At 46.7% G+C, this 57,671-nt stretch carries 45 protein-coding genes and 3 tRNA genes (1 of these 48 running past the window's edge); 24 read left to right on the top strand and 24 right to left on the bottom strand.

The window, feature by feature from the left end; all coding sequences use genetic code 11:
* Positions 1–124: the final stretch of a response regulator gene (locus JGK16_RS08040; RefSeq protein WP_293180752.1), read on the top strand. The gene continues 1,091 nt to the left of window position 1, outside the view; only the last 124 of its 1,215 coding nucleotides appear in the window; the start codon falls outside the window, past its left edge; its stop codon occupies positions 122–124.
* Between the two features lie 204 nt (positions 125–328).
* On the top strand, positions 329–1,327 hold the full coding sequence (locus JGK16_RS08035) for a glycosyltransferase (RefSeq protein ID WP_293180806.1): 999 nt from the start codon (positions 329–331) through the stop codon (positions 1,325–1,327).
* A 144-nt stretch (positions 1,328–1,471) separates the two neighbouring features.
* On the opposite strand, the gene JGK16_RS08030 is transcribed toward JGK16_RS08035, so the two are convergent.
* The 4 genes from JGK16_RS08030 to JGK16_RS08015 all read right to left on the bottom strand — a co-directional run bounded on the left by JGK16_RS08030 (position 1,472) and on the right by JGK16_RS08015 (position 3,845).
* On the bottom strand, positions 1,472–2,317 hold the full coding sequence (locus JGK16_RS08030; RefSeq protein WP_293190158.1) for a class I SAM-dependent methyltransferase: 846 nt from the start codon (positions 2,315–2,317) through the stop codon (positions 1,472–1,474).
* A gap of 207 nt (positions 2,318–2,524) precedes the next feature.
* Entirely contained in the window at positions 2,525–2,854 is a 330-nt protein-coding gene (locus tag JGK16_RS08025; protein WP_293180746.1) for an iron-sulfur cluster assembly accessory protein, read from the bottom strand.
* 115 nt (positions 2,855–2,969) lie between these two features.
* Positions 2,970–3,392, bottom strand: coding sequence for a phosphomannose isomerase type II C-terminal cupin domain (locus JGK16_RS08020; RefSeq protein ID WP_293180743.1), 423 nt, complete (start codon positions 3,390–3,392; stop codon positions 2,970–2,972).
* A 303-nt stretch (positions 3,393–3,695) separates the two neighbouring features.
* Positions 3,696–3,845, bottom strand: a complete 150-nt coding sequence (locus JGK16_RS08015) for a hypothetical protein (protein WP_293180740.1) — start codon at positions 3,843–3,845, stop codon at positions 3,696–3,698.
* A gap of 930 nt (positions 3,846–4,775) precedes the next feature.
* Between JGK16_RS08015 and murJ the strand changes: the two genes are divergently transcribed.
* Positions 4,776–6,389: a murein biosynthesis integral membrane protein MurJ gene (gene murJ / locus JGK16_RS08010; protein ID WP_293180737.1), complete on the top strand. Its 1,614-nt coding sequence runs from the start codon at positions 4,776–4,778 to the stop codon at positions 6,387–6,389.
* Positions 6,390–6,502: 113 nt separating this feature from the next.
* On the opposite strand, the gene JGK16_RS08005 is transcribed toward murJ, so the two are convergent.
* On the bottom strand, positions 6,503–7,453 hold the full coding sequence (locus tag JGK16_RS08005) for a phytanoyl-CoA dioxygenase family protein (RefSeq protein WP_293180734.1): 951 nt from the start codon (positions 7,451–7,453) through the stop codon (positions 6,503–6,505).
* A 1,093-nt stretch (positions 7,454–8,546) separates the two neighbouring features.
* On the opposite strand from JGK16_RS08005, the gene JGK16_RS08000 reads away from it, so the two are divergent.
* A complete protein-coding gene (locus tag JGK16_RS08000; protein WP_293180731.1) occupies positions 8,547–8,807 on the top strand; it encodes a hypothetical protein in 261 nt (86 codons plus the stop codon).
* A gap of 76 nt (positions 8,808–8,883) precedes the next feature.
* On the opposite strand, the gene JGK16_RS07995 is transcribed toward JGK16_RS08000, so the two are convergent.
* The 3 genes from JGK16_RS07995 to moaC all read right to left on the bottom strand — a co-directional run bounded on the left by JGK16_RS07995 (position 8,884) and on the right by moaC (position 10,115).
* Positions 8,884–9,186, bottom strand: a complete 303-nt coding sequence (locus JGK16_RS07995; protein WP_293180728.1) for a DUF3181 family protein — start codon at positions 9,184–9,186, stop codon at positions 8,884–8,886.
* Between the two features lie 62 nt (positions 9,187–9,248).
* Positions 9,249–9,506, bottom strand: coding sequence for a 2TM domain-containing protein (locus JGK16_RS07990; protein ID WP_293157023.1), 258 nt, complete (start codon positions 9,504–9,506; stop codon positions 9,249–9,251).
* Positions 9,507–9,593: 87 nt separating this feature from the next.
* On the bottom strand, positions 9,594–10,115 hold the full coding sequence (gene moaC / locus JGK16_RS07985; protein ID WP_293180725.1) for a cyclic pyranopterin monophosphate synthase MoaC: 522 nt from the start codon (positions 10,113–10,115) through the stop codon (positions 9,594–9,596).
* Positions 10,116–10,193: 78 nt separating this feature from the next.
* Between moaC and JGK16_RS07980 the strand changes: the two genes are divergently transcribed.
* Positions 10,194–10,267, top strand: a tRNA-Arg gene (locus tag JGK16_RS07980).
* Positions 10,268–10,616: 349 nt separating this feature from the next.
* Here the strand turns inward: JGK16_RS07980 and JGK16_RS07975 are convergent.
* From JGK16_RS07975 to JGK16_RS07965, 3 genes are all read right to left on the bottom strand, one after another.
* Positions 10,617–11,861 (bottom strand): MFS transporter, encoded by a 1,245-nt coding sequence (locus JGK16_RS07975; RefSeq protein WP_293190156.1) that lies wholly within the window; start codon positions 11,859–11,861, stop codon positions 10,617–10,619.
* A gap of 229 nt (positions 11,862–12,090) precedes the next feature.
* Complete coding sequence (locus tag JGK16_RS07970; RefSeq protein WP_293180719.1) at positions 12,091–13,278, bottom strand: glycosyltransferase family 4 protein; 1,188 nt, start codon at positions 13,276–13,278, stop codon at positions 12,091–12,093.
* A 232-nt stretch (positions 13,279–13,510) separates the two neighbouring features.
* The gene (locus tag JGK16_RS07965; RefSeq protein WP_293190154.1) at positions 13,511–15,199 is read right to left on the bottom strand and encodes a DUF2079 domain-containing protein; all 1,689 of its coding nucleotides are present in this window, start codon (positions 15,197–15,199) and stop codon (positions 13,511–13,513) included.
* Between the two features lie 88 nt (positions 15,200–15,287).
* Here JGK16_RS07965 and JGK16_RS07960 point away from each other — a divergent pair, with 88 nt between their 5' ends.
* The gene (locus tag JGK16_RS07960) at positions 15,288–16,526 is read left to right on the top strand and encodes a histidine kinase (protein WP_293190152.1); all 1,239 of its coding nucleotides are present in this window, start codon (positions 15,288–15,290) and stop codon (positions 16,524–16,526) included.
* Positions 16,527–16,739: 213 nt separating this feature from the next.
* Here JGK16_RS07960 and mutT read toward each other — a convergent pair whose 3' ends face one another.
* The 6 genes from mutT to JGK16_RS07930 all read right to left on the bottom strand — a co-directional run bounded on the left by mutT (position 16,740) and on the right by JGK16_RS07930 (position 20,530).
* Positions 16,740–17,144 carry an 8-oxo-dGTP diphosphatase MutT gene (gene mutT / locus JGK16_RS07955; RefSeq protein ID WP_293180710.1) on the bottom strand — a complete coding sequence of 135 codons (405 nt, stop codon included), beginning with the start codon at positions 17,142–17,144 and terminating at the stop codon, positions 16,740–16,742.
* Position 17,145: 1 nt separating this feature from the next.
* Positions 17,146–17,328: a hypothetical protein gene (locus JGK16_RS07950; protein ID WP_293180707.1), complete on the bottom strand. Its 183-nt coding sequence runs from the start codon at positions 17,326–17,328 to the stop codon at positions 17,146–17,148.
* A 205-nt stretch (positions 17,329–17,533) separates the two neighbouring features.
* Positions 17,534–17,875 carry a DUF760 domain-containing protein gene (locus JGK16_RS07945; RefSeq protein ID WP_172187001.1) on the bottom strand — a complete coding sequence of 114 codons (342 nt, stop codon included), beginning with the start codon at positions 17,873–17,875 and terminating at the stop codon, positions 17,534–17,536.
* Positions 17,876–18,095: 220 nt separating this feature from the next.
* Complete coding sequence (locus JGK16_RS07940; RefSeq protein ID WP_293180704.1) at positions 18,096–19,055, bottom strand: RNA polymerase sigma factor, RpoD/SigA family; 960 nt, start codon at positions 19,053–19,055, stop codon at positions 18,096–18,098.
* A 542-nt stretch (positions 19,056–19,597) separates the two neighbouring features.
* Positions 19,598–20,374 (bottom strand): RNA methyltransferase, encoded by a 777-nt coding sequence (locus JGK16_RS07935; RefSeq protein WP_293190150.1) that lies wholly within the window; start codon positions 20,372–20,374, stop codon positions 19,598–19,600.
* 74 nt (positions 20,375–20,448) lie between these two features.
* Positions 20,449–20,530 (bottom strand) — tRNA-Leu (locus JGK16_RS07930).
* A 253-nt stretch (positions 20,531–20,783) separates the two neighbouring features.
* Between JGK16_RS07930 and JGK16_RS07925 the strand changes: the two genes are divergently transcribed.
* Complete coding sequence (locus JGK16_RS07925; protein WP_293180698.1) at positions 20,784–21,680, top strand: Uma2 family endonuclease; 897 nt, start codon at positions 20,784–20,786, stop codon at positions 21,678–21,680.
* A 189-nt stretch (positions 21,681–21,869) separates the two neighbouring features.
* On the opposite strand, the gene JGK16_RS07920 is transcribed toward JGK16_RS07925, so the two are convergent.
* On the bottom strand, positions 21,870–22,043 hold the full coding sequence (locus JGK16_RS07920) for a hypothetical protein (protein WP_293202939.1): 174 nt from the start codon (positions 22,041–22,043) through the stop codon (positions 21,870–21,872).
* Positions 22,044–22,076: 33 nt separating this feature from the next.
* Between JGK16_RS07920 and ccsB the strand changes: the two genes are divergently transcribed.
* The 3 genes from ccsB to tilS all read left to right on the top strand — a co-directional run bounded on the left by ccsB (position 22,077) and on the right by tilS (position 25,536).
* Positions 22,077–23,147 (top strand): c-type cytochrome biogenesis protein CcsB, encoded by a 1,071-nt coding sequence (gene ccsB / locus JGK16_RS07915; protein WP_293180695.1) that lies wholly within the window; start codon positions 22,077–22,079, stop codon positions 23,145–23,147.
* 407 nt (positions 23,148–23,554) lie between these two features.
* Positions 23,555–23,986 carry a KGK domain-containing protein gene (locus JGK16_RS07910; protein WP_293180692.1) on the top strand — a complete coding sequence of 144 codons (432 nt, stop codon included), beginning with the start codon at positions 23,555–23,557 and terminating at the stop codon, positions 23,984–23,986.
* A gap of 410 nt (positions 23,987–24,396) precedes the next feature.
* Positions 24,397–25,536: a tRNA lysidine(34) synthetase TilS gene (tilS, locus tag JGK16_RS07905; protein ID WP_293190148.1), complete on the top strand. Its 1,140-nt coding sequence runs from the start codon at positions 24,397–24,399 to the stop codon at positions 25,534–25,536.
* 2 nt (positions 25,537–25,538) lie between these two features.
* Here tilS and hmpF read toward each other — a convergent pair whose 3' ends face one another.
* On the bottom strand, positions 25,539–27,344 hold the full coding sequence (hmpF, locus tag JGK16_RS07900) for a pilus motility taxis protein HmpF (RefSeq protein WP_325315127.1): 1,806 nt from the start codon (positions 27,342–27,344) through the stop codon (positions 25,539–25,541).
* A 735-nt stretch (positions 27,345–28,079) separates the two neighbouring features.
* On the opposite strand from hmpF, the gene JGK16_RS07895 reads away from it, so the two are divergent.
* The 10 genes from JGK16_RS07895 to JGK16_RS07850 all read left to right on the top strand — a co-directional run bounded on the left by JGK16_RS07895 (position 28,080) and on the right by JGK16_RS07850 (position 44,798).
* The gene (locus JGK16_RS07895) at positions 28,080–29,462 is read left to right on the top strand and encodes an IS200/IS605 family accessory protein TnpB-related protein (RefSeq protein ID WP_293190146.1); all 1,383 of its coding nucleotides are present in this window, start codon (positions 28,080–28,082) and stop codon (positions 29,460–29,462) included.
* 349 nt (positions 29,463–29,811) lie between these two features.
* On the top strand, positions 29,812–31,038 hold the full coding sequence (locus JGK16_RS07890) for a response regulator (protein ID WP_293180683.1): 1,227 nt from the start codon (positions 29,812–29,814) through the stop codon (positions 31,036–31,038).
* A 19-nt stretch (positions 31,039–31,057) separates the two neighbouring features.
* On the top strand, positions 31,058–31,336 hold the full coding sequence (locus tag JGK16_RS07885) for a hypothetical protein (RefSeq protein WP_293190144.1): 279 nt from the start codon (positions 31,058–31,060) through the stop codon (positions 31,334–31,336).
* 421 nt (positions 31,337–31,757) lie between these two features.
* Positions 31,758–32,147: a hypothetical protein gene (locus JGK16_RS07880; RefSeq protein WP_293190142.1), complete on the top strand. Its 390-nt coding sequence runs from the start codon at positions 31,758–31,760 to the stop codon at positions 32,145–32,147.
* Positions 32,148–32,637: 490 nt separating this feature from the next.
* Positions 32,638–33,171, top strand: coding sequence for a chemotaxis protein CheW (locus JGK16_RS07875; protein WP_293180800.1), 534 nt, complete (start codon positions 32,638–32,640; stop codon positions 33,169–33,171).
* 146 nt (positions 33,172–33,317) lie between these two features.
* A complete protein-coding gene (locus JGK16_RS07870) occupies positions 33,318–36,404 on the top strand; it encodes a methyl-accepting chemotaxis protein (protein WP_293180677.1) in 3,087 nt (1,028 codons plus the stop codon).
* A gap of 141 nt (positions 36,405–36,545) precedes the next feature.
* Positions 36,546–37,364, top strand: a complete 819-nt coding sequence (locus JGK16_RS07865; RefSeq protein ID WP_293190140.1) for an HNH endonuclease — start codon at positions 36,546–36,548, stop codon at positions 37,362–37,364.
* Positions 37,365–37,415: 51 nt separating this feature from the next.
* The gene (locus tag JGK16_RS07860) at positions 37,416–42,692 is read left to right on the top strand and encodes a response regulator (RefSeq protein WP_293190138.1); all 5,277 of its coding nucleotides are present in this window, start codon (positions 37,416–37,418) and stop codon (positions 42,690–42,692) included.
* Positions 42,693–42,949: 257 nt separating this feature from the next.
* Complete coding sequence (gene msrB / locus JGK16_RS07855) at positions 42,950–43,447, top strand: peptide-methionine (R)-S-oxide reductase MsrB (RefSeq protein WP_366035037.1); 498 nt, start codon at positions 42,950–42,952, stop codon at positions 43,445–43,447.
* 127 nt (positions 43,448–43,574) lie between these two features.
* A complete protein-coding gene (locus JGK16_RS07850; RefSeq protein WP_293190136.1) occupies positions 43,575–44,798 on the top strand; it encodes a Rid family detoxifying hydrolase in 1,224 nt (407 codons plus the stop codon).
* A 603-nt stretch (positions 44,799–45,401) separates the two neighbouring features.
* On the opposite strand, the gene JGK16_RS07845 is transcribed toward JGK16_RS07850, so the two are convergent.
* Together JGK16_RS07845 and JGK16_RS07840 are read right to left on the bottom strand one after the other, a co-directional pair.
* The gene (locus JGK16_RS07845; RefSeq protein WP_293180665.1) at positions 45,402–47,549 is read right to left on the bottom strand and encodes a polyribonucleotide nucleotidyltransferase; all 2,148 of its coding nucleotides are present in this window, start codon (positions 47,547–47,549) and stop codon (positions 45,402–45,404) included.
* Positions 47,518–47,685, bottom strand: a complete 168-nt coding sequence (locus tag JGK16_RS07840; protein WP_293150440.1) for a hypothetical protein — start codon at positions 47,683–47,685, stop codon at positions 47,518–47,520. The genes JGK16_RS07845 and JGK16_RS07840 overlap by 32 nt, the downstream gene beginning before the upstream one ends.
* A gap of 264 nt (positions 47,686–47,949) precedes the next feature.
* Here JGK16_RS07840 and JGK16_RS07835 point away from each other — a divergent pair, with 264 nt between their 5' ends.
* Together JGK16_RS07835 and JGK16_RS07830 are read left to right on the top strand one after the other, a co-directional pair.
* A complete protein-coding gene (locus tag JGK16_RS07835) occupies positions 47,950–51,309 on the top strand; it encodes a DEAD/DEAH box helicase (protein WP_293202936.1) in 3,360 nt (1,119 codons plus the stop codon).
* A 259-nt stretch (positions 51,310–51,568) separates the two neighbouring features.
* Positions 51,569–52,396 carry an SWIM zinc finger family protein gene (locus JGK16_RS07830; protein WP_293180659.1) on the top strand — a complete coding sequence of 276 codons (828 nt, stop codon included), beginning with the start codon at positions 51,569–51,571 and terminating at the stop codon, positions 52,394–52,396.
* Between the two features lie 498 nt (positions 52,397–52,894).
* Here the strand turns inward: JGK16_RS07830 and JGK16_RS07825 are convergent, their stop codons facing one another.
* From JGK16_RS07825 to queG, 3 genes are all read right to left on the bottom strand, one after another.
* On the bottom strand, positions 52,895–53,533 hold the full coding sequence (locus JGK16_RS07825; protein ID WP_293180656.1) for an HAD-IA family hydrolase: 639 nt from the start codon (positions 53,531–53,533) through the stop codon (positions 52,895–52,897).
* 77 nt (positions 53,534–53,610) lie between these two features.
* Positions 53,611–53,682 (bottom strand) — tRNA-OTHER (locus tag JGK16_RS07820).
* Positions 53,683–54,112: 430 nt separating this feature from the next.
* Positions 54,113–55,096 carry a tRNA epoxyqueuosine(34) reductase QueG gene (gene queG / locus JGK16_RS07815; protein ID WP_293180653.1) on the bottom strand — a complete coding sequence of 328 codons (984 nt, stop codon included), beginning with the start codon at positions 55,094–55,096 and terminating at the stop codon, positions 54,113–54,115.
* Positions 55,097–55,307: 211 nt separating this feature from the next.
* On the opposite strand from queG, the gene JGK16_RS07810 reads away from it, so the two are divergent.
* Both JGK16_RS07810 and JGK16_RS07805 read left to right on the top strand, forming a co-directional pair.
* Positions 55,308–56,270 (top strand): orange carotenoid protein N-terminal domain-containing protein, encoded by a 963-nt coding sequence (locus JGK16_RS07810; protein WP_293180650.1) that lies wholly within the window; start codon positions 55,308–55,310, stop codon positions 56,268–56,270.
* 340 nt (positions 56,271–56,610) lie between these two features.
* The gene (locus JGK16_RS07805; protein ID WP_293180647.1) at positions 56,611–57,042 is read left to right on the top strand and encodes a nuclear transport factor 2 family protein; all 432 of its coding nucleotides are present in this window, start codon (positions 56,611–56,613) and stop codon (positions 57,040–57,042) included.
* Positions 57,043–57,671 lie beyond the last annotated feature (629 nt).

Here is a 57,671-nt window from a genome sequence, read left to right as displayed (position 1 = left end):
CAATCCGGAACAGGTTTTGCAAATAGCTCAGAAGTATTTAAAGGTAAAAGGCGATCGCAACCCTTTAGGAATTCGCCCCCACGATTTACTGAATTCGCGCCAACTTACTTTGGCAAATTCTTGAACCAAATTTATGCTCAAAAAGCATCGCTTATCCGGTGCGTCAGTCTCTGGCGCACCTTAGACGTATTATAATAAAGACGCAACTAGATTTGATAAATAAATCTTTGAGGCGCGAGTGTATAATTTTTCTGGATTTCACAGCCAGGGATTTTAGTAAATCCGCCCAGCCTGTATAGATTCTAATGCTTCGGACTTGATATTCATGATGAGCGATCGAACTCCGCAGGTAAGCGTGGTGATTCCGGCTTACAACTGTGCTGCTTACGTCGGCCAAGCCGTAGATAGCGTGCTGCACCAAACCTATACTGACTGGGAAATTATTGTAGTAGACGACGGTTCCCGAGACGACACCAAATTAGTTTTAGAGCAATATGGCGATCGCATTCGCTACATTTACCAACAAAATCAAGGAGTTTCCATTGCCCGAAATCGCGGCATCGAACTAGCGCAAGGAGAATTCATCGCCTTTCTCGATGCAGATGACTACTTTTTACCCGAGAAATTAGCAGCACAAATTGCTGTATTCAGAGCGCAACCAAATCTAGGAATAGTCCACAGCGGCTGGCGTCAAGTCAACAGCATAGGCGAACCTATCAAAGATGTCAAACCCTGGGAAAACGTCCCTAAATTAGACTTAGAAATGTGGCTGCGGTGGAAACCAGTATTGCCCAGCGCGATGATGTTTCGCCGCCATTGGTTAGAGCGAGCGGGCGGTTTCGATCCTCGATTTCCACCAGCCGAAGATACAGATTTAGCGCTGCGTTTAGCCTTAATGGGATGCGAAACAGAGTGGCTGCGACAAATAACAGTTTGCTACCGCCAGCACGAACAAAGTGCCATGTACAAAGGTTTACCGCAGGCTAAATCCTTGGCGGCGGTAATGGACAATTTTTTTGCGCGGCCCGAAGTGCCGGATAAAATACGTTTGTTGGAAAAGCAAATCAAGTACAGTACGTTGGTTTGGATTGCTTGGTATTTGCACCGCACCGGTCATCCTGTTGAGATGGCAGAATTTTTGCAGCGTTCTTGGAATTATACGCCTTATTTGCCAGTGGAAACAGTAATTAATTGGGCGGAGTGTTTTACGGAATTTTCGCAGGATACTGGCAATGAATTGGATGCAGATTTATTAACTCAATCTCCCGAATGGCAGCAGTTAATGCAGTGGACAATTCTCAGCAGCCATACTACAATAGGTTTGTAGTGAGGACTTTAGTCCTTCTTTCCGAGGACTAAAGTCCTCACTACGAACCTTTTTGTTACCAATTCCACCTCAGATTGGTAAATAAGGTTTTTTTAACGAACCGCGAAGACGCGAAGGACACGAAGAAAGAGAAGAGAAAAAGTGCTAAAGTTTTTTGGCAATATGAAATGCTGAAATATAGGAAGCTTTGATGATATTTTCGCAGTTTTTTGCTAACGCTTCCCGCAAACTTGCCAACAAAGAATTTTTCGTGCCATCGTCTAGCGCGATGTACTCTGAGTAAGTCTGCAAAAGATTCAGATAATCCTCAATGCTGTAGGTAATTTCACATACTAACTGTTCGTAAATTAAATCCTCGTACAGGCCTGAGTCGATGATATTTTGTCCGAGTTCTTTGATACTTTCTGCTTGATTGGCTCTTTCTTTGGCATGATATACTGCTAGAGACGGAGCTTGATTTTGATAAACTTCATCCAAAACTCGGTAAACTTCATCTTCTGGCAAAACTCCGGCATTCCAGAGCAAAATCAATGAACCTTTATCTTTTAATACGGCGGCCGTTTTTTGATAGCGAATCTCCGGTGACACCCAATGAAAAGAAGTCGCCGCCAGTACAGCATTGAATTTATCAGCTTCTAATTCCCACTCTTCCAAAGTTTGATTTTTAATTTCTACAGATGGATAAGTTGCACAGTTTTGTTGTGCTAGCTGACAAGCTGGCTGACTGGGTTCGAGACAAAGCATTGCAAAACCTAATTCCGCAAACGGAACAGTGGCTATTCCGGGGCCACATCCGATTTCAAGAATGTTGGCATTTGAGGGGAGTTCGGCTAATTCAACAACGCGATTAATTAGTTGTTGAGGATAGCGCGGTCTAGTTTTGTGGTAGAAACCTGCGATTTGGCTGTACCAATTTTTTCGCTGTTCGTAACTGTAGGTGGCGATATATTCGCTATACCAATCTTGGGGTTTTTCTGATTTATTTGCCATTGTTAAATCTTTCTTTTCTCTTCTCCTCTCTTCCTTCGCGTCCTTTGCGTCTTCGCGGTTCGTTCAAACTACTTATATTAAAATGCGAGATTATCCTTCAGTTTCAGCTTCTGTAAAAATTGGCGGTCACAGTTCACAAATTGGCAATTCCCAACCAGGAAAAAGTTCTGATACCGTCAAAATATCTCCATTACCCAGAACAGTTGATTATTCTTTAGCAGAAAAGGAGTTGCCGCAGCTACAGCTTTGGGCTGCATTGGGATTGTGGAATCGGAAACCTCCGCCCATCAAGTCTTCTGAATAATCTAAGGTGAGCTCGTTGAGATATTTTAAGTGCTGGGGGTCGATCGCAACTTGAACTCCCTCGGACTCGCAGAGAGTGTCTTCTGGGACGGGTGCATCGTCAAATGCCATTGTATAAGACAAACCGGAACAGCCGCTCGATTCCACGCCCAGACGAAACAAAGCATTCGGGTTCGGATACTTTGACTTGAGGCGCTTTACTTCTGTCGCTGCTGTTTTGCTTAGATGAATCATTAATTTTATTTGGTTACTGGTTACTGGTTATTGGTTACTGGTTATTGGTTACTGGTTACTGATTGGTGCGAATAACAAATAACAAATAACAAATAACAAATAACCAGTTTATAGGTTATTTAGCCTTAGATTCTGTCCGCGCATAATCGTCTTGAAAGCGCACAATATCATCTTCTCCGAGATATTCACCATTCTGCACTTCAATTAAAACCAGGGGAATCACTCCCGGATTTTCCAGACGGTGAGAAATACACTGTGGAACATAGGTAGACTGATTTGTAAATAGAACTTCTTCGGTTTCGCCACAAGTAACTTTTGCAGTACCGGAAACTACGATCCAGTGTTCGCTGCGGTGGTGGTGCATTTGCAGGCTGAGGCGGTGTCCCGGCTTGACTTCGATCCGCTTAATTTTGTATCCCGGGCCTTCTTCAAGTGTTGTAAAAGAACCCCACGGGCGTGATTCTGTAGCGGAAATTCCGTTGGGTGCAGCAGATGCGAGCAGAGTTAATGTTTGAGAAAGTTCTTGAGTTTGAACCATGATTTTTTACTCCTTCGGGATTGCTTGTTGAAGCCTTTAGTAAACGATGTTGGTTTTTGAGGTGAGCTAATTAGTTGTTAAAATCGAACCTCACCTGCGCGGAAGGGTTAGCGAACTGTACATTTTACTGTGAAATCTGCTCTTCCCGATCGACCAGCCTTAACAACCATAGCAAAATCACTATATTAGTTGTCACCTGTGATGGGTGCGATCGGCCAAATCTACATCAAATCTTCATCTGGGAGTGCTGATTCTTTATTTAATGGGAACATTTTATAAGATTTATGGTTGTTTTGGATTTTTTTAACCGCAGAGGGCGCAGAGGGCGCAGAGGAAGAGCGGATGTAGCGATTTGATCCTATCACTGTTCAGCTCCCGATCGTGTCCAGCTTCATTCGGCGCGATCGCAGCTTGAATATCCTCTAGATGTGAGTCGCTATCACAATTACTCATCTCTCTTCTCTTCCTCTGCGCTCTCTGTGGCCTCTGCGGTTAAAAAAATCCAAATATCTAATTTATCAATTAATTACCAACAAACTGTTTTTTACTTATTTATGAACAGGCAAGATGCCTATTGCTGACAATGGCGTAACATCTCAGCTTTAACTATTTTTTCACCGTCACTCGATCGCACAAGCTTTGATTTTTTAGTGGATCTACCCAATGCAGTATATCCACATATAATACATGATACTAGGTCAGGGTAAGCGCACCTCAAACGCAGTTGCCATCTAGATTGTAGGACTGCTACTTTGAGAGAGTTCAGGAAGCGCTGCGACTAATACCTTCACCATATAGAACTCATTTGACATCTTTTCTTGACCGATAAGGCTTGCAAGTAAGCCGTTTGGTATAACTCAATAAACTGTTGACGATAGCTGCGTAACCAACTCTAGCAAAACAGCCAAAATTCATAGATCGCAAGGCTTGCAGTTATAGCAATAGATCTCAAATGAGTTCTATGAGGCTTTGTAGATCTTAAGACCTACAAGTAGGCAAAGCCAATTGATAGTTCTGGCGTTTATGTACCCTTAACTGTCGTTTTTTTAGGGTGCATTTATTATGTTGATTAACTAAGTTTTTTCGTAATTGCTCACCCCCCCTACGGACAAAAGTAAAATCTCTGAAACCCTTTGTAGGCAAGTATTGCAAAGTTTGAACACAATTATTTCATTTTTCAGTTTCGATCGCTAAAACCCTCATTCTGTCCTTGATTTTATTGAAGAAGAAGCTTTTTGCTTAAAATTCACAATCTGAAACTGTCTCGCTTGAGGCAGTTTCAGGGGAGGGAGGGTAGTTGAGCAATTACAATTCATGTTACGATCGTCCAGATTTGCTATTAAACTTAGCAAAGCCTTTTAGCACTAGCGTTTGTAACCATTTGTGTCTGAAACCCAGAAGCCCTCTCGTTCCCTAGCAGGGATTGCCGGTATTGTCGCAGTCGCCACTCTGATTAGCAAAGTCTTCGGATTGGTGCGCCAAATTGCGATCGCAGCAGCCTTTGGAGTCGGTGTCGCCGTCGATGCCTACAACTACGCCTACGTCATCCCCGGTTTCCTATTTATTTTGCTCGGAGGCATTAACGGGCCGTTTCACAGCGCGATCGTCAGCGTTTTAGCCCGCCGCGACAAAAAAGAAGCTGCACCCTTAGTCGAGACAATCACCACATTAGTTGGCGGCATATTGCTGTTGGTAACAATCGCTTTAATTATTTTTGCAGATCAGGCGATCGATTTAGTAGCACCCGGGTTAAATAGAACAGCAGAAGGTTTAGAAATCAAAGCAATAGCCGTCCAACAATTTCGGATTATGGCGCCGATGGCATTGCTTTCAGGCTTAATCGGCATTGGTTTCGGCACACTCAACGCCGCCGATATGTACTGGCTTCCTTCGATCAGCCCTTTATTTTCCAGCGTTGCACTTGTCGGCGGTTTAGGAATTCTCGCGCTACAACTCGGAGAAAAAATTACTCAGCCACAATACGCACTAATCGGTGGCTTAGTATTAGCTTGGGGAACTTTAGCAGGAGCAGTTTTGCAGTGGTTAGTGCAACTGGCGGCGCAGTGGCGCGCGGGATTGGGAAAATTGCGTTTGCGGTTTAATTTTAAACGCCCCGGAGTGCAAGAAGTAGTTAAGGTGATGGTTCCTGCTACCTTATCCTCGGGAATGCTGCAAATTAACGTTTATACTGACTTGTTTTTCGCATCCTACATCCCTCAAGCTGCATCTGCCATGGGCTACAGCGGCTTGTTGGTAATGACTCCTTTAGGCATTATTTCTAATGTAATTTTAGTACCATTTTTGCCAATATTTTCTCGCCTTGCCGAACCCAAAGACTGGCCGGAATTAAAAGATAAAATTCGTCAAGCTTTAATTTTGACTGCGCTGACAATGATGCCCTTAAGCGCTTTAATGGTGACACTGGCTACACCCATCGTCCGCATTGTTTACGAACGCGGTGCTTTTAATCTGTCAGCCTCGCAGTTTGTCATACCGATATTGATGGCTTACGGTATTGGAATGTTTGTGTATTTGGGCCGCGACGTTTTGGTACGGGTATTTTATGCCTTGGGAGACGGGGAAACCCCTTTTCGTGTCAGTATTATCAATATCTTTTTAAATGGGCTGCTGGATTATTTGTTAGTAGGAGCTTTCGGCGCGCCCGGATTAGTTTTGGCGACGGTGGGAGTGAATCTAGTTTCGATGATTATGTTTTTGTACTTATTAGATAAAAAGCTGGGTGGCTTGCCTTGGGGGGAGTGGAGTTTGCCTTTTTTGGGGTTAGCTTGTGGTAGTTCTCTAACTGCTTTCGTGTCCTTGGCTACTCTGCAAGGCTGTCAAAGAGTTTTGGGTACTGAAGGTTTGGTAATTCAATTAGTGCAGTTGAGTGTGGCGAGTTTGGCAGGGTTGGGAGTTTTTGCCATTTTTGTGCATCAGATGAAGTTGCCGGAAGTTGAGATGTTTGTCGATCGCATTCGCGGCCGTTTTGGTAGATAATATAGTTTCTGTTGGCATCTGAATCATGTTTTAGGAGCGTCCCACTGCCCCAGAGAATAATCTAAAAAGTCTCGACAGACAGACAAGACTTCCTGATTGACGAGGTTGACTTGCTAGCAACCCAAAGCCTCGTGAATGTTGCCGTAGTCGTTAATGGTATACTCTATTTGCAGCATCAAGCGCGGTTTCTCAGTTGGCTGCGTTCCTCTGTGAAAGCAAAGGGGATTTTCTACAAACCCAAAACCAGCTTTGCCACAGACATTCACCACATTTTCAGCGCCGTAATATTCAACAATCTTTTCGTCATCGATGTCTGCACAGCGCGTACTTATAAGCTGGTGCATCAACTTTTTGCCTTTGTGAGTTCCAGAAACATAAGTGTGCGGCCCGCTGAACATATCGACATCGGTAAGGTAGAAAAAAAACTTAATGAACCGATAGTCGTCTAAATCGTAGTGAAATACTTGGGCTGCCTTGCGTTGCTGGATGTGGTTTTCTGCTGGAACTGGGAAACTCCACGATATTTCGCTGCCCATGTGTACTGGTTCGGCACCCAGAAATTTAGCTGCAATAGCCAGTATGCCGGGGTCTTTTTCCAGTTCTTTCAGGGTTGAAGACTGGTTTCCGTTACTCATATAGCTGCAAACGCGGGCATTTTTGGGTAAGTCCGCACCTACTTTTTCTGTTCCTTTGTAGTGGTAGGGACGGTTGGCATCTCTGTTAATGTAGCCAACTGTAGAACTGGCAAATTTCAAAAGTTCTTGAACTGTATCTTCGGGTAGCTGAAGATTTTGATAACAACTATCGGTTTCGATCGTAGCAGCGATCGCATCTACATCCAACTTTCCCAGAACTGAAGCATTTTCTTGACTGATAACATGAGATTTAGCTGGACGCTTCAATAACATCGTTGCCCAGTCGCGTACAATCTCGAAACGAGCAAATTTACGCATCAAAAATAGTCGAGGGTTTTGAATCAGACATTGATAGTTTTTGACGAAATAATTGGCAAGCTTGTACCCGAAGCTTTCCGATTTCTGAATCACGCTTGTTGTTGTGTTCATAGTTTGCGGTAGTTTTGTACAAAATTTGTTATTGTAGCTTGCACCTGTGATCTTTTTGTGATTGTAAGCTGTCTTTGTTTGCAAAAAAAAGAGATATAAAAGTTTTAGAGTTTGCCAATACTTTAGCAAACAAACTTTTAGGTCTCAAGACTTACGCATGAACCACAAAAAACATAGAGTTGAGATTGCGATGCACAGCAAAGAATGACAGATATGCGTTTTCTTGCGTAAGTCCTATATTTGTCACTTGCATTGTTCTAACCTGATTGTTTTACGTTGTCAAGTAAAACAGATTTTTTAATTATTGTTGCTCTCGATCGAGTCCATGCTTGAATTCGACTGTCTTGAATGTATTTACGGCTGGTTATTTCGCGATATCTGCTCTTGATACGATCTGAACTTATGTGTTGCTTTGTTTTAAGAAATGTTATCAGAGCGGTTTCAGTGTAGTGCCGTAAAGATATTCAGTGGAGACAAGTCAATGCCTTGTTTTTAAAGGATTTCAGGCGATCGCAAACCTCTATAATTGCGCGAGCAAATTCTGGCAAACCGCTATCTTAAAAAAATGTAAAAATATTGGGTGGCATTCCCGACAAGCCTCCCCATAGCATTTTTGATTGCAAAAATTACGCTGGATGTGACAATTAAATCTCTGGTGTCCGGGGCTATAAGGTGTATTTTTAAACTTCTCCTTCAAATTTAGATCCGCCTTGCATCCCCCTTAAAAAGAGGGACAAAAGAGGATCTTGCTTCACTCTTTTTTAGCTGTCAATTAAGTAAATGAGTATGAAAATATACAAGTATTCAAATAGCGATCGAGACGAAGTGAAGTGAAGTCAAGCAATTGCTCCCTGACACCCATACACATTCTGTTACACCGCACCGATTTATTGGCGCCTACTTACTTAGTCCCATTTTGTTTAATATTTACGATCGCGCCACCGCCCCACCATTCCCTAAATTCACCGCGATCAATAATCAGAAAAATATAAATAATTGTAAATAAGCGAACTCAATCACAGACAGTGCGATCGCACTTTGCTAATTTCCTAGTAATTAAAAGCCTAGGGTGCCATCAGCTACGAGATAGAAGTTGCAAAATGATAGTTTAATTTGCGGTAGCGGTAACAATCTATTTGTCTTAGAAGCCGATGGAGGATTTGATACGATCGCTGATTTTACCGTCAATCGAGATTCGATCGCACTAACCGATGGTTTGAGTGTTAGCCAGTTGGGAATAACTCAAAATACTCAGGGAACTCCGATCGAAAACCTCTTGACAGGGGAGCAGTTAGGTGTGATGGTTGGAGTAAGTGCGAATGCGATTACCCCTGCTAATTTCTGGTTGATTTAGGCAAATAATGAAAAGTGCGATCGCCCTTAAGTCAAATTAAGGGCGATCGCACTTAAATCCCAATCAATAATTGAGATCACATATCCCGTTGAAATTCCTCAAGAACATCCATCAATTGCACTTGACACTGCATCGGAATCAAATCTGCCAGCGGCACTTCCCGCTTACCGCCACCGAGCTTAACTGAAATACCTTGCAAAACTCGTGCAACTTTGTCATCATTTAAACTGCCATCTTCCAGCATCGGGTAAAGTTGTTGGGCAACAACGGTATGCAGGTGGGCATCACGGAGATATAAATGCCACTTGGCAATGTCAATGTAGACATTTTCGCCGATTTGGGCGGCTAAGGATTCGATCGCAACTGTAGTATTAGCCATATCTAAAAAAGCAAATTATTTGTGCTGGATTAAAACAGTTAACAAATCGCCGACAACTCCCTTCAACCAGAATCTTTGGTTAAAGGCGAATAATCGGCGATCGCAAAAATGAAAATCGCGTGGGCCAAAACTACTAGAGCCCATACACCCGTCACTGTAACTGCCCAAGGCCAATCAGCCTTTTGCAAATTTTGAACAAACCACAAACCTGAATTGGAAGCAGAAAAAAGACCGACGTGGATCGCAAAATTCATGCGATCGTCTAATTGACGGTACTCAGGGTCTTTGCGATCGGGTTTGCGGGGCCAACGAGGAGGCATAGTTTTTCACTTGATGTTAGTAGTTCTGTGCCTATTTTAAGCATAAGTGCTACTTTTTGAATTCTGCCTCCCCCCAAGGCCGGAACTTTATCCCTCTAAATTTTGATAGTCTCCCGATTTGCCGCCGCTTTTGCTTACCAGTCGAATCGATTCAATGGCGATCGACTTGGACAACCCCTTAGCCATATCGTACAGAGTCAGCGCTGCAATCGAAACCGCCGTCATCGCCTCCATTTCCACACCAGTTTCGCCCTTAATTTTCACCGTCGCCCGAATTTGATACCCCGGCAACCCAGCATCCGGTATCACCTGCACTTCCACGCTGCTAATGGGCAGAGGGTGACACAGAGGAATCAGATTCGCCGTCTGCTTAGCCGCCATAATTCCAGCCAGCCTTGCAGTGCCCAATACATCGCCTTTCGGCGCATTCCCCGCTTCGATCGCCGCAAACGTCTCCGGCAGCATCCGCACCCGCGCCGCAGCCACAGCTTGGCGCACAGTTGCCACTTTCGCCGAAACATCCACCATTTGGGCTTCCCCGCTGTTGTCGAGGTGAGTTAGCTGCGCGCGATCGGGCAATTTAGAAAAAGTTTCGGAAAGGTCTTGCATTATTTTAGTAAAGGTGTTACTGTTAGATTCTGTGAGAAAAGAACTTAATCAATTTTAGATTAAGTCTGAACTCGACAGGGGCTTGTAGCTTAGTTGGATAGAGTGCATGGCTACGAACCATGAGGTCGGGGGTTCGAATCCCTCCAAGCCCATTATCAAAAGCGACGCATCTTACAGTATTTTGTAGGGTGCGTTTGTTGTTTAAAGTTGCCAAGTGCGATCGACAACAGACAAGATTCCAAAAATAGCTAAGACGGGCTCTCCGGCCCATTCCACAAAACTTTTTTCTTGTGGGATGGGCCGGAGAGCCCGTCCCGAGACGAAGAGAGGAACGAAGCAATCGCAGAGTCTATTTTTCACATCGCTTTTACTATCTTGAGATCTTATCTAAACTGTATCGGACAATAAACAAGATTGCAAAAATAGCTAAGACGGGCTCTCCGGCCCATTCCACAAAACTTTTTTCTTGTGGGATGGGCCGGAGAGCCCGTCCCCATCCTGTCACCTATTCAAAGCATAAACATCTTTGCCACGCCCGATCGCAAATTTAAGCGAATGAGACAAATTCTTGCTACACAAAGTAACAAAAATCAGCAAAGCCAAAGCAGCCAGAACAGCCGCCAAACCAAACATATTCCTGTAGCCAACTTGTTCAGCAACAAAACCCAAAGTCGGGCCAGCAAGCGCAATCCCCAAATCAAACCCACCAATACAAATCGAAAACAAACGACCTCTTTCTTGAGGTTCGCACCTATCCGACATCAGCGTCACCATCATTGGCATAACAGTACCGCCAGCCGTACCTTCAACCAAAGCCGCGATTAAAAAAGCACCGCTGCTGTTAGCAAAATACAACAATAACATAGACACGGCGTAACAGATTAAGCCGCCAGAAATAAACAAGCCGCGGCCGTATTTGTCCGAAGCCCGCCCCGTCACCAACCGCAAACTGAAACTGGCGATAGCCGCCGTAGAATAAAATAATCCCGGATTCAAATTAACCTTAGTTTCTTGGATAAACAAAGGCATAAAAGTGCTCAAAGTTCCGAATACCAAACCAACCAGCAATAGCACCAAAGCCGGAATCCGCACCCGGGGATTCCACAGCATTTGCCAGTATTTTTGGCTGTTTTTGTCCTCAGATAGCGAGTCAGACTTTGTTAACTCAGCGAAATTCGGTTCCACAACTTTGGTGGTAATAAATAAAGCTGTGGTGGCGAAAGCCGCCGACATCGCAAACAAAGCAGGATAACCAATCCCAGCTTGAATAAATCCGCCCATCGCAGGGCCAAATGCCAAACCGATAGGGGCGGCCAAACTCATATAACCAATTAATTCGCCCCGCTTTCCTGGTGGCGACAAATCTGTCACCAAAGCGCTGTAAGCTGTAGTAAAAGCGGCGATACTAATGCCGTGAAAAGCCCGGAGAAACAACAGTAATGGGACAGATTGAGCTAACAGGTAGCCGATAGGGGCAAGTGCAGCGACAGACACGCCTAGCAGCAAAACTTGTTTGCGCCCCCGGCTGTCGGCTATTTTACCCAACTGCGGCCTCGATAGCAAAAGCCCGATCGCAAATGCACCCATCACAAAACCAATTTGCTGCTTGCTACCGCCCACAGATTGAACGTACAGCGGCAAAGTTGGCAGCAGCGAAGCCAAACTACACCAGAATAGCAAGCCTGCGGTGAATAAAGTTACCAAGCTGCGTTTGGGTTGGGGTTCGATGTCCCTAAAAATATTCAAGATGCGAATTCCCTGTAAATTTTCTGATTACCAATTAGCAATTGCCAATTCCCATTACCAATTACCAATTACCAATTACCAATTACCAATTACCAATTACCAATTCAGTAACTTGAGAATTGCCACATTTGTTTCTGTAAACTGTCAACCCTTCGACAAACTCAGCGCAAGCTGTCAACTATCAACTGCAAACTGTCAACTGTCAACTGTCAACTGTCAACTGTCTGTTTTACCAATCAACCTCGGCCCTTTCCTCCACCACGCGCTGATAAACCCATTCGGTTTCCATTGCCAACTTCGGCCAACTAAATCGACGTTCCAAATCCTCATAAGCATTGTCAACCAACCATCGCCCATAACCAGGATTTCTCAGTACCTCCAAAATCCCCCAGGCCAAAGAATCGCGATTGTTAGCCTCAGTAACAACACCAGTTTTTGTATGCTGCACCACCTCCGGTAAGCCACCCGCATTCGACACCACCACAGGTACTCTTGCAGCAAAGCTTTCTAATGCTACAATCCCAAAAGGTTCGTAAAGACTGGGGAAAACCGCGCAGTCAGCCACCGTCTGGAATTTGTCGAGATGTTCCTCAAACATGAAACCCGTAAAATAACACTTATTCCAAATTCCTAAATTCCAAGCCATAACTTTGAGATGGTCTGTATTGCCACCACCAACAATAACAATTTTTGCGTTACCCCCCATTTCCCTAATTACTTGAGGTGCTGCATTGAGAAATACAGCAATGCCTTTTTCGTAGCTAATTCTGCCTACATAATAAACTATTTTTTCGTCGTCTGCTGCAAACTTGCGGCGGAAATCCATCGCGTCAAATTCGTCCCTGCGCGGCTTTTTTTCCGATCTAATTCCGTTGTAAATTACCTCTATTTTGTTCCACGGAGTCGATAGTACAAGTTCGGCTTCCCGCCGCATATAGTCGCTGCAAACAATGACGCGCCAAGCGTTATAAGCGAGGTCGTTTTCCTTGGCGTTAATGTAGCGCTGCCCGTCATTGTGGAGGCCGCTGAAGCGCCCGTATTCGGTGGCGTGGATGGTGGCAATTAGCGGTACTTTAAAGGTATGCTTGAGGGCGATCGCCGCATCTCCCACCAGCCAATCGTGAGCGTGGATCAAATCAAAGGGGCCTTCTTCTAGCATTAGTTTGCCGCCTTGGTGCCCCATGCTTTGGTTGAGGTTCGCCACCCAGTGAAAAAAGTCCTTGGCGTGCCCGACTACTACACGATGCACCTCTATTCCTTCAACCACTTCGTACATCGGCGCGTGACCGAACTCTACTGTAATTAAGTGAATCGAGTGCCCTAGCTTCACCAATTCTGGATACAGTTCCGATACGTGGCGGGCGATACCGCCGACTATTCTGGGAGGAAACTCCCATGCCAATACCAAAATTTTCATCTTTCTCCCCTCCTAAGAATTTATATATCTTAATGTTTATTGTTGACTACTTTATTGTATGATCCACAGCCTAAAATGTTGATCGATCGCAAATCTATGCCCGAGGGCTGACTTTTGGCAGCAACAAGGACGGAAAATTATGCAGAAACCGGGTGTTTGCAGCAATTGCTCTCTGGCCCGGTTTCTGGAATATTTGGCCTAAACCGACAGTTTCGGGCGATCGCCCGCACCCTCAAGATTGCTTCAAAATCGGTTCCAACTCGCGGCGAAAACGATCCCAAGCAGCCACCGATGCAGAATTAGAAGCAGCGCCCTGACGCATTAAAATCGCACCGTCTTCAAAGCCAACAATTCCGTAGTCTCCAGATTTGGACATTCGATCGATCGCTGGCACGATTTGCTGCAACTGTCCGCGTTCCCGGCGAAACGCAGGTTGATACTGCTGCAACTGCCACATATCGGCAATTACATATTCCATCTTCACTGCCTCTCCCGCATCATTCCGCAGTTCAAACATCGGAAACCGGAGAATTTCCCGGCGGCTTGACAAAATCGGCACAATAGTATTCGTTGCAGCCACGCTAGCATTATCAGGAATTTGAGCTAACAGCGGGCGCACTTGAGACACGTGCTGCCACTGTCTGATGAGAGGAACCTGCACCCAAGGATCGATCGCATCGGGCAAAATAAACGAAAAAGTCCGATTAGGATTAGACGTGAAGGTAAAAAATAGTGACAAGCAGATGCAAAACCCCCAAAAGCGGCGAAACTGCGAAGACGAAGGGAAAGGAAACACCGCATTCGGAAAACGCAAAATTGTTTGTTCTCCCCTTTTAATTCTATCTTCTTCCTTTTGACGGCCAGCCCACCACAGGATTGCCCCGTAAAACAGCCCCGGAACCACAGTCATCGCATAGCGAATATTAATTGCCAGCACAGATTCTCCTTTAGCTAAAAATAGCTTTAGCAGCGGGAAACCTGCGATCGTCCAAGATGCGGGCGCTACGGCAGGAACCAAAGCTAACGGCAACCACTGACCAAGTAGGTATCTAATCTTACCAAAAAATGGCGTAAATAGCTCAGTCACCAACCGCCCGGGATTGCTAACCATTCCCCAAATAATTTCAAGAGTCGAAGCTTCATCACCATCAGCATATTGACCGAAGCGCTCCATCATAAACCGCTCGGAAATATCAGCAGAAAACAAAGGCATAATCAGATTTGTCAAAGCAATCATGTAACCAAAACTGAGAATGCACACAGCCAAGCCAGTCAGAGGATAGCGCCGACTCAAAATCATGTAAGCCCCCACCCCAAACAACACAACTCCCCCATCTTCTCGCACGGCTAACATTAAAGTTGCGAGAATCCCAAACAGCGGCCACCAGCGCTTCTCCATCGCCAGCAACAAGCCAAAAACATAAAGCGGAGTTTGGCAAGAATCATGAAAATTACCCAAAGTCGGGCCGATGACGGCGTTAGCTGTGTAATAGCTCACGACAATTGTCGCCGACAGTCGCGGTTCTAGATGGTGTCTGGCGAGAGCGTACAGGACTAAACCAGCCGCCGTAATTAAAGTCACCTGCAACACCGTCAAAGTAACAGGAGAGGGGAACAGCGAGTAAATTGGCAGCCACAGCATCAGCGCTGGGGTGAAATGCTGCCCCAACCGATAGTAAGATACAGACGGGAGCTGATTTTGGTGAACCACGTTAGTGGACAAAGCCGAAGACAGGGAACTCTCAAACAAGTGACCCCGAGTGCCGTTCCAAAAAAGTTGATTGAAAATGCCTTGGTCGTATGTAGCGTAAAAGCTGTAGTAGCGGTGCAGCGTCAGCAGCAGGCACAGCACAAAAAAAGCCGCCGCCACTTGAACCACTACCCGCAGCGACTCATTTTTCTTCCATCTCAAAAATGTCATTGGCCCGCCGTAATGAAATCATCGGACAATAGCATAAATCTAAAGTAAGTATTAAATTAAAGTAGAAGTGAAATAACTCGGCTCGGCAATGGTCAATTATTTTCACCCGATCGAAAAAGTCAACAGCGTCAATCCAACATCCGGCAACGACGACACCGACTGTTCTCCCGAACAGCCGACCAATCCTGCACCGCTTTTACAGCTTTTGCTGTTCGTAGACAAGCGTCCCTCTTCCAGGGAACAGACCAGACACATCCGCAAGTCCCTACAGGCTTTGAAGGCAGAGTGCGACTTTGAGCTTCAAGTCATCGACGTAGGAGAACAGCCGGATTTAGCCGAACACTTTAAACTTGTAGCCACTCCCTCGCTGCTCAAAATTCATCCCGATCCCCGACAAACTCTCGCCGGCAGCAATTTGATCGCCCAACTCGAACATTGGTGGCCCCGCTGGAAGCGTTCTGTAGAAGAATACGCAGCTCAGCAGCAGTCTACCTCGGCTCTGGCTGCCAATCTGGCCGACCCAAAACCCATCTATTCGGTTGCTTGCGCCACCGAACTCGTGCAGCTTGCGGATGAAGTTTTTCGGCTCAAACAGGAAAAAGAACACCTGCAAGAGCAGTTGCAGTTGAAAGACAGGATTATTGCGATGCTGGCTCACGACTTGCGAAATCCCTTAACGGCCGCATCTTTGGCTTTGGAGACTTTGGAGTCAAATCAGAAGGTAAAGGAGGGGCAAAAGTCCCGTTTGACACCGACTCTGGCGGCTCATTTGATGAAACAAGCCCGCCGCCAAATCCGAATTGTCGATCGCATGATTACAGATATCCTGGAAGCAGCCCGGGGTACTAACGCTCAACTCCACATGGAACCCAAAAAAATCGAACTGAGGGCGATTTGTCAAGATGTAATCCTGCAATTTCAAGACAAATTTCAGGCTAAAAGTCTGAACTTAGAAACAGACATTCCCGCAGATTTGCCCTTGGTTTATGCCGATCCCGATCGCATCAAACAAGTCATAGTCAACCTGCTGGACAACGCCAGCAAGTACACGCCAGAGCAAGGAACTGTAAGTATTTCCATACTGCACCGCACTGCTTACAAAGTTCAAGTCAGCATTGGTAACAGCGGGCCGGGAATTCCTGAAGAAGATTGTGCGAGCATTTTTGAAGACAGCTATCGCTTGCAGCGAGATAAATCAACAGACGGTTACGGCATTGGGCTGTCTTTGTGCCAAGGCATCATCCGCGCCCACTACGGTCAAATTTGGGTAGACTCAGTACCCGATCGAGGCAGTTGTTTTCACTTTACCCTGCCTATTCAGAAATAACTGTCAGTTGTTAGTTGTTAGTTGTTAGTTGTTAGTTGTTAGTTGTTAGTTGTTAGTTAACAGTTGTCAGTCGCAAGCAACCGAATTTGATATAGCGGTTCTCAAGCGTGGTGAGGTATGCCCTATGCCCTATGCCCTATGCCCTATGCCCTATGCCCTATGCCCTATGCCCTATGCCCTATGCCCTATGCCCTATGCCCCATTCCCTAAAGTTCAATTTGAACGTAGGGCAGCAATAATCTGTTCGTTTGCCTTGGGAAAAGTAAACTGGTCAATTTCGTCGAGTGTCACCCAGCGAATTTCATCGCATTCGATCGTTTGCGGTTCCCCGCTGATGTAGCGGCAGTGGTGCACGTAAAGCCTAACTGTAAATTTAGTGTAGTCGTGGTCAATTGTAATCAGGCGATCGCCAACTTCTACGACAATCCCCAACTCCTCCATAATTTCCCTTTGTATGCAAGCTTCGATCGTTTCTCCCGGCTCTATTTTACCGCCCGGAAACTCCCAGAAACCGCCGTGCAGTCCGTGTTGTCGGCGCTTGTCAATCAAAATTTCTTGGCGATCGTTCCAGATCGCAGCAACGCCGATAACTTTGTGGGCCACAGGAGAAAGAGACATATTAATTGGGAATTGGGAATTGGGAATTGGGAATTGGTGATTGGTAATTTTGACGCACTGCTAGTTTCGTACTTACCGTTTTTTTAACCGCAACTGTGGGCTGTAACGAAGTATTACGGTGAAACAACCAGCTAGATGGCAACCCGTGCGATCTATTGTAATTAAAAATTAATAATTTAATCATATTATCAATTTTATTAACAAATCACAAGTGACAACTAATACCGTCTCATAAAAGTCTGGCTGCAAACTTTCGTGTTGGGTTTCAATTCAGCAATCTACCCATCCAAAATCCAAAATCCAAAATCTAAAATCTAAAATCTAAAATTTTAAGCCCCCATCTTCCGAAGGGGGCTTGACACTTGTACGATTTAAATGTTAATAATCAACTAATCATCCGAGCCGTGTCTCTCACTAGCTTGGATGGACTTTTCAAAAGTCATTCGCTGTTCGGCATTTTTGAGAAAATAGCCGCTAATCATAGCCGAGGCGAGCAATCTACCCAAATGTTCGCGACTGGTAGTCACTGTCACCCCGAAGTGTTCCGAAGGTAAATTCCCCAAAAGCCCGACAATATTTCGCTCCATTACTTGAAACACTTCGTGAGAAGTCGGCTTAGACAACTGAGAAACAGTGTCGGGAGCCATTGACTGCACGTATTGCCATAATAAATTAGCATTTTCTCCGTCTTCTTCAAAGAATTCAGGGGATTTATTAGATGAGTTGCTCACGAGTACCTCCGTTTCAGAGACAGCTTGTTATTTTAGACGCGGGCGGTTAAATTAAATAACCCTTATCCGATCGCTGCTGCTATTTATTACCAAGTAATTACTAATGTAGCAGGACAGTCGCAGCAACCAAGTGGGTACAACCGAATTAAAGGCGGCGGTTTTTACGATTTTAGATTGGAAAATGGCGATCGCCTGTGTCCCGATCGCCATTCCCATCTAGCTAGCTAGCGAGATAATCGTTAATATCTTGCTTGCGCTTGCGGAGTTTGGTTAAAGCTTCCCGTTCAATTTGACGCACCCGTTCCCGACTGATGTTCAGACGATCGCCTATTTTTGCCAAAGTTAAAGTTTGCCCGTCTTCTAAACCGAACCGCAAAGCAAGGACTTCTCGCTGTTGCTGAGTCAGTTCCGCCATTAGGTGGTCTAAGTCAGTCCGCAGGGAAGCTTGCAGGGCAAAATCTTCTGGAGTAGTACCCGTATCTTCCAACAAATCGCCCAACTCAGTATCTTGATTGTCTCCCACGCGCAAGTCCAGTGAAAGTGGCAGGCGCGCGCGATCGAGATATTCGCGAATTTGCTTGGGAGTCAAATCTAACTCTGACGCCAATTCAGCAGCAGTAGCCGCGCGGCCGAGCTGTTGAGCTAGCAGGCGCTGAGCCTTTTTAATTTTGTTGAGTTTTTCGGTAATGTGGATCGGCAAGCGGATGGTGCGACCTTTTTCGGCGATCGCCCGGGTAATTGCCTGACGAATCCACCAATAAGCATAAGTTGAAAATCTGTAGCCCTTAGTCGGGTCAAATTTTTCTACTCCCCGCTGCATCCCGATCGTACCTTCCTGAATTAGGTCGAGTAAATCTACATTGCGCTTGATATATTTTTTTGCAACAGACACAACCAGGCGCAGGTTAGCTTCCACCATGTGGCGCTTTGCCCTTTCGCCATTGTCGATCGTCCGCTGCAACTGTGCCTCAGACAGCCCGACTGTCTGTGCCCATTCAGCCGCCGTCGGGTCGCGGCCTAACTCTTCGGCTAAAATATTTTTTTCCTGATGCAGTGCGGCTGAGCGCTGTACCTGTTTCCCGAAGAGTATTTCTTGCTCATGGGTCAACAGCGGAACGCGACCGATTTCCCGCAAGTAAGCGCGAACAGAATCTGTATCTGAGGACTTAAGAGTTTTCATGAGCTTTTCCCGCTGAGGATCTGTGCCTCTAAAGGTTTGTCGGATAGCAAACCTCTAGCTTTAGCTGGGAAGGAAAGCGGGCGGGGACTTGCGCTTTCCTTCCATTTAAAGAGGCTTAATTTTATGGTAGCTAGCTGTTACTCCCAGTCAGAACCCTCTCAGGTTAGGTTTTGGTTGGGGGTGCACAATGCTACTTATGTTAAGAATCTTAACATTTGTGAGAGCAGTTGGCTACACTTCTTTACATTTATTTCATGGAAGCCTGCAATGTTGGTACGAGAGTACCCGCAAACAAGCTTTGCAGTTGCATCATGTTAAACAAAATGCGCTAAATCTCAGAGGGGTAGAGGGGTAGAGGGGGAGATGGGGAGATGGGGAGATGGGGGGTAGAGGGAAGAGGGGGAGAGGGGGAGAGGGGGAGATGGGGAGATGGGGAGATGCTTTCGGACAACGCAATTAAAAAATACACTTTAAATGCCCAGCAGCTTTTCAATACCGCCCCAACAGATAATGACTAATGACTAATGACTAATGACTGATGACTAATGACTTCTTTGCCGTTGAGCTTCGTACAAGATGAGGGCTCCGGCGATCGACACATTGAGAGATTCTACGCCGCGGCCGAGGGGGATTTGGATTTGTCGATCGGCTAAACTTCTCAATTCTGGCGACAATCCAGAACCTTCGTTGCCCAAAACGATCAGAGTCGGCACTCGCAAATCAACTTCCCAATAAGTTAAACTGGCGCCGGCAACGGTTGCTAAAATTTGCATCCCGCGATTTTTATACCCGGAGACTTCGGCGGTTAAATCAGGAGTGACTGCTACTGGCAGCTTAAACCAAGCTCCTGCTGAGGCGCGCAGCACCTTGGGATGGTCTAAATCAGCGCTGTCTGAACTCAGCAGCAAGCCGTCGGCATTAGCAGCCGCGGCGGTGCGGACGATCGCCCCCAAGTTGCCGGGATCTTGGATGGTTTCTAAAGCTATACCTAAAGTTGAGATTTCTGCGGGTTGTGTTGCGGTACGGGGTGCGGTGGCGATAATGCCGTCGGGTTGGACTGTAGTGGCGATCGACTCTAAGACTTTGGCACTGACTAATTCTGTGCGATCGGCTAAACCAACAATTTGTTCCCACAATTTCCCATGCTGATCCAGCCATTCGGGAGTGCAGCAAACCGTTGCTAACGGGTATTTGGCCGCGCAAGCTTCTTCGAGCAAATGCGTACCTTCGAGTAAAAATAATTGTTGTTCCCTGCGTCCCTTAGAGCTGTGGAGTTTGCGGATTTCTTTTACTAAGGGGTTTTGAATACTTGTCAGCATTTTCCTAATTCAGCAGAGCGAATGGGGTTATTACCTGTATCGGGTCAACCCCAAACTTTTTTCTGCCTTGGGAATGCGGAACCCGGGACTTGAACCCGGAAGGCTTGCACCACATGAACCTGAATCATGCGCGTCTACCAATTCCGCCAGTTCCGCATTGGTCACGAATTACTACTATCGGGTATGCTCGCCAGTTTGTCAAGTGTTTTGGGAAATATTTTTTTATTCTAGCTGCGAGTAATATCAAGTCCGTTGGCAAAGGAAGAAGAAAGAAAATCTTCCTTCTTCCTTTTTCCCAATTCCCAATTTTATAAAGGCGAAGATGCCCCATGCCCCATGCCCCATGCCCCATGCCCCATGCCCCTTCTGTTATAGTTGTTGTGGCAGATAGTTCTCACCTCGACTACCTATGTCTGAGCCATTAACCCTCGATCCGAGTCAGTTGCCAGATATTAGCAACTTAGTTCTAGAAGACGATACTCCTTTGGACAGCTTCATCAACGAAAAACAGCAGCGATTGCTGACAACGGTTTTATATAGCGGTGGCGATACGGGGATTACCGTTCCCTTTATTGCGGCGGCAAATGTCGGTTTGTTCAGCAGCGTGCGTCAGCCGGGAGTCGCCCCGGATGTTTTTCTGAGTATCAATATTACTGGTGCTGAGGATTGGTGGGAAAGACAAGTGCGATCGTATTTATTTTGGGAATTTGGCAAACCTCCCGAAATTGCGATCGAAATTGTTTCTCCAACTCCAAGTAACGAATTGGGCAGCAAATTAATAGATTACGCTCGAATGCGAATCCCGTATTATGTTGTGTACGATCCGCTACGCGAGTTGAGAGGCAGTACGCTGCGAATCTTTGAATTGCACAATCAATCTTACGTGCCTAAAACTGATGCTTGGTTTCCCGAAGTCGGTTTGGGACTAACTCTGTGGCAAGGTGAATTTGAAAATGTTACTGGTACTTGGTTGCGCTGGTGCTCTGCTGGTGGCGCTTCCATTCCTACAGGCGACGAACTGGCGGTACAAAAAAATACTCAGTTATCTCAAAAAGATGCTCAGTTATCTCAAAAAGATGCTCAGTTATCTCAAAAAGATGCTCAGTTATTGGAGGAACGGGCGCGCACTAAACAAGCATTTATCCAGACGATCGAACTCGGTTTAAGACTGAAATTCGGAGATGAAGGATTGCTGCTGCTTGAGGAAATTTTGGAAATTTCTGATGTGGGTGTTTTGCAGGCGATCGCCTCTGATATGCTCGCAGCCAACAACCTGGACGAAATTCGGCAAATTTATCAATCGTAATCTTACAAGGTTAGTAATCTCATCTCTGTTTATAATTTTAAGTGTTGCTTAATTTGCTGTGAGTTGAGATATTAGCTGGCGTCGAAATTGTTAAATATTGTGGAGTCATAGGTGGCTTACTTACTGCTAATTGCTGATTTTTACCAGAAAGAATTGGTTGAAAGCCCCAAGCTTGCTCTGGAGAAATTATCAGTTCCCTTGTGTTAGTTGCGGGTGCAGAATGTGGGTTGATGGGCCCGGGCGATCGCCCGCCGCGCCGGGGCCCCCTACCTCAACCACCGCCAAAAACTCAGAATTGCCACAAAAATTCAAAATCTCAAACCCAAAACTGCCCAACCCCAGTACGATCGATCTAGTTAGCAAAAAATAAGTAAAAACACTACCGGAGTAAATTATATGGATCTGGTCGTACTCCAGAACTGGCTGGACAACATCTCCTTTGCCATCTTGTTCGCAACAATGCTCATTTACTGGGTGGGTACAGCATTCCCCGGCATTCCCTACCTGTGGGCCTTGGGAACCGCAGGGATGGCTGTCGCCAACCTCTCCATCGCCGCTTTACTCGGTTCTAGGTGGATAGAAGCCGGCTACTTCCCACTCAGCAACCTTTACGAATCCCTATTTTTCTTAGTTTGGGGAATCACCACCATCCACCTAGTCGCGGAAAACATGAGCCGTTCCCGCCTAGTTGGAGCAGCCACATCCCCCGTAGCAATGGCAATATCCGCCTTTGCAGCCCTGACTCTGCCCGACACCATGCAATCGGCAGAGCCCCTAGTACCAGCCCTCAAATCCAACTGGCTGATGATGCACGTTAGCGTCATGATGCTCAGTTACTCAACTTTAATGGTAGGAGCATTGCTGGCGATCGCATTTTTAATCGTCACCCGCGGCCAAAAAATCGAACTCACAGGTAGTTCCTTCGGCACCAACGGCAACCGCAACGGCAACTACCGCCTGCAACGCCCACAAAATCCCGAACCTCAAACCCTCGAAACAGTAGGCGACAGCGCGTTAGCTTTCAGCGAACCGTCTTTCAACTCCAACAATAACGGTTTTGGCGCCACCGCAGTCCTAGAATCAGCAACAATTCAAACCGCATCAACCGCGGCAACTCAAACCTCAGAACTTCTCTCGCCCCAGCGCTTGAATCTAGCAGAAACTCTTGATAACATTAGCTATCGCATCATCGGTTTAGGATTTCCCTTACTAACAATTGGGATTATTGCCGGTGCCGTTTGGGCTAACGAAGCTTGGGGATCTTACTGGAGTTGGGATCCGAAAGAAACTTGGGCGCTGATTACTTGGTTAGTATTTGCAGCCTACCTGCACGCCCGCATCACTCGCGGCTGGCAGGGAAGACGCCCAGCAATTTTAGCCGCCACAGGTTTTGTAGTAGTTTGGATTTGCTATCTAGGCGTCAATCTGTTAGGCAAAGGTTTGCATTCCTACGGTTGGTTTTTCTAATTTCTGAACCACAAATCAGTCCCAGAGAAACAGAATAAATCACCGAATAGGGATTAATATAATCTCCAGTTGTAGGCAGCTATTTCCAGCAAAGTGTGTCAATTTAAGCCTAAAATCCTTTGTATCTATTCCTGTCCTCCCTTCTTAAGGGCTAGGCAAGGTTACAGATAGGTACGTAGTTGGGCTTTAGCCCTCTTTCTTTATACGCATAAAGAGGGCTAAAGCCCAACTACGTACCTTAGACCATTACTACGTTTGATATTAAGTTGACACAAAGGCAATGCCCACTTTGCTAAACTACTGAGACTGTAAAATTTTACTCCCTCTTCCTTCTTCCTTCTTCCTTCTTCCTTCTTCCTTCTTCCTTCTTCCTTCTTCCTTCTTCCTTCATTAAAATGACAATTGATATGGACGATTCACAAATATTTCTCAAAGAAGACGATGTTTTGTCGGCTCCTACCAGCGCTTTGATGTATCAATGTACGTTCAAAGTCAACGAATATATGACCATTCTGAATTCAAGATTGCTAGAAGAAAGATTATTGTCAGATGGCATGGATTGCGAGCTGTTAAGTTCAGGAAAAGGCTGGACACAAGGAAAAGTTAGATTGCGCCTGGAGTTCATTCCCATCGAACCTGAGGTGAAAGAACAAAAAGCTCTTCCCGCCGCACCGGAAGAATCAGACACCGCCCAAAACAACGCCGAAGATAGCTCCGACTCAGAGCAAATTGATACAAATGAGCCATTAGATGTCACGGACTCAACAGAAATAAGTAATGATTTTCCTATTTCTAGGTATCCAGACAGCAACCCCCACAGTCGAGGAATGTGGAGCTAAGCTGCTACTTACAGGGAGGGAAAGCAGGAAGATTTTTAAATTTTAAGTTGAGAGTTTTGAGTTGAGGAGCTTCTAATTGCATCCTTCATACAACTGACAACTAACAACTGATACCAATTAAAAAATCCTTGCTACAACGCTCTTAGGAACGAAAATTTAATAACTTACACAAGTTTGTGGGGTGTCCCGCCCGCTGGCCCTTTTTGGACGGGCGGGACGCCCATCCCACAATAAGTAGTTAAAATTATAAGTTATTTAATTCGCGATCCTTAGTTGAGTTTGTGTAGTCAAATATTGTCGGTGGTGCGTCGCTCGATCGATTTTCTGTCTTTTGTTGGGTAGTATCGATGGCGACACACCCTACGACTACTGACAAGCTGACAACTGACAACTGCTAACTATCAACTGTAATGCCTGAATCTTCCAATTGGACGCGCCTCCACGCTCAACTGCACCGGACACTGCTGCAACGACAAATCTTGCCCTCAAATCAGCGATTGTTAGTAGCAGTATCCGGCGGGCAAGATTCTCTGTGTACGCTCAAATTACTGCTGGATTTGCAGCCCAAATGGGGGTGGAATCTAGCCATTGCTCATTGCGATCACTGCTGGCGTTCTGATTCCCAATCTAATGCAAATCATGTAGAAAATTTAGCTAAAAATTTCGGAATATCCTATTATTTGCAAACAGCCTCGGACATCCCCAAAACCGAAGCAGCGGCCAGAAAGTGGCGGTATCAAGCTTTAACCGAAGTTGCGATCGCCCACAACTACCCCTACATTGTCACAGGCCACACAGCCAGCGATCGCGCGGAAACACTCCTCTACAACCTAATTCGCGGTAGTGGCGCCGACGGACTTTCCTCCCTGACTTGGACGCGCCCCCTTGCCGATTTGCGATTGCCGATTTTAGATTTTAGATTGGGAGATTCTGGCGACAATCCCAATTTCCAAATATCTGCCGATTTGCGATCGCACAATTTAGATCAAACTCCCCAATCAAAAATCCCAAATCCCAAATCTAAAATCTACTTGGTTCGTCCGTTGCTGGAAATCACCCGATCGCAAACAGGTCAATTTTGTCAAGAGCAAAAACTACCAATTTGGGAAGATTCCACTAATCAAGATTTGCAATATGCGCGCAACCGAATTCGATCGCAATTATTGCCTTATTTAGAAACTCATTTCAACCCAAAAACCCAACAAGCCCTCGCCCAAACAGCCGAACTCCTGCGCGCCGATGTCGAATATCTCGAAATTGCAGCCAGTGAATTACTACAGCGAGCCATCTCTCCAACTACAGACAACCCGCAGTTGCAAATTCAACTCCCCGTCAAGTTAAATCGCCCAATTTTACGAGAAGCACCCCTGTCATTGCAACGGCGAGCAATGCGACAGGTATTGCTACAAATATTGCCCTGTGCACCCAGTTTTGACAGCGTAGAAAAACTCACCAGCTTAATCGCAGCGCCCAACCGATCGCAAACCGATCCATTTCCTGGAGGAGCGATCGCCCGAGTTGAAAACCCTTGGATCGCGATCGATATTTAATTTTAGGCGCTTGGCAGAAAACTCGAAAGAGCTTGCCGCAGATCCGAAACAACCCGATCTTGCTGCTCTCCAGTTTGCTGTACGCGATCGAGTTCTCCCCCCACCGCTTCCAGCTTTTGGCGCAGCCCGCTCAAATTGTCCTGCACCGGTTGCAACATTTCTTGATAAACATTCACCCGGCCCCAGAGTTCCGCCACAGCACCTTTCTGGCTGAACAAAGTCTGCTCTAACTGCTTAAGTTCATTGCGTTTCGCTTCACTTTCCCCATTTTGACGGTTGACATTTCCCTCAATTTGAGATATTGACTCCCGCACCTGCTGAATTTCGGTTTCCAGCCGTTGCAATTCTTGGCTTTGCTGCTGGCGTTGAGTATTGAGCTGTGTGACGATCGGCCCCAAATCAATCTGTCCAGGTTCTGTTTTTTGAGGATTAGCAGTACCCAAGCGACGCCACAGCACCGCCTGATGCTGCTTCAAAACATTTTCCCGTTCCTGCAAGCGGAGGCGCTGTCCCACCAAAGTTTCATTCAACATCTGATAACTTTCGAGTTCATCGGCCATTTCATTTTCCAAAGCCATGCGATCGTACTCGGAAGCCGCTTGAATTTTGGCTTGCAACTCCTCGATTGTTTCCCGCTGGAGAGTCAACTCCTCCTCTTGATCGTTAACAAACCGGAACACCTTTTCCAAATCCTCTTGCAGGTGTTGCACCAGCCCCTGTAATTCCTCAACCGGCATCCGCTCCAGAGCAGACACATCTACTACCTGCTCCACAGCCCCAGCACCCGAACCAGACGCCAGCCCGGAGATTTGCTGGTACATAGTCTCAACAGCCTTCACCTGGACAGACATAGACTGAGCCTGCTCCTGCTTAGCGCCGAGGGTACATTGCTGCCCTTTCAGTTGGGCCCGAGCTTGCGCCAAAGCATCTTGGGATTGATACCATTCCTGCCAGCGGCTTTGGAGGCTCTGATTTTGTCGATCGACCTCTTCCTGCTGTTGCTGAGCGTTTGTGCGTTTTTGCTCCAACTGCTGCCAGTGCAAATCCAGAATTGCCTGCTGAGCGCCCACAACACCAAAAGACTGATTCAGTTGTTCCCGAACTCCTTGGGCCGCAGAAATTGCTCCTCCCAGCTTGTTCATCAACTCCTGAATTCTCAATGCCTGCTGCTCGTCAACAACTGCCCCCTGAGGAGCCTGAGACTGCTGGTGAGCCACCTGCTGCTGTTCGCCCCGCAACTGTTCCCAAGCCGTCTCCATCTCCGCGCGGCTGCGATCGACCTCTTCTCGCAGTCGGTTAGCTTCATCTCGAGTATTTTCAATTTCCGAGCGTTGAGCCTCCAGGCGCTCCAACTCCTCCTCCATTTGAGCCAACTGCTCTTCGCGGGCTTGCATTTCCATTTCCCGGCGATTGAGTTCCTGACTCGAAAACGTCAGAGAAGCCTTCCACTGCTCAATTTCCTCTTCCTTATCCTTAAACTTGTCCTGCAAGCGGGAGAAATTTTGCAGAATGCTCACCAACTGGCGGGCAGCCTCCTGAATCCGCTGCACTTGCTTGTTAGCGCTCAACTCCACCAGCACCAGCGTGCCGTCGTTAAACTTATTAGCTTCCTCAACTGGGATCGCGTCATCGCCCGGTACGGCGCTCCAGTTGTGTTCGCCCCGCTGACAAGCTAGCAGTTTCAGTTCAGCCTTACCGCCACCGAGACCAAAGCCGCTTCTCTGTTTTTGTACTTCTGCTAGATACAGCACACTAATAGTCCTCTCTTTGGTGTCGTTTGCCCGATCGGGAATAGCATCCTTGAACAACTGTCTTCAGCACTCGCCGACAGCACTGCTTCTCTCGCACTGCGTCTAGAAAGCACTGCCGCCGCCTGCTTTCTGAACCAATGGGAGAGCAGTATCAATGCCGCTTGATTCAAGACTAGCAAAACTGGGGGGACTGCCATAGCCCAAAGCCGAAAAAGATCAGTCAGTCAAAAACTTTCATTGATTGTATCAGGCTTTCGGTGCGGGTCGATCGCCATCTCGTCCTTTAATTACCCAGCATCGGGTCTCCTCCGCAGGCGGACTAGGGATTTGAACCGCGCTGCCTTAGAATAGTGGAATCACGCGAGCCTGTCATCGAGATCTACTCTTGAGCAAAAAGGTCAATGCTTTAAGACAGAACCCAACCGCAAGGACGCACAGCGCAAGGTAAACGTCAAAATTTTGGCGGTCGAAGACTTGAACCAGTCGTCCCTGCCAGCGTTGGACGACGATCGAAAAGCCCAGACAATTGTGTGTGTCATAAACCCCACGCACCAATGCCGGGGTGATGACTGTTAACAATTTACCTAGATTTACCCAGGATTTAGTAGTTAGATTCTCGGTAAGCCAATGGATAGATTGATGAGTATTGGCGAGTTAGCAGAGCTTTAAAGCTGTTAACATACGAAGAGATAAACACATTGAGAGGTCGAATCAATGGCTACCCTAACTTATTGCAAAGGCTTGCCCACACCAGTACACGAACTCAACGAACTAGGATTTACAGATTTCGAGATGTTCTTAGAAGCTTACGCCCCAATTTTTAGGGCTGCAAGCATTGAAACAGTTGACCACTTACTTTTAGGTACAGAGTTCAAGAAATCAGATTGGAACACGCATTTACAGCAAACCTACGGCATCAATAAGCGCCACGCCAATGGTGTAATCAGTTCTGCCAAGGGTCGTGTAGATGGTGCTAAAGAACACAGGATTTTACATCTAAAAGCTCTTGAAGGAAAAATTAAATCTATTGGTGCGTGGCTCAAAAAATCCGAACGCAAGTTGGTATTAGCTCGTAAGTTCTATGCCAAGAAAAAATGGCATCAATCAAAAATAGGTTGCAATTTCCCCTTAGCCTGCTCACTTAAATATAAATCCACAAACTGGCAGAATTTGCGCTTTCAAATTCACAATAAAAAGCGTAAACTGAATTGGTTAATTAACAGAGTAGAACATTTAAGACTTGAGCCAGTCAAAGTCTTCATCCCGATGAGGGATATTTTTGTTGTCGGCTCTAAGGATGAGTCTTTTGGCAATCAAGTCTGCCAGTGGAATGGGCATAAAATAACTTTTAGAGTCCCCAAATGCTTAGAGTCACGATTTGGAAAAACTGTGTCCTCTGAGATTGGTGATTTCAGCCGCAACATCAACAGACTGCCAGAATGCGGTGCTAAAACCTGGCATTTCTACCGTAAGAATGGAAAGTGGGTTGCTGCTGTGCAGTTTACCCCAAATCCCGCGAAGCAGGTTTCGAGAGAGAGAATGTACGGTTGCATTGGTATCGACATAAATCCCGGTTCTATTGGGTGGGTGTATGTCGATTCTGAAGGGAATCTCAAAGCCAAAGGGCAGATCCCATTGCAGATAGGTTTACCCTCCGGCAAGCAACAGGCTCAAATTGTTGATGCTTGTCTGCAACTAGCTGCAAAAGCCACAGAATTTGAATCTCCTGTGGTTTGTGAAGAACTTGATTTCTCAACAAAAAAGCAATCGCTGCGAGAGAAAGGTAGAAAGTATGCTCGAATGTTGTCGGGTTGGGCGTATAGTGAGTTTTATAAACAACTCAGTTCTATTTTGTCGAATCGTGGGATTGAGTTGACAACGGTCAATCCAGCTTATTCAAGCATTATCAGCTTGGTGAAATACCTGAGAATGTATGGCTTAGCTAGTGACGAAGCGGCTGCACTGGTAATTGCTCGTAGGGCACGCAAGTTAAGTGAAAAAATACCTTGCTCCTTAACCGCCTATTCTGAAGTGAATTCAGAAAAGCACGTTTGGAGCGAGTGGAACAAACTGAATAAAAAAATCAAACGTTCCGCTATGATATCACGTCGTTGTGATTATTACAGTGTTTCTAACTGGAGTTTCTTGGTCAACCTCGATACTGAGGAAGCGTAAAGCGCTAAGAAAGAATGTTTCAAACTTATACCGCAGAGTTTACCTAGGTTTGCCTAGGTTTTTATAAGCGGCTTGTAAGACTTAATTCTAGACAGGCTGATGCCTGAAATTGCTGCCCGAAGCTCAAAATCCCCAGGCCTCCATAGCTGGGGAGTATGTCAACAAGAGAAAATCGCCCTTTCGTCAATTCCTAATTGTGCCAGTGGCATCAAGCCCTTCATTCAGTTGACAGTTGACAGTTGACAGTTGACAGGTAAATTATTGACAGAAACTAAAGTCAATATGAGCGCGATCGCACAGTCTTTCCGATTTCAGACGCCAACGGTTTTAAGGAGGATACTTTAGCTGCATGCAGGGAAATTTGAGTGAAATTGACATCCGCAGCATCCTGCAATTAATTGAGTTAGGTCAGCGCACCGGAGAACTGTTCGTAGAGGCCTACAGCTTCATCGGCAACTCGGGTAATCTACCTACCCAGCGCTCCCCTGCAGGACAATCCTGGTATGTCTTCTGCTTCAACGGTCAGATTATTTACGCTACCCAGAGTGCGGGCAGTTTGTTTCGCTTGCGCGACTACCTGCGCCGCTACAAAGCAGACACCGCCCTTGACAAAATCCAAGTTCCCTATATGGCATCTACCAATGCCCCAGAATACGCCTACCTGTGGGCCCTGCTAGAAAACCACACCCTCACCCCAGCTCAAGGGCGCAACATCATCCACAGCATGATCCACGAAACCCTGTTTGACTTGCTCAGCCTCCACCAGGGTTCCTTCACTTTTGAAATGGGATCGGCATTGGCTCCTCAACTCACCAGCTTAGAAATTAGCTCGCTGCTGGCGAAGATTGTCCAACAGGTGCAGCAGTGGAAGCAGTTTCACCCTCACATTCAGTCGCCCAACCAATGCCCGATGATTTCAGATCCCGCCCAGCTCCGAGTCGCGCTCCCTGCCAATACCTTTAATACTCTCAGACGCTGGGCCGACGGTCACACTTCGATCCGCCAAATGGCGCGCTACCTCAACCGAGACGTGCTGACTGTCGCCAAGGCGATTTACCCTTTCGTGCAGCAGGGATTGGTGCAAGTATTTTTCCAGCCTTCTGTTGTCCCTGGCAACAACAAAATAGAATGGTCTTCTCCAGAAACCAAGGTCAAGAGAGTTGTCTGTATAGACGATGACAATGTGATTCGCAAAACAGTTGAGTCAATTTTAAACGAACAGGGTTACGAAGCTACTGGCATCAGCAATCCCCTCGAAGCCCTGAGTTTAGTTTTTAAACTCAAACCCGATTTAATTTTGTGCGACATCGCCATGCCCGAACTCGACGGCTACGAAATTTGCGCGATGCTGCGAAATTCTAGTGCTTTCCGGCACACGCCCATTGTCATGTTGACAGGGATCGACGGATTTATCGATCGCGTTCAAGCCCGCATGGCGGGGGCGACTGACTACTTCACCAAACCTTTTGGCGAAAGCGAGTTATTAATGCTGGTAGAAAAATATGTAGGCCCGGGCTATCCTCCGGCCAATCTCTCGGAAAAATTATTAAGCCGATCGCTAGAACACGAATTATAAGCCAATAAATTCCGCACTGATGGCACGGGAGGTTTTTTGTATCCCAGCAACCCAGGGCAGTCCCGGCAGTCACAGAGAGAAAGCTCCTTGCTGCGGGCGATCGCACCATCAACTAGAATGTATAAATTTGCGAGCTGGCCGTCCGGCGTCAGTAAAACTCAGTTCAATTTCTCGATCGCTGTCGGGCCGAAGTCGCTCAAAGTGCAAATATAATATATTTGTTCTCCACTTGCTGCCGATCGCCAAAACCGATGGGCACAGCAACGACTCCTTGAATTTCAAATCTCAAGCAGACTGAATTATCTGAACAGAAAAGACATCTTCTGTTAAATTTCCCAAGTAAAGCAAACGCTGGCTTTATGGCTAAACCGACATCGGCTCAGGACTCAAATTCAAAAGAAAAGACCTTCAAACCAAACTGGAATCCGTTTTGTCAAATGAAGTCGGATTGGTTGTCATTGCCTGCAAAGCTGGTTGGTGCAGGTTTGGATTCAATTTTATCTCATGTCCGAACCTGCCCACAAAAACTGAGATATTGGTTCTCAAATCTGGCTACTTTAGCCCGATTTAAGAAATCGTTGAAGATGTCCTCGCCATCATCCACATCTTTAGTTACAGCCTGGGCGCGATACTCAGAAAATACCAATAGCAAGTATGCCGAGACCGTTAGTTACCAAGTTTACCCGTGCCAGAAATTAGGGGTAATCCGGAAAAAGTGGGTGAGCGCTGTTCGCAAAGTTTACAACATTTTAATTGCTTACCTAGACGAACATCAAGGTTTTATCAAAATCGGCAAGGGTCGAGGAAAGCGAGGTTTGAAAATGGTGCTAAAAACATCAGGTTTAATTCCTAAATGGTGCATCCCTAGAACATTGGCAGCATTCAAAACCAGGATTCATGATTTAGGTTGGGAATGTGACAAACAAATTGCTTCTGCTTTTGCCACAACTTACGATTTTATATTTTTTCCGACATTTGAGATGTATAAAAGAGTAATTCAAAAAAATCGCATTTTAAGGAGTAAAACGGCGACATCAATGATGAATTTGGCTGGCAAAAATCCAGGAAAACCTTACAAAACTTGTGTTGCCTTGACGGTTCCAAGTTAGTTGGGAGCAAAGACGAACCCACCTCTAAAACATTCGTGCCGTGGGAAAAATTATACTTAAAATTGGGTGGTTGCCCAAATTGTAAGTTTCCTGACTGTGGGTATGAAATTTCTAGAGATTCCCCGGTTGTAAAGATTTTGGGGAAAGCTTTGTGGGATAAAATATCGATCGCTAATGTCCGAGCTCGCTCGTGTTGTACTTAGCATCTAGCAGGAAGTCTAAAATTATCCCAATCTTCAGGGTAAAAGTATCAGATAGTTAATAGCAGCAACAAAATAGGGAATTATGTAGAAAAAAGGCAACCTGCACCAGTGGAAGTTTTAAGGTCTCAACCCCAGCAGGATTGGTGCAAGGAATTAGTCATAAATACTGCCAACACATTTACAAAAAGGACGGTTATAGTTATGTTTCATAGACCGAGCTCCCATTTTCCTCCCAACACCGACTTGAGTAGGGGTACGATGTGGGTTTCCCAGAGAGAAGAATTATGATTAGTGGCAGCCCAGACTTTATATTACCAGGACAAGGCATAGATCAGGCTCCGGAATTCCAGGAACTAGAAACTCCCGAAGGCGAGCTGCACCTGCGGTTCTACGTTCCTTCGGGGAACGAGTTCGCACTGCCGGCAACAGGGATTAGAGAGGTGCTATCCCCCTCCCCAGACCGAATGACACCCATTCCTAACGTTTCCTCCTTGCTTTTAGGTACGCTAAACATGAGAGGACGAGTGATTTGGGTGGCAGATCTGGGCCAATTTCTGGGAGACCAAACACCTCTGAACACCGATCGACCCGAAATCCCGATCGTGGCTGTGGAAGACCAAGATACGATTTTGGGGCTGGCAGTCGATCGAATTGTGGGGATGGACTGGCTCGACGTAGACCAACTGCACTCTCAGAACAATGCACCAGACGGCATGATTCCATTTCTGAGGGGAGAATGGATGTTAGGTGCACCAGCGACTAAAGTGCTCCGACTGCTAGATCAAGTGAAAATTCTGCGCTCTGCGCGGTGGGCAGCGTGAAATCGATTTTAGATTTGCGATTTGCGATTTTCGATTGGGGTCTAACTATCAACAGTCACAGGACTTGAGGCACGCATCTAAACATTCAAGCAAGATAAAAATCTAAAATCTCAAATCTAAAATCTAAAATCAAAAGAGGGCGGCAAATGGCAACAAGTACCAACTTTCAGCAGGATTACCAACGGGCAGAAGCGGCCTACATGGATGGCAACTATTCAGAAGCCGCGGCCCTAGTTTATCAATTAGTAGAAGATTTTCCCGAAGACCCCAGCGCTCGGCTGCTATGCGGGCACATCTACTGTTACGGACTGCAACAGTATGAGGTGGCACGGGAACAGTACATGGTGGTGCTGAGCCTGAGTGACGACCCGAGTTTGGTCGAACACGCTCACGGCGGTATTAGCCACACAGACCAATTTTTATCCGGAGAACTGCACACGGAAAGTTTCGAGGCTTTGTCTGCGGAAACTGAATTGGAATTCTACCCAGACTTGTCTATGGAGGAAGGGTTGGAAGACCCGGATTTAGCACTTTTCCAAGGGAATTCTCCATCCATGTCCTATGGGAGTCAATCGCCACAGGACATGGAAAACGAGGACTTGGCAGATTTGGGGATGAGCGGGTTGGAGTGGGAACCACAAGACAGCAGTAGCAGTGCTGCAACCTCTCTCGAAGATTTAACTAACCCCTTTGCTGGCGACAGCGGCGCAATGGCAGCTTATGCTGATGCGTCCGAGCCGCTAGACATGGACGAATTTGGCTCGGACTTGGGAGATCCTTTTGGCTTAGATGACCCAGGGTTTGATGCTGGTGACTTGTCTGATAGCAAAGTTTCTGGTTCCAAGGCGCCTTATTCAGGAGAGTTGTTTTCAGAAGCTCCAACTCAGGTACTCAACGGTCAAAGTTTTGCTGGTTCTGAAACCGGGAATTCCTTCGATTCGGAGCAATTAGACTCCCCCACTGGGCCGTCTGACAATTTTGGCGAACCTTTTGCGCCGCTCGATTTGCCAGACGAACTCGACCTGAATGATGACGACTACGACTATCAATCCCCGCCCGTGACCGGGCAAAATCAAGGTCAGAAGCCACCTCTGCCAGAAGAGGCAGACCCTTTTGCTCAGCCGATGTCCTCGGGTTTTGGGTCTTCTCGATCTCAAAGCAAGCAGCCGAATATTGACTCGGAATACTCGTCAAATTATTCGCTGGCGGAAGACGAAACGCTGTTGATGGGAGGTGCTGTCCCCAATTCTCAGAGTCAAAGGTCGAGCCGGGGACAATTTAATTCGGCCGATCGCTCAAACTCTAACAGCAACGGTTACGGCGACTCGGAACCGCAGGCATTTGGCTCCATGGACAGCTTTGAGCTAGATGCTTTTGATGACGACGCTTTCAGCGATTCTTTCTCTCTCGACGAAAACGAGCAAGCGACTGCTTTCGGGGCTGCCACCAAGAACAGCAGCGACTGGTCGTCAAGAACTGGGAACGCTCAAGAACACAGCGGCTTTTTAGACGAATTTGACGATTTTGACGATTTGGGCAATTTGCCGGATTTTGATATCTCAGAAGATGCCAACAGTTCGATCCTGACTAGAGGTAACACCAATTTCGGCAACTCGACCAGCGGCATGATGGGTACGAGCGGCAGCGGTCTGGACTTTGACAACAGCGACGGCTCGGCAATTCGAGACGACGAGATTTTTAGCATTTCCGGCCCTGCTGATGCGTCGGTGCCGACTTTTGCTCCGACAGAAAGTGAGGCGATCGATAGTTCGGTGACTGTAGAACAGGGCGGACTGGCTTTCTTGGAAAATGCCCCTCTGTTTACCAAACAGTTGTACACGGCAATCGGGGCTGGATTGGTTTCTCTGGTAGCTGTGGCTTTCGTGACTAACATTGCCTCCTATCAAGCTCTGAAGCAAGACAAGCCGGAGGCGATCGTTTACCTGCGCCAAACAGGCTGGGTAATGACGGCTGCCGCAGGCTTTACGAGCTTTTTGACTTCTTGGGGTATCGGCCAGTTGATCGCCAAGCAGGTACGCAAGTCCTCGGACAATTTGCAAGCTCAGTTCGATGCGGTATCTCAAGGAACTTTGGACGCTCGGGCAACGATTTACTCGGAAGATGAATTTGGCAAAATGGCTGCTAAATTCAACCACATGGCGAAGGTGATCCAAACTACGATTAGCGATACCAGACGCAAGTCTGACGAACAGGAACAGGCAAAAGAAGACTTGCAGCGCCAAGTGATTCGCTTGCTAGATGACGTGGAAGGAGCGGCTCGGGGTGACTTGACGGTGACGGCGGAAGTGACGGCAGACGTTTTGGGTGCTGTTGCTGACTCGTTTAACTTGACAATTCAAAACCTCCGCGAAATCGTCCATCAGGTGAAGCAGGCGGCTCGGGAGGTTAGCAAAGGCGCTACGGATAGTGCCAAGTTTGCGGGCGATTTGTCTTCTGATGCGCTGCGGCAGGCTGAGGAACTGGCGGCGACGCTGAATTCGGTGCAAGTCCTCACCGATGCGATTCAGCGGGTCGCAGAGAGTGCTAGAGAGGCGGAAGAAGTGGCCCGGGGCGCGGCGGCAACGGCTCTGAAAGGGGGCGAGGCTGTGGAGCGGACGGTGGCCGGGATTTTGGAAATTCGAGAAACGGTAGCAGAAACCACGAGAAAAGTCAAGCGGTTGGCGGAAGCTTCTCAAGAAATTTCTAAGATTGTGGGTTTGATTGCGGCGATCGCCTCTCGGACGAATTTGTTGGCTCTCAACGCTAGTATTGAGGCGGCGAGAGCTGGGGAATCGGGTAGGGGTTTTGCGATCGTGGCGGATGAGGTGCGGCAGTTGGCAGATCGATCGGCGAAGTCTTTGAAAGAAATTGAGCAGATCGTGATGCAAATTCAAAGTGAAACCGGCGCGGTAATGACGGCGATGGAAGAAGGGACGCAGCAGGTGATTGAGGGGACAAGATTGGCAGAACAGGCGAAGCGATCGCTTGAAGATATCATTCAAGTTACCAATCGCATTGACGTGTTAGTGCGATCGATTACGGCGGACACTGTGGAGCAGAACGAAACAGCTCGTTCGGTGGCCGCTGTGATGCAAGCTGTCGAGTTAACTGCTCAGGAAACGTCCCAAGAAGCGCAGCGAGTTTCCGGTGCTTTGCAAAATTTGGTAGGCGTTGCTCGCGACCTTTTGACATCGGTGGAAAGGTTCCGAGTAGAAACAGCAGAAAGACAATAATTGATTGTTTAATGCTTTTTTTACTTCCTGATTTACAAGCACCTTAGTGTGGCAATGATGGCAAACAAAAAGCAACCTCGCAGTCTTGAAACGATTGCGGGGATGCCAATCCAGCACCTAAATAAACTAGGAGTTGTACAGATGAACGATAACATAGTAGAGGTAATTCCTGGTATTTTTGGTGAAATTCAGCCGAATGGCTGTATTATCTCTACTTTAACCAAGTCTAGCAGGGGCTATGCCAACAAAAGACTTAAGATTGACGGTGAATGGAAAACGTTTACAGTTCACCGTTTAGTATTAGAAAATATCTTAGGTCGTCCGATTAGATCAGAATACTTTTCTTGTCATACTTGCGATGTCCGTAACTGCATTAATCCCAACCATTTATGGGAAGGTTCTAGGCTGGAAAATTCTCAAGATAGGTTTAGAAAAGGACGGGTTAAAGATGTAGGAAGCACATCTGCTCCTAAACCTCAAAAAGTACCGCGAGGCATAGAAGTAATTCCCGGCATTCGGGCCGAAATACAGCCAAATGGCTGCATGATTTGTATCCTGGCTAAAAGAAGTGATGGTTACGCCATTAAGGGTACTAAAATTAATGGCAAAACTAAAAGTTTCTACGCTCACAGACTGGTACTGGAAAACAAACTGGGACGATCGATCAAACCGGGTTATTTTGCCTGTCACAGTTGCGACGATCGCGGTTGTGTCAACCCCGATCATTTGTGGGAACGAACTCCCGCCGATAACTCCCGCGATTCTATAGAAAAAAACCGCTTTCCTTTCGTTCCCGGCAATATAAATCCTAACCGCAAGCTAAAACCCGAACAGGTGCAGCAGATTCGCTATCTTTTAGGTGAGGGGATATCGAAAAGAGAAATAGCCAGGACATTTGCCATATCTCGCAGTCAGATTATTCTCTTGTCAAGGGGACAGATTTACAAAGACATTCTCTAAGACTCCTAAAATAGACAAAATACAATAACGCTTAAAATCAGGAATAAAACTATGCTGCCGGAGCAACAACAGAGGATCATGGGCTACTTTATTGAGGAGGCAAAAGACCACCTCAATACGATCGAACAAGGCTTGCTCAACCTACAAGCGACGATCGAAGACCCAGAACTGGTTAACGAAGTATTTAGGGCTGCTCACTCTGTCAAAGGAGGAGCCGCAATGCTTGGCCTGACTAGCATTCAGCAAACATCTCACCGACTAGAAGATAGTTTTAAAATTTTAAAAGAGTGCAGCGTTAAAGTAGACCAACAGCTAGAGTCGCTGTTTTTGCGAATTTTTGACACGTTACAAGGGCTGTTAGAGCAACTGTCGGGGCCTTTTGGGCTGACAGAGGAATTGGGAGAGCAGATGGTTCGAGAATTAGAACCTGTATTTGAAGAACTCAACGGGCACTTGGGGGGACTCGTCGGACACTGCGCTAACGATTCAGACGAAAGCAGCCCGCTGCCAATACCACAAACAGTTATGGCCCGAATGGGAGCCGGGACGTTTAACTCATCGATGAGTTTTGCGGACTCGGATTCAGCTTACGCATCCGACGATCTCACAGAAACGGAAGAAACCGCGCTGCATCTGGTATTTGACTCGGATGTGCCGGCGAGGATGCGGGAAATGCTGCAAGAGTTCAAACAGCCTGAGGGTTCTGACAGCAGGCGACAACTTAGGAATATTTGTCGGAACTTGAAAATGGCGGGGGAGGAATTTGAACTGCCCGAGTGGATAGAATTGATCGCTGTGGTAGAAAAGGCGATCGCCAACTCAGAAAATACCTACCGCACCTTAGCCCCAACGGTCATCAAAGACATCAAACAAGCCCAAGAACAGGTACTTTTGGGTCAATCTGGGTCGATCGCACCCAGCGCCAAACTTCTGGCGCTGGTGCCGACGGTTGTGGTTCCGGAAACAGATTTTGAAGACTTGCTGGCATTCGCTCAACCGGGTACGTTGGGTTCAAATGCGGTCTCTGTTGAAGATGCGGCCTGGGATCTGGCTTTGGGCGGCGATTCCCCGGATGGATCGAACAAGTTGCTGCCAACAATTTCTGGGCTGAGCATAGACGAGCTGTTCGAGCAACTCGACGGCGACGAAAGTGACGATTACGCCGGAGGTCTATCGCCGTTGGACAATTCCCCAGGGTTCGGAGAATCAGATGTAGAGACAGGTTCTTTTAGAATCTCGACGCGCACGGGCCCGGAAGTGGGGGCGGCCGAACTCAACACTTTAGCAGACTTGTTTGAAGGCGAATCTCCAGATCTCGACGGCGCTTGGGAAGAAGAAGATGATCTGGACTACGTACAATCTGCTTCTAGGATGCCGACGGGGGGAATCATGGAATTAGATGATGATGACAATTCCGGCGATTTTACTGATTTGTTGTTTGACGAATACGGTGAGGAAAATTCGGAAACGAATGCGAGGACTCCTTTAGAGGATCTCACGAGTTTGTTTGGGGACGATTTGCTGTTTGGAGGTGAGGCTGATGGTTCGGCGGTGGCAGCCGATCGCGAAAATGCGGGTTTAAAGCAGCCGCCAACTCGCAAACAGCTTGAAACAAACAGGCAGGGTTTGGATCGGGGAGAGGGCAGGGTCGGCATTACCAGGAGGCAAGCTGATGAAGATGCTCTCGGTACGCTTTTGGACGAAGTGGCGGCCCAAACTTCTGTTGTGACGGCAGATGCTGATTTGGATAACTTGTTCGGCGATTTAGGCTCATCTGAGGAAGCGACTGTGCCGGCAGTTTCCGAGGAGTATGCTCTCAACCCGGATGCTTTCGACGCAGAATTTTCGGATCTACTAGCAGGTGGTGGCAATGATTCAGGGGATGCAGAAAAACCGACTGTAGCCGAAATAGATGATTTCGAGTTGCTCTCTGGGGTGGAGGAAGACTCGGATTTCAGCGAGCTGTTGAGCATTACTTCTGATTTCCTTTCTTCTGAAGGTGAAGCTGGGGAGAGCAGGGGCGATCGATCTTTAGCTACTGGCAGCACACCAAATGAGGAAAGTGGCAGCGTTTTTAATATGACATCAAATTCTGATTCTGATTCTGATTTAGATATTTCTGCGGATGGAGATTGGCTAGAAGATGCTTTTGGCCTGGAAGACGAGTCTGTGCAATCGACCAACCTGGATCTGGAGGATACCGATTTAGATGCGCTGTTTGGGGAGATTACGTCGGACTCGATTTCTGAGGATGAGGAGACTGGGCGCGATCGGCAGGCGGTTCATTCCCAAGAAGCGGCGAATTTGGCAGATCTGTTCGGTTCTGTACCTACGGGTACTGAGTATGACGGGGAAGCTTCGCCAGAAGTCGATGGGGATTGGTTGAATTTAAATGGAGATTCTCAATTGCCCAGTGCTGGTACGGCAGCGGATGAGGGGGACTTGGCGAGTTTGTTCTCGGACTCGGAGGCTACTGTTTCGGAGGCAGGCTTGACAGATTTGGCAGCGGCTGAATTGGGGCTATTGTCCGATCGTCCTGATGCGGAAATTGCCAGTGTCGAGTCTGATGAGGGTACTTTCGATTTGTTGGAGGATATGTTTGGCGAAGCGCCTCCACCGTCGGTGGATGCCGAAGCTGGTTTTGATTTGCAGGAGTTGTCGGCCGAAGTTCCTGAGAGTTTGTTCGATCGAGCCCAAACAGATGCGGCAAGTGAATCCGACGAGGAGGAAGATGATTTGTTTGGCGCGCTGGAAACGGATTTTGCGGCTGGCGATTTAGAGGTGATGTCGTCAGAATCTCTCGATGATATGTTTGAGGGCGATGCTGATTTGCTAGCAGCTCTGGAAACCGGGGCGACTCTCAACACCGAAGAGTTGGATGCTTTTGATGATTTGTTGGATTCGCTAGATGCTGGGCCTCTGGTGACTTCGGAACTGACGGGCTTTGGCGACGAAGAAGAAGAATTGAGCGAAGCCGATGCAGCACAGTTGGAAGATGAGTCGCTGGCGGACTTTTTTAGCGACATTCAATCAGGTACTGAGGATTCCGAAGGCAATTTTGACGATTTAGAAGCGCTGTTAATCGCAGGCGGTGCTGGGGTCGCAATGGCAGCCTCTGGGGGTGCAAATCCGAGTCCGGTAACGACGGAAGTTTTCTCCGATCTTGAAGATCTGCTGAGCGAGAGCGCAACTATGCCGGAAATTCCAGCACCGGCGAAAACTGCCCGCAAAGCACCACCCGCTCCTGCTGCGGAGAGCGACGACGAATTTGGCGACTTAGAAAAACTGCTGGAAGATCCAAAGGACAGCGGCCGTCAAGGCGAAACCAATATCGGACAGTCGTCGGTCAATAACAGACCCAGGCGGAATGCCCGCGCGGGCGGGTTCGGCGACCAAACCATGCGCGTACCGGTCAAGCAACTGGACAACCTCAGCAACTTGATGGGGGAACTGGTAGTCAACCGCAACAGTTTGGAGCAAGACCAAGAACGGATGCGGCAGTTTTTGGACAATTTGCTGCACCAAGTGACGCTGCTGAGCGATGTCAGCCAACGGACTCAGGATTTCTACGAGCGGAGTCTTTTGGAGATTGCTTTGCTGGCAAACCGCCAGGGACATCGATCGGCATGGCGCACCGAAGAGTCGTCCCACCAACGCGAAAGCGCTTGGAGACCAGAGGAAATGGACAGGTTTACTCCTTTCCACAGTTTGGCTCAGGAGATTATCGAGCTGATCGTGCGGGTGCGGGAGTCGGCGGCGGACATTGAGTTTTTGGTGGATGAGGCGGATCAGGTGACTCGCCAATTGCGCCAAGTCACGACTCAACTGCAAGAAGGTTTGACTCGCGCCCGGATGAAGCCGTTTGCGGAGACGACGGACAGGCTGTTCCGGGCGGTGCGGGAAATTGGGATTAAGTGCGGGAAGCAGGCTCAGTTGCAGGTTGAGGGTAAGGATATTTTGATCGACAAGATGATTGTGGATCAACTTTATGACCCGATGACTCACTTGGTGAACAATGCGATTACCCACGGAATCGAAGCGCCGGAGGTGCGTTTGGCGGCCGGGAAGCCTGCGATGGGCAGGATTACGATTCGGGCTTTCCACCAAGGGAATCAAACGGTGGTTTCGGTTTCTGACGATGGGGCGGGAATTGACCCGCAAAAGGTGAAGGCGAAGGCGATCAAGCAGAATTTGTTGACGGCGGCTCAGGCTCAGAGGATGTCTCGCTCGGAAGTTTACAATTTGCTGTTTATGCCCGGTTTCAGCACTCAGGAACAGGCGACGGAGTACGCCGGCCGGGGGGTCGGTATGAACGTCGTGGAGACCTCCTTGCACGAAATTCGGGGGACTGTGGGGATTGATTCGACGATCGGCAAAGGCACTGTATTTACCATCCGTTTACCTCTGGTGTTGAGTATTTCTAAGGCTCTGACTTGCATTAGCGATCGAGCTCGGATTGCTTTCCCGATGGACGGGGTGGAGGACATGATCGATGTACCTCGCGATCAGGTGACGACTGGGGCAGACGGTTTGCCTTGCATTGAGTGGCGGGGTTCGATTTTGCCGTTCCGCCCGCTGCGGGATTTGCTGGGTTACAACCGCCATTTGGGCCGGGGCAGTGTTTACGGGTTTAATACTGACGATGACATGATTTCGGTGATCGTGCTGCGCTCTGCTGGGAATTTCTTGGCGGTGCAGGTGGATCAGGTTTCGACGGAACAGGAAATCGTGATCAAGCAGTTGGAGGGGCCTGTGCCGAAGCCGATCGGGATTGCGGGTGCTACGGTACTCGGGGACGGCAAAATTGTGGCGATTGCCGATGTTCTGGAATTGATTGATTTGGCTACTGGCAGGCTGCGGAAGGAAGCTGGCGGTACGCTTTGGGATGAAAGTGGCGATCGGGCTGCTGCGGAGGCTGCTGAGGAGAAGACTGAGCCAACTGTGCTGATTGTGGACGATTCGATTACAGTGCGATCGCTCTTGTCGATTACTTTTGAAAAAGCTGGCTACCGTGTTGAAGAAGCTCGCGACGGTAAGGAAGCTTGGGAAAAGATGAAATCCGGTCTGCCTTGCGATATCGTGTTCTGCGATATCGAGATGCCGAGAATGGATGGTTTAGAACTGCTTTCTCGGATGCAGAAGGATGCGGTTTTGTGCGAATTGCCGATCGCGATGCTAACTTCTCGGGGTGCTGACAGACACCGCCAAATGGCTTACAGTTTGGGCGCGAAGGGCTATTTCACTAAGCCTTATTTGGAGGAACAGTTGATGGATGCTGCTGCTCGGATGCTGAAGGGTGAAGTTGTCGGTGCTCCGGTTGTTGTTTAATTCATCTGCGTTTATCTGCGTTTATTTGCCTATATCTGCGGTTGAAAAAGAGGAATTTTGCAACCGCAGATGAAAATGGATGAACGCGGATTAACGCAGATAATATCTAATTCATCTGCGTTCATCTGCGTTTATCTGCCTATATCTGCGGTTGAAAAAGAGCAATTTTGCAACCGCCGATAAAAAAGATACAAATCCAGCAAAAAGTTTTGAACGTGACTGCTGGTGGTTTAAATTAATTAACAAGTGGATGATGAATGATGAAGAAACGATTATTTTTGAAAGCTGGTATAGCAACAGTCAGCATGGCATGGTTATCGTCCTGTTTGCCGGGGAAGTCAGATGTTATGGCGGCTGGTAATGGTATTTTTGAAGTTACTAAAACTGAGGCAGAGTGGCGCAAACTTTTGACTCCGGCACAGTTTAATGTGTTGCGAAAACACGCTACTGAACGCTCTCATACTAGCATTCTCGACAAGCAATACGGTAAGGGAATTTATGCGTGTGCTGGGTGTAATTTACCAGTTTTTGCGTCGCAAACTAAATTTGATAGCGGTACTGGTTGGCCAAGTTTTTACGATCCGATCAAAGGGGCGATCGCCACATCGATCGATAATTCGCTGTTTGGGACTAGAATTGAGGTACATTGCCGTCGCTGTGGCGGGCATTTGGGTCATGTATTTGATGACGGCCCTGCACCTACTGGCAAACGTTACTGCATGAATGGTGTTGCGATGAAGTTTATTGCTGGCTGAGGTTCTTTCACGGGTAATTCTGTGGTGTGAAATCCGATAATCATCCGCGCGCCAAATCGCAGGTGCACTCCTGATTCGCGCGGATGGTATAGTGGTTTGTGGGACGTGAGGGCGATCGAGGTTATGAATGGACGCTGAAGAACTTTTAGAAAGATATGCCAAAGGCGAACGACAATTTCATTCAGCTATGCTCAGAGGTGTAGACCTCAAAGGTGCAGACTTAAGTGGGATAGACTTAAGCTCTGCAAACTTGACAGCAGCAGAGTTGAATGAGGCCAACTTAACGAAAGCAACGCTTAATAGTACAAACCTCACGAAGGCATCTTTGAAAGGTGCGAATTTGAGCGGGTTAGTACAAGCTCAATCTGCAAACTTCACTGATGCAGATTTGTGCGGTGCTAATTTGAGTAAAGCCAATTTAAATTATGCTAATTTTAGTAATGCGAACTTGAATGAAGCAATCCTAAGTGATGCCCAACTAGCTGGTGTAAAATTTATTGAAGCATCCTTGATTGAAGTGTGTTTGAGCAGAGCTAAACTCAACAGTGCAAACCTGACTCAGGCAAACTTGACTGAAGCAGACTTAAGTCGGGCAGATATAACTAGCATAAAAATCAAAGATACCAATCTTCAGGGAGCCAAGCTGCGCGGTGTCAATTTGTCTAGCTATGATTTGTCGGGTATCAATCTAGCAAAGGCGGATTTAGCTGGAGCCGAATTGATAAAAGTAAATCTAAGAAACGCTTGTTTGCGGGGTGCAATTTTAGAGAGAACGGGTCTTCAAGGAGCTAATTTGATCCGAGCAAATCTGGAGGGTGCTAAGCTTAAGAGAGCAGATTTGACTGATGCCAATACTTATGGTATGAACATCAAGGATGCAGACTTAACTGGTACAATCATGCCTGATGGAGAATTTTACAAACCAGAAACCAATCAACAAGAATCTCAAACAGGAACATCTATGACGCGCAAAATTATTCGTACTGACAAAGCACCCGCACCTGTGGGCCCTTACAATCAAGCGATCGCCGCTTCGGGCACTATGCTGTTTGTAGCTGGTCAAATTGCGATCGACACTAGACTAAACGATATCGTCTACACCGACGACGTAGCAAAACAAACCGAACAAGTTATGGCAAATCTCGAAGCCATTCTCACCGAAGCCGGCGCGACTTGGTTGGATGTGGTAAAAACTACAGTTTTTCTCAAAAATATGAATGATTTTGCCGCTGTGAATGCGGTTTATGCGAAATATTTTGATGCGGAAACTGCACCTGCGCGCGCTTGTGTCGAGGTTGCGCGTTTGCCGAAGGATGTGTTGGTAGAGATTGATTGTATTGCTGTTATTTGATTATTAGGACTCGATCTTCCGAATTCTTGCCCCCTACTTCCCCGTGAGACAAATTAGGTACGTTGTTGCGCTTCAGCGCTCTTTATAAATATTAGGAAAGAGCGCTGAAGCGCAACAACGTACCCTCAACTCAGATTGTTCTTAAGTCAACCGTATTAGGTTATACTATTTCTCAAAAATCTTGGTACAATAAAATTTTGGGCAAGAGTTAAGCAGAGGGTTGTTTATACTGACCATTTTGTAAGGTGCGTCGCTCGATCGATTGTCGATTTTTTTGAGGGATTTTTAATGGCGACGCACCCTACAGCTAAGCATACTTTATATTTTATTCAGTCCGCGGAGGCGGACTTCGTTTGTATAGTAGCGGTTTCAACCGCCAAACGATCGCAGATAGTTTTAAGTGCCGAGGGGAAAGTGCGCGACTGTATGAACTCCCACAGCCGATCGCACTTTTGTCGATCTGTCGCTGTCGCGCACCTACTCCCAAATCAATCTGAAACAATCAGATTTTATCTCAATTAGCAATTAGGAATTACTAATTACCAGTTACCAATCAGCAATTAGCAATTACTCCAAAAGCAATTACCAATTACCAACTGTCAACTATTTATTCAACGCTTCGCGGGCGGCTACCGCTTCATCGGGATGAATGTTCAAACGGGTCAAATTAATTCGACCTTTATTGTCAATTTCTCGCACTTTGACAATCACTTCATCATTCACAGCTAACTCGTCTTCCACTTTCCCAACACGGTAGTCCGCTAACTGGGAAATGTGAATCATTCCTTCTTTTCCTGGCAGAATTTCGACAAAAGCGCCGATCGGAATAATTCGAGTTACGCGGCCGACATACACGTCTCCAGCATTCAACTTCCGCGTCATGCCTTGGACAATATTGTAAGCCCGTTGAGCTTTTTCACTGTCGTTACCAGCAATTGTCACGGTTCCGTCGTCTTCGATGTCAATCTTGACACCAGTTTCTTCGGTGATGGCTTTGATAGTTTTACCACCAGGCCCAATTACCAAACCGATAAATTCGGGATCGATTTTCAGCGTTAGCAAACGCGGTGCAAACGGCGACATTTCCTTGCGGGGAGTGTCGATGGTTGCTAGCATTCTTTCTAAAATGTGCAGTCTCGCAGGTTTGGCTTGACGGATCGCATTTGCGATCGCATCTAAGGGCAAACCTTTGATTTTCATGTCCATTTGCAAAGCAGTAATTCCGGTGTCGGTACCGGCTACTTTGAAGTCCATGTCGCCTAAGAAGTCTTCAATTGCTTGAATGTCAGTCAAGATTCGGACTTCATCGCCTTCTTTGATTAATCCCATGGCCGCGCCGCTGACGGGTTGCGAAAGGGGAACGCCTGCATCCATTAACGCTAGCGTTGAGGCGCAAACTGAACCCATTGAGGTTGAACCGTCGGAGGAGAGGATTTCGGAAACTACGCGAATGACGTAGGGGAAATCTTCTTTGGATGGCAAAACTGGCAGCAAAGCGCGTTCTGCAAGGGCTCCGTGACCGATTTCTCGGCGTCCGGGCGATCGCATCGGTTTGGTTTCTCCCACGGAAAATGGGGGGAAATTGTAGTGATGCAGGTAGCGTTTGTCTTGCTGCGGGTGCAAGTCATCGGCTAAATCTTGCGCGTCTCCTGGAGTTCCCAGAGTTGCTGCGGACAAGACTTGGGTTAAGCCGCGATTGAACAGCGCACAGCCGTGTACTCGCGACGGCAGCACCCCTACACGACAAGAAACGGGTCGCACCTCGTCTAGCTTGCGGCCGTCTACACGGACGCCATCTTCGATGATTTGCTTCCGCATCATTTTCTTGGTAACGTCTTTGAAAACGTTGCCAATTGTCTTGCTGGTGGCTGCTAGTTTGATCGGATCGTCTTCGGCTAGTTCGGCGATCGCAGATTCGACTGCATTTGCCTTCACTTCGTCCAAAGCTGCATTCCGTATTGTTTTGTCTTTTTCAAATCTTGACAAAATGATGCGGATGGGTTCTTGGGCGCGATCGCGAATGAAGTTTTCGAGGGCGAAATCTTGCGGTGGGCGTTCCTCTACCACGAAATCGATGCCCAATTCTGCCATGATTTCGCGCTGGGCTTGAATCAAGTCACAGGTTGCTTCGTAGCCGAAGTCGATCGCCTCGATGATATCCTGTTCGGGCAATTGGTTGGCGCTGGCTTCCACCATGATTACTCCGTCTGGAGAACCGGCTACCACGAGATCCAACTCGCCTTCTTTGATTTCGCTATAGGTGGGATTGATGATGAAATCGTCCCCTACCAAACCAACTCGCACAGCCGCCATCGGCCCGTAAAACGGCATTTTCGCTAGCAGAATCGCTACGGAAGCGCCTGTCACTGCCAAAACGTCGGGGGGTACTTGTTCGTCCATCGACAGCGTTGTTGCGACAACTTGGATGTCATCTCGCAGCCAGCTAGGGAATAGCGGACGCAACGGGCGATCGATCAAACGCCCAGTCAAAGTAACTTTTTCTGGGGGACGCCCTTCCCGGCGCAAAAATCCACCGGGAATTTTACCGCCAGCGTAGAGTCTCTCTTCGTAATCCACCAACAGGGGCAGGAAATCAATTCCCTCTCTCCCCTGCGATCGAGTCGCTGTCACTAAAACCGCCGTGTCACCCGACTGAATCAAAACTGCACCGCCTGCTTGAGGCGCCAGTAAACCAATCTTCAGTCTAATATCCCGTCCATCAAAAGATATTGACTTGTCTATCTCTACCATGTAGCACTGCTTCCTTATCTACCACATTCTTTCTCTGTCGGGATCGTAACATTACCACAGGATGTTTGAGAGGAACCAGCCAAAAGAGAGAGATAATCGGCGGGCGATCGACTGTCAGTGTCTTGATTGTAAGCATTTATACTCTTTAATTTTTTTTCATGTTCTCCAGTCGATTCTCCGGTCGATCGCCCGCCAAACACATTCCATAGATGGTACTATGAATTTTCGATTGGGAAATTTGGATCAATTAGGTCAACCGCAGATGTCAGGCAGATAAACACAGATTAACGCAGATAATTTCAAGATATTTCGGATTTTTTGCAAGAGTTATATTATTCACAAATCAAACAGGACTGCTGTAGCAAGTCTCGCAATTAAATAAAAATATTAGGATTTAAAAATGGCAATTTTACACGGCAGTTGGCTACTGGAAAAAGAAAAAAGTGGCTTATTTATTTGGGGAGAAACTTGGCGGAAAGTTGGGGCGATCGATACCGTTAAATCGGGGATGAGTCTACAGCATCCTTTGGCAATGACCGAATCTGAACTGAAGACTTTTCTAACTTCCTTGCAGCAGTCGGGCAAACTAAACTGGCAATTACCCGCAACCGAAGAGATTCAGGAGAAAAGCAAGAAGACTAGACGATCGCCCAAAACGACACCCGCAGCCATTCCTACGGAAAATTTATCGATTCAGAGGCAAGTTCGGGCGATCGCACTTCCCACCCAAATCTCCGCAGACAACGCCACACTAATCCCGCAGCACTCAGCAGCAGCACTTGAAGAACCAACAAAAATCGAGGAAATTTACCTTTATCCTTGGCAAGTAGAAGGTTATTTACTCAACCCTCAAGCAGCTTTTGTTTTCTTGCAATCACTGCCACTCAATAGCACAGAACTAGACTCTTTTGTCGGATCGGATTTGCGTTTTTGGTCTCATATTGCTAGGTGGAGTTTGGATTTGTTGGCGAGGTGCAAATTTTTGCCAGCATTAGAACCACAACCTGACGGTTCTGCTATTGCTAAATGGCAACCTTTGTTAGATAGTTCTACAGATACACTCCGCCTCGCTACTTTTTCCAAGCAAATGCCGGCGGCTTGTCGAATATATCAGAAGAAGGAAGAAGGAAGAGGGGAGAAGGAAGAAGGAAGAAAGGAAGCAGAAATCGGGGAATGGGCTTTGGCGGTGGATTTGCCGGTGGGGGCGGAGGATTTGGTGTTGGGGTTTTTGAGTAGTGTTGTAGATTGTGAAGTGCGATCGTCTGCGAGGGCTGCGCTAACGGCTGCTGGCTCAACTTTAGATATCAAAACAGTTTCCCCAACCCGCGAATGGTTGCAAGCTTTGCAGCAGGAATCTGGGATTGTGCGCGCCGAATCAGCAGCTTTGGAAAAGTTGGCAACCAAGCTGACTGCTTGGGCTGCACCGCTGCAAAATCAACTATCTCAACAAAATCAATTTCACACTTGTTTTCAACTACTACCGCCGTCTCCCGGCAAAGTTAACTGGAGTTTAAATTATTGCTTGCAAGCAGTAGATGAAACCGATTTTTTGGTAGATGCGACAACTGTTTGGAACAACTCTGTCGAACGTTTAAATTATGCGGGGCGGACAATTGAATTGCCTCAAGAAACTTTGCTCAGTGGCTTGGGTTTAGCCTCGAAACTTTATCCGTTAATTGAGCCGAGTTTGCAAGCACAACGACCGCAATCTTGTCAACTAAATCCGCTGCAAGCTTACGAGTTTATTAAGTCTGTGGCTTGGCGGTTTGCTGATAGCGGGTTGGGCGTGGTTTTGCCGCCGAGTTTGACAAAGGCTGATGGTTGGGCGAGTCGTTTGGGTTTGAGTATTAAGGCGGAAAAAACCCCCCCCAACCCCCCCTTACTAAGGGGGGGAGTAGGAGAAACTAACCCCCCCTTAGTAAGGGGGGGCAAGGGGGGGTTGGGCTTGCAAAGTCTGTTAAGTTTTAAGTGGGAATTGACGATCGGCGGACAGCGCATTTCTAAGGCAGAATTTGACAACTTGATCGCGTTGAATTCGCCTTTGGTGGAAATTAACGGCGAGTGGGTGGAGTTGCGCGCAACCGATGTCAGGGCGGCTCAAAGTTTCTTTGCTAGTCGCAAAGAGCAAATGACTCTTTCCTTGGAAGATGCTTTGCGGTTGGCTTCGGGCGATTCCCAGATGATTGAAAAGTTGCCGGTGGTGAATTTTGAAGCAACTGGTCAACTTCAGGAATTGTTGAATACTTTGAGCGATAATCAGGCCGTAAGTGCGATCGCAACTCCAGCCACTTTCCGAGGACAATTGCGGCCTTATCAAGCGCTAGGGGCGGGCTGGTTAGCATTTTTAGAACGCTGGGGTTTAGGTGCTTGTCTCGCGGACGATATGGGTTGCGGCAAAACGATTCAGCTAATTGCTTTTCTCCTGCATTTGCAAGAACAGGATGCCCTAAAAGCCCCGACTTTACTGGTTTGTCCGACATCAGTGTTAGGGAATTGGGAACGCGAAGTCAAGAAGTTTGGCCCGACGTTGAAAGTGTTACTCCATTATGGAGATCAACGCGCTAAAGGTAAAGCATTTGCGGCCGCAATTAAGGGAAAAGATTTAATAGTTACCAGTTATTCTCTGGTGTTTCGCGATGCTAAGGAAATTCAAAGCACTAAATGGCAGGGATTGGTTTTAGATGAAGCGCAAAACATTAAGAATTCCGAGGCGAAGCAGTCGCAGGCGGTGCGGCAAATAGAGGCATCTTTTAGAATTGCGCTGACGGGAACTCCGGTGGAAAATAGATTGCAAGAATTGTGGTCAATTTTAGAGTTTCTCAATCCCGGCTATTTGGGACCGCGCAATTTCTTTCAGCGCCGGTTTGCAATTCCGATCGAGAAATATGGAGATAGAGAATCATTGCATACTTTGCGATCGCTCGTCCGGCCTTTCATCCTCCGCCGCCTGAAAACTGACAAAGAAATCATCCAAGATTTGCCGGAAAAACAGGAGATGACTGTATTTTGCAGTCTGGCGTCAGGACAGGCGGCTTTATATCAGAAAATTGTCGAAGAGTCGATCGCTAATTTAGAATCAGCCGAAGGCATTCAGCGCCGAGGCATGATTCTGGCTTTGCTGGTAAAACTGAAGCAACTTTGCAACCACCCTGCCCTTGTGAAAGCAGAAGGTAAGCCGAAGGAATTGAGCATTAACAGCCAAGAATCGGGAAAATTGCAGCGGTTGGTGGAAATGTTGGAAGAGGTTGTCGCCCAGGGCGATCGGGCTTTGATTTTTACTCAATTTGCTGAATGGGGAAAACTCCTGAAACCGCATCTGGAAAAGCATTTAGGGCGAGAGGTTTTGTTTTTGTACGGCGGCATTAAGCAGCAGCAGCGGGAAGAAATGATCGATCGCTTCCAGCACGATCCGCAAGGCCCGCCGATTATGATATTATCCTTAAAAGCGGGCGGTACTGGCTTAAATTTAACCAGAGCAACCCACGTTTTCCACTACGATAGATGGTGGAATCCCGCAGTAGAAAATCAGGCAACTGACCGCGTATTTCGGATCGGTCAAACGAGAAATGTGCAAGTTCACAAATTTGTCTGTACTGGTACTTTAGAGGAGAAAATTCACGATATGATCGAAAGTAAAAAAGCTCTCGCCGAACAAGTAGTCAGCGCGGGCGAAAACTGGCTGACTGAACTCGATACTGACCAACTTCGCAATTTACTAATTCTCGATCGCAATGCTATTATAGAAACAGAAGAAGAATAATTTTTAGGGTTCGTAGTGAGGACTTCAGTCCTTCTTAAATGCGGACTAAAGTCCTCACTACAAACCTTCTTCTTTCTTCTTCCTTCTTCCTTTTTGAATGCGGACTAAAGTCCTGACTACAAACCTTCTTATTTCTTTTTTTCCTTATTTTTGCGGACTAAAGTCCTCACTACAAACCTTCTTCTTCCTTCTTCCTTCTTCCTTCTTCCTTCTTCCTCCTTCCTTCTTCCTTCTTCCTTCTTCCTTCTTCCTTCCGCTTATGATTGACAGAGAATGGTGGACACAACAATGGCTCGATTTAATCAATACCTACCGCTTCAAAAAGCGATTAGAACGCGGATGGCAATATGCGCGGGAAGGCAAAGTTCTCAGCATTAAATTTCCCAACCAAGAAGTAATTGCCATAGTTCAAGGAACTGATCCTAAACCCTATCAAGTTTCTTTAGGACTCGATACTTTAACCGATGAAGATTGGGATTACGTGATTGAAAATATGTCGCAAAGAGCGGTTTTTTCAGCTAAACTATTAGCTGGAGAAATGCCTCACAATATTGAAGATGTATTTGCGGCGGCCGGAAAAACCCTATTTCCGTTAAGTTTGTCAGATATTCGATCGCGCTGTAGCTGTCCTGACTCGAAAAATCCTTGCAAACACATCAGTGCAGTATACTACTTATTGGGCGATCGCTTCGGCGAAGACCCCTTCGTACTGTTTCAACTGCGCGGTAGAACCAAAGAGCAAATTTTAACCGCACTCCGCCAGAGACGCGGTACCCAAGCAGAGGAAAATTCCCAGCTAAACACCTATGACAATTCCCCCGCCGCGAATGCTAAAGTGCCAAAGGTCGATCGCTTTTGGGAATACAACCAACAGCTAGAATCATCTTTAGTCGTGATTGTGCCACCGCCCAGCAGCGAAACCGTATTAGATATTTTAGGCCCCATTCCCCTGGCAACCGACGCCAAACTGACAACTACCAAATCCTCCCCCGCATCAGACGGCATCAAACAGCATTTGAGCAAAATCTACCAAACAGTTAGCCAGCAAGCAGTTTTAGCCGCACTGAAACGAAGTGAAGCAGACTAAAAGATTATTCTTTCTTTGTTTCTGGGAATTACGCAAAGTCTAAGAAACCGGTTTCTGAGAAAATATCTGCTGGGTAGCAAAACATTTCGAGAGAAACCGGGTTTCTTTTAATTATGCAAAGTCTCAGAAACCGGGTTTCTGAGAAAATATCTATTGGATGGCAAAACATTTCTAGAGCAACGGGCTTTCGGCTAACTATCCATCAGGTTAAGAAACCCGACTCTAATATCAAATTCAAAACAATAATAGAACTAATTGCGTTTAACAGAAGGCGGATTGGTGAAACGCAACCAAGTTGCTAAAGTAGCTACGGCGAAAACTGAAGCCAAGCCGAACGTCAAGAAAGTTTCAAAGGCTGACATAATACTGTTCCTCTTTATTTGAGCGATCGAGTAAATCTTTTCCTTTTTCTTTATATCAGCCTCAATCAATTTCTTCAACCTGTCCGGACATAAAGTATTTACTACTTTACAATGTAAAATATTTCTTTACAAAAAGTTACAGTCTTCCCAGATTACTCATAATATCGAGCAATTCCTGAGGCCGTTCAATCAAAAAATCGGGATTGTGTGCAGCCAAAACTTCCTGAGAATTAAAACCCCAACTTACCGAAATTACCTTAATACCAGTTTTTCTAGCAGCATCTATATCTCGGATTTCATCTCCTACATACACGACTTCTTCAGGATTTATATGCTCTTTTTTCAGCCATTTATTAATAACTTTATGTTTGCCAAAAGTTGAACCCGAGTAAATAAAGCTGAAAGTGTTTTGCAACCCGTTGATTTCTAGCAAGGCTAAGACATTCTCTTGGGAATTAGAGGTGATAATCCCCAATTGAAAGCCAAGGTTTTTTAACTCTAGCAAAACTTCTTTAATTCCCGCAAATAATTCAATTTTAGGAATTTCACTGCGTAACTCTGCTTTCAATTTTCTAATCAGCAGCGGGAATTTGAAGATAGAAATGCCAGAATACCGGAGGATTTGCCAAGAAGTTAAGTTGCTTAATTGAGCGAGTTCATCTTTTGTCGCAGACTTAAAGCCGAATTCTGCTGACAAACGGTTGGTGATGTTCAGAAGAATATCGATTGTATCTGCTAAAGTACCGTCAAAATCAAAAATAATTACTTTGGTCATTGGGGAAGATTAAATCACGAGGGGGAAATCTCTTCTATATTACTCATTGCCTTTTGATTGTTAACGCAAAAAAAAGATAGCAACGGCGGGAATCGCACCCGCATCTCCCGGTATACTCCAGGGAATTCTACCATTTAAACTACGTTGCTGGTGGCAGCGAACCGAATCAAACGGTTGTGATTTATCCGTGGAATCAATCCCAAATCGAAAATCTAAAATCCTCTCTTCCCCCGAATTTATCCGTGGGGTCGCCTCTAAAATCTAAAATCTAAAATCGATTGACGGGGCGATCGCTCTACCACTGAGCTACGCTGCCCCATTGCATTATACATTTTAAATGCAACTATTTGAGAATTGCCAAGCTGACAAACTCTAGACATAAATAACTATCAAGTAGGGTGTGTCAGTTGCGATAATTGTTATTTCCTGCCAACCATCTCAAAACTGACGCACCATTTTTTCTTGGTAGGTTCGTTTGCAGACATCGATTTTAAAAGAAGGAAGTTCGGCAACGAGCAATGTACGGGATGTAACGGATGTCAGAAAGAAGGAAAAAAAGACTGAAACTACTGACAACTATCAACTGTCAACTGTCAACTGACTATTAATTTGATTTGCTTTCGCATTCCGCCGCAACATTTCGGGTTTAATTCGCCGCAGTGCCGAAGCTGTAAATCGGCGGTTCCATTCTTCATCGGAAATCTCCGCTAATTCTGCAAGTGTCGGTGCTATGTTTTCAGGATAAGGCTCAAATTCTGCAACATCCGTTGGTTTGGCAAATCGCTGATTCCAGGGACAAACATCTTGACAAATGTCGCAACCTGCTACCCAACCTTGTAAATTAGATGCAATTTCGTCGGGCAGTTTTTCGGCTCGATTCTCGATCGTATGATAAGCTATGCACCGATCGGCATTCACGACAAAAGGCTCAGTAATTGCTTTCGTCGGACACGCCTCGATGCAGCGAGTGCAGGTACCGCAATGTTCGGTGTGTGGCGCATCCGGCTCTAACTCGATATTAGTCAAAATTTCGCCCAAAAACACCCAAGAACCGTATTCTCGCGAAATTACATTACCATTTTTAGCCATCCAGCCAATCCCCGCCCGCTGCGCCCACACTTTATCCTGAACCGGCCCGGTATCAGCATAATACCGTGCTTCAATTCCTTCGCCTTGCGATCGCACCCAATTTGCTAACAGCTTCAGTTTTTTGTGCAAAATTTTGTGGTAATCCCGCCCCCAGCCGTAGCGAGAGATTTTAGCATACTCTCTGACTGCATCGTCCCCCCCCTCCAACGGGGGATTCTCGGGGCGTTGGTGAGGCGTGTAGTAATTGAGGGCGACACATATTAATGACTGCACATCTGGCACGAGCGATCGAATATCCAGCCGTTTCGGGTTAGCCATCCATGCCATATCCGCCTGATAACCCTTGTCCAGCCAAGCCTGCAATCTTTGTTTTTCTCGATCGACATCTGCGTCTGCTGAGGCGATCCCGACTTTGTGAAATCCCAACTCTAGGCCTTTTTGCTTAATGCGATCGCTATTAATTGTTATTTTCATCGGATAAAAAACCATATCACAAAATGGGCTATAAGTCTATTAATATTTAGACTGATTTTACGACAGAATTCATAATACTTTCACAATCTTTATATTTATAAATTTGAACTGTAATTTGTCAAAAACGTTACATAATTTTAATTAAGGGAGAATTCGATTCGCACATCTCAAGTACGGAAATCAAACCTACAGCGAATCCCACAGTATAAACATGGCAGTTAGCATTCAATCAGCTCAATCTATTTTCTCGAACACCGAGATTGCTAGTGCTGTTCCGGCCACCACGGACTCGTTCTACAAACTCAGCGTTGAAGACCAACTCGCACTGCTCTGGTATGCTTACACGGAAATGGGCATTTCCATTACCGCAGCAGCCCCCGGAGTAGCCAGCATGGCGCTGGTTGAAGGCGTCCTGGGCGAAATCAAACAGATGTCGCCGGCTGCTCAAAGCAAAACCATGTTTGACCTAGCCAGCAACGCCGACACCACCATCGGCCGGATTTACACTTCATTGCGCGTCAATACTAAACTCGGTTTCTGGTACGAGTTGGGACAGTTGATGAAACAGGGCGCTGTCGCTCCCATCCCTGCTGGCTATCAAATGTCTCCCGAAGCAACCCAAGTCCTTGAAACCATCAAGAAGCTCGATCCGGGTCAACAAATTACTGTACTTCGCAACACCGTAGTTCACATGGGCTACGATCCCGATTTCAGCCAAGAATACGGCAAACGCTCTGCTCCTCGCAGCACTCCAACCGCTGTAGCAGAGCGAGTGAAAACCCAGATTGAGGGTATCAGCGAGCAAACTGTGCTCAGCTACATCGACAACATGAACGCCTTCGACTTCACCCCAGCCGTCGGTTTATTTGCTGAAGACGGTGCTCTCCAACCGCCTTTCCAAAAGCCGATCGTCGGTCGCGAAGCTATCCTCAACTATATGCGGGAAGAGTGCATCGGCCTGAAAATGCTGCCCGAGCGAGGTGTGTCGGAGCCTGCTGAAGATGGCTACCGCCAAGTCAAAGTCACGGGTAAAGTCGAAACTCCTTGGTTCGGCGCGAATGTGGGTATGAACATCGCGTGGCGGTTTATGCTCGATCCTCAAGGTCAAATTTTCTTTGTGGCGATCGACTTGTTGGCTTCTCCTAAGGAATTGATGAATTTGATGCGCAAGTAGCATCTTCTTGTTTAACAAAGACTCTACAGCAACCCAGATGCCACGAGGTGTCTGGGTTTAGTTGATTTGAGATTTGAGATTTTTCGATTTTTGATTTGAGATTTGAAGGATTCAAGGATTGGGAATGGCTGATGGCATAAGGGTTTGCGACTTGCCTACAGTTGCATTATTTTTGGTAACTGGTACAATTTCGGTCGATCGGCCTCAAAGCTCCAGGAGGCGCATAGCATTATTGATTTTTTTTAGATAAAATTTATGACCCTAGCTATATCTTTTGATGGATTTGCTGTGACCAAGAGAATGATTACATTAGATTCATTCATCTCCAATCATTTCTTATATGACCGCCACAACTCGACCTATTTTAACTCGCTCTATAAATATCGTCGGTCTCACAAAGCCTGCGGTACAGCGATATTTTGAAACTTTTAACGCGGGCGATTTTGAAGCGACCGCTAATTTGTTTGCTGAGGACGGGGTTCTGCACGCGCCCTTTGAAGAGCCAATTATCGGCAAAAGCTCGATCGCCCGTTATCTAAAAACAGAAGCGCCAGGAATGCATCTCGAACCCCAGCAAAGTGCAAGCAAAATTTTAGAAGATGGCACAGTTGAAATTCAGGTCAGCGGCCGGGTGCAAACTCCCGCATTTGGTATTAATGTCGGATGGGTTTTTCTGCTCAATTTTCAGCAAGAAATTCTTTCTGTTACCGTCAAACTCTTAGCGTCTCCCCAAGAATTGCTGACTCTGCGACCTAAGAAATTCGGTTCTTAATATAGGAATTATCCAGGGAGTGAGGCACAAATTGGTAATTGGTAATTGCCAAGAAAGCGACCGCAATGAAATTGTTTTATAGTGAGGAATAACCTCATCTCCAGAGGGAGCATCCCAATGAATGCAAAAAAGCAATTTTTTTACAGTGCTATCCCCGAAAAGCGAGTGTTGAATATATCGCTCTTCGGGGACAGCACTATAAAATCAAAACTGAGAGGCTCCCATCTATCTAAGCATAGCCAACGCTATAGAAAGCCGATTTTTTCAGTATTTATCAGCCCGCAACAGTACCTAGAGCAACCGCAGCCGACAGCTAAAACGTTGTTATGTTATACGATTTATAAAAAGTATTGGTACATAATTGTTGGGGATGAGTAAAACGAGGAGTTGTTTGCTTAACTCGCGATAGAGGTGCGTCGCTACTCTAAAAGTCGCTTTTCTTTACGGATTTTTAATAGCGACGCACCCTACAGCTACTGTTGCTTGTTTCTTCTTAATTCTTTCTTCTTCCTTCGGCTCTACAATCTTAGAGCCCACATTCCGCAGATGTGGGTCGGATTTTTTTATCAGTTGTGAAAACTTGGAAGCCAAACGCTTTTGGGCTGAAATTATGCAGTGTTAGCCTTACA

Source organism: Microcoleus sp. PH2017_09_SFU_O_A (assembly GCF_020738625.1).
Lineage (GTDB): Bacteria > Cyanobacteriota > Cyanobacteriia > Cyanobacteriales > Microcoleaceae > Microcoleus.
Note: the sequence above shows the minus strand (reverse complement) of the source record. Positions and strands in the feature narration are given on the sequence as shown.

Bases quoted from the DNA above. Each gene is read 5' to 3' on its own strand.
- JGK16_RS07830 (WP_293180659.1), top strand. From the start codon at position 51,569: ATGATTGACAGAGAATGGTGGACACAACAATGGCTCGATTTAATCAAT.
- JGK16_RS07940 (WP_293180704.1), bottom strand. From the start codon at position 19,055: ATGAAAACTCTTAAGTCCTCAGATACAGATTCTGTTCGCGCTTACTTG.
- JGK16_RS07840 (WP_293150440.1), bottom strand. From the start codon at position 47,685: ATGCTTACAATCAAGACACTGACAGTCGATCGCCCGCCGATTATCTCT.
- JGK16_RS07995 (WP_293180728.1), bottom strand. From the start codon at position 9,186: ATGGCTAATACTACAGTTGCGATCGAATCCTTAGCCGCCCAAATCGGC.
- queG (WP_293180653.1), bottom strand. From the start codon at position 55,096: ATGAAAATAACAATTAATAGCGATCGCATTAAGCAAAAAGGCCTAGAG.
- JGK16_RS08015 (WP_293180740.1), bottom strand. From the start codon at position 3,845: ATGAGTAATTGTGATAGCGACTCACATCTAGAGGATATTCAAGCTGCG.
- JGK16_RS07850 (WP_293190136.1), top strand. From the start codon at position 43,575: ATGGACGCTGAAGAACTTTTAGAAAGATATGCCAAAGGCGAACGACAA.
- tilS (WP_293190148.1), top strand. From the start codon at position 24,397: ATGCCTGAATCTTCCAATTGGACGCGCCTCCACGCTCAACTGCACCGG.
- JGK16_RS07990 (WP_293157023.1), bottom strand. From the start codon at position 9,506: ATGCCTCCTCGTTGGCCCCGCAAACCCGATCGCAAAGACCCTGAGTAC.
- mutT (WP_293180710.1), bottom strand. From the start codon at position 17,144: ATGTCTCTTTCTCCTGTGGCCCACAAAGTTATCGGCGTTGCTGCGATC.
- JGK16_RS07965 (WP_293190154.1), bottom strand. From the start codon at position 15,199: ATGACATTTTTGAGATGGAAGAAAAATGAGTCGCTGCGGGTAGTGGTT.
- JGK16_RS08035 (WP_293180806.1), top strand. From the start codon at position 329: ATGAGCGATCGAACTCCGCAGGTAAGCGTGGTGATTCCGGCTTACAAC.
- JGK16_RS07935 (WP_293190150.1), bottom strand. From the start codon at position 20,374: ATGCTGACAAGTATTCAAAACCCCTTAGTAAAAGAAATCCGCAAACTC.
- JGK16_RS07835 (WP_293202936.1), top strand. From the start codon at position 47,950: ATGGCAATTTTACACGGCAGTTGGCTACTGGAAAAAGAAAAAAGTGGC.
- JGK16_RS08025 (WP_293180746.1), bottom strand. From the start codon at position 2,854: ATGATTCATCTAAGCAAAACAGCAGCGACAGAAGTAAAGCGCCTCAAG.
- msrB (WP_366035037.1), top strand. From the start codon at position 42,950: ATGATGAAGAAACGATTATTTTTGAAAGCTGGTATAGCAACAGTCAGC.
- JGK16_RS08020 (WP_293180743.1), bottom strand. From the start codon at position 3,392: ATGGTTCAAACTCAAGAACTTTCTCAAACATTAACTCTGCTCGCATCT.
- ccsB (WP_293180695.1), top strand. From the start codon at position 22,077: ATGGATCTGGTCGTACTCCAGAACTGGCTGGACAACATCTCCTTTGCC.
- JGK16_RS07865 (WP_293190140.1), top strand. From the start codon at position 36,546: ATGAACGATAACATAGTAGAGGTAATTCCTGGTATTTTTGGTGAAATT.
- JGK16_RS08030 (WP_293190158.1), bottom strand. From the start codon at position 2,317: ATGGCAAATAAATCAGAAAAACCCCAAGATTGGTATAGCGAATATATC.
- JGK16_RS07890 (WP_293180683.1), top strand. From the start codon at position 29,812: ATGCAGGGAAATTTGAGTGAAATTGACATCCGCAGCATCCTGCAATTA.
- JGK16_RS07870 (WP_293180677.1), top strand. From the start codon at position 33,318: ATGGCAACAAGTACCAACTTTCAGCAGGATTACCAACGGGCAGAAGCG.
- JGK16_RS07825 (WP_293180656.1), bottom strand. From the start codon at position 53,533: ATGACCAAAGTAATTATTTTTGATTTTGACGGTACTTTAGCAGATACA.
- JGK16_RS07810 (WP_293180650.1), top strand. From the start codon at position 55,308: ATGGCAGTTAGCATTCAATCAGCTCAATCTATTTTCTCGAACACCGAG.
- JGK16_RS08005 (WP_293180734.1), bottom strand. From the start codon at position 7,453: ATGAACACAACAACAAGCGTGATTCAGAAATCGGAAAGCTTCGGGTAC.
- JGK16_RS07885 (WP_293190144.1), top strand. From the start codon at position 31,058: ATGGCACGGGAGGTTTTTTGTATCCCAGCAACCCAGGGCAGTCCCGGC.
- JGK16_RS07860 (WP_293190138.1), top strand. From the start codon at position 37,416: ATGCTGCCGGAGCAACAACAGAGGATCATGGGCTACTTTATTGAGGAG.
- JGK16_RS07960 (WP_293190152.1), top strand. From the start codon at position 15,288: ATGGTCAATTATTTTCACCCGATCGAAAAAGTCAACAGCGTCAATCCA.
- JGK16_RS07910 (WP_293180692.1), top strand. From the start codon at position 23,555: ATGGACGATTCACAAATATTTCTCAAAGAAGACGATGTTTTGTCGGCT.
- JGK16_RS07895 (WP_293190146.1), top strand. From the start codon at position 28,080: ATGTTCTTAGAAGCTTACGCCCCAATTTTTAGGGCTGCAAGCATTGAA.
- JGK16_RS07805 (WP_293180647.1), top strand. From the start codon at position 56,611: ATGACCGCCACAACTCGACCTATTTTAACTCGCTCTATAAATATCGTC.
- moaC (WP_293180725.1), bottom strand. From the start codon at position 10,115: ATGCAAGACCTTTCCGAAACTTTTTCTAAATTGCCCGATCGCGCGCAG.
- JGK16_RS07925 (WP_293180698.1), top strand. From the start codon at position 20,784: ATGTCTGAGCCATTAACCCTCGATCCGAGTCAGTTGCCAGATATTAGC.
- JGK16_RS07950 (WP_293180707.1), bottom strand. From the start codon at position 17,328: ATGATTAAATTATTAATTTTTAATTACAATAGATCGCACGGGTTGCCA.
- JGK16_RS07845 (WP_293180665.1), bottom strand. From the start codon at position 47,549: ATGGTAGAGATAGACAAGTCAATATCTTTTGATGGACGGGATATTAGA.
- JGK16_RS07970 (WP_293180719.1), bottom strand. From the start codon at position 13,278: ATGAAAATTTTGGTATTGGCATGGGAGTTTCCTCCCAGAATAGTCGGC.